The following is a 57,671-nucleotide window of genomic DNA, read 5'->3' as shown; positions in this document are numbered from 1 at the left end:
CAACTGAGCTATTCCCGCATATTGAGCAGTTTTTACGAAAACTTACACTTAAAAAAACCAATCTGGAGCGGGAAACGAGACTCGAACTCGCGACCCCAACCTTGGCAAGGTTATGCTCTACCAACTGAGCTATTCCCGCGTGCCAGCTATAATACATTAAGCAAAATAAGGGTCAACAACTTTATGCAGAGAATTGGCTTAATTGCATAAAATAAAAGCATTTTCGTGGCCAAAAATAGAAAAAAGCAAAATTTTGCACAAAAGTTTAACCAATCTATGGGTGATGTATACTAATGAGCAATCTCGATCTGACCTTAATAGAGTGACTGATGAACTTAGAACAACAATTGATTGAACGCTTAGAAAGTCTTGCCCCCAGTCATCTTGAGGTAATCAACGAATCGGCTGGGCATGGGGGGTATTTTCCAGGGAAAGAATCTCACTTTAAAGTGATCGTCGTGAGCGAAGCATTTCAAGGATTACGTTTAGTTCAACGTCATCAAAAAATTTATGCAGTCGCAGCAGAACTCATGAGCCCTGGAAAAATACATGCACTTGCTATTCATGCCTATGTACCAAGCGAGTGGCAAGGTCAAGCACCTGCAAGCCCAGACTGTGCACATGCACCTAAACAATAAGGATTGATCATGGACGCGCATTTACTCACTAAAATTATTCATATGTCGGCAGTGAGTCTGTTAATCATTGCATTTGTAGCACGTGCTGCAACTTTATTTGTCGGTGTTAAAAATGAACAACCGAATCCTACCGCGCGCAAAAGCTTAGTGGCGATGCAGCATTTATCATTGACCGTGATTTTGATTACGGGACTGATTCTATTGATGATGAAAAACTTCGATGTGCAGCCTTGGTTCTATGCCAAAGTCATTTTATTCATCGTGTTATGCTCATCATTGATCAAAGCTTTTCGTAAAGATGACAGTATCTTACTGGTCCAACGTCGTGCTGGTATTATCATCGGTGCGGTTGCCTTAGTGGGTACCTTAGGTTTAGTCATGATCAAACCTGTTTTTGCGTAATTGTTGGACATTGTTTTAGTAATTGTTTTGGCTCTAGGTTAAACTGCGTGCAGTTTACAAAAAATATTGTAGAGGGAAATCATGTTAACGCGTGTGGTATTTAACCAAAAAGGTGGTGTGGGGAAATCAAGTATTACAATCAATCTAGCTGCGATTAGCGCTCAACAAGGGCTGAGAACCTTGGTGATTGATCTTGATCCACAAGCAAACTCCAGCCAATACCTTTTGGGTGAAGATGCAACATATTCTGCGGATAAAGCGGCGTTAGAACCAAATATTGAAAATTTCTTTGAAGATATCTTGGGTGCAACCCAGCAAAAAAGCTTGATTGGCAATGCCCTAGGATCAATTCTTAAAGTTCCACGTGGCAAAGGTTTGGACAGTTACGTGCATCGTACATCCTTTGCAAACTTAGATGTGATTCCAGCAAGTCCAAGTTTGGGCGCACTAGAGCATGCGCTAGAAAGTAAACATAAAATCTATAAATTACGTGATTCGATTCAAGCACTAAGTGCGCGATATGACCGTATCTTTATAGATACTCCACCTGCATTTAACTTCTTTACATTGTCTGCGCTGATTGCAGCAGATCGCGTGTTGATTCCATTCGATTGTGATGTATTTTCTAAACGTGCGTTACAAACTTTGATTGAAAATATTCTCGAAACCCAAGATGATCATAATGATCGCTTAGAGATTGAAGGGATTGTGGTCAATCAGTTCCAGTCTCAAGCAAAGTTACCGCGTGAAGTGGTTCAACAGTTAATCGATGAAGGTTTACCTGTGTTAGCAAGTATGTTGCCACCATCTGTATTGATGAAAGAATCGCATCAAAAGAATTTACCGTTGATTCATTTGGCATCTGAACACAAACTGACTCTTGCTTATGTCACTTTGTTCAATGAGATTGAATCTAAGCAATAAGAGAACATTATGAAACGCTTATATTGGATGCCAGTTTTGGCTGTCAGTTTGTTATTAGGTGCTTGTGCATCGACGGTTAAACCCGCTTATGTTTCGCCTACCCAATATCAAGCTTTGAACTGCCAACAATTGCAAGCTGAGTACAATCGTATCCAACACTATATTGATAATGGTGTGCAAACACCAAAACGTACAGGTGTTGGGGTCGGTGTCGGACTCGGTGGTGGTTGGGGTAAAGGCGGCTGGGGCTTTGGTCCTTCTGTTTCTGTAAACATGGGACAGTCCATGAATACCAAGAACACTGAATTGGCGAAAGTACTGGGTCAACAAGACGCGATTGTGCAAGCTGCCCAATTTAAGGGTTGTCCAATTATTGTGAAGCAACGCACAAAATAATTTATTTTAGTTTTATCGCCATAGCTGGCTATGGCGATAAAACTAAATATTAGCAAAATGTTTCAATTGAAATTTATAAAAATCAATATTTTATAATTTAAATTAGCCATTATTGTCTCTTTCAGCCTGCATTGCTCATTTCTTAGAACTTGTCTGTCTGCCCTAAATTCGTTTATCGTGGCGCCCATGTCTGGTTGTTCGGTATATCTATGATTGAGAGTTGGTTTTTTGTTTTGGCGATGCTGGCGGTATTACTTATCCCTGGTCCAACCAATGCTATGCTTGCCAGTGCAACCCACCAACACGGTGTTCCCAAGACGCTTGTTTTTATCCCAGTAGAATGGCTGGGGTACATTTACGGCATCAGTTTGTGGGCACTTTTTATTCATCTATTTGAACCGATTTGGCCCGCTTTCGATGTGATGCTACATGTTGGCAGCTTATTATATGTACTGTGGATGGCTTTCCATCTCTGGAAAAGCTCGCATCTACAGAAACATGATCAACGCCATCAACACATTCGTCCTACTCAACTGTTTGTATCGACCTTAAAAAACCCGAAAACAGTGTTGCTCGCAGCAGGGATTTTCCCACCAGAAGCATGGAATTCTGTTCAAAATGCGGCCATCGTATTTGCGATCTTTAGTTTGATTTTAATTCCAGTTTCAATCTTTTGGATGGTGTTTGGACGTGCTTTGTTGACAGGAAGCTTTGCTGGAATTAAAGCCGACCATTTATATAAAGGATCGGCGATGTTACTGATTATTTGTATGTTACCCATGGTGTTTCGGGTGTTTTAAACCATATCAGCGAAGACCATAGCATCACGAGGATGCTTTACGTTGATTCAGTTTTTGGCGAGCAAAGCCAATGACGCCTGGTAAAACACTAATAATAATGATACCGAAAATTAAATAAGTGAAATTATCTTTGACGATTGGCATATTGCCAAATAAATAACCTAGCGTGATAAAAGAGGAGATCCAACAGAATGCCCCAATCACGTTATAACTCAGGAAATATTTATAATTCATACTGCCCGCACCCGCGACAAACGGAGCGAAAGTACGTGCAAAAGGCACAAAACGAGCGAAAATAATGGTTTTGCCACCATGATGCTCAAAGAATTGTTGAGTTTTCAGAAGGTGTTGTTTGTTAATAAATCGGGAGTTGGTTTCAAAGACTTTAGGGCCAATATAATGACCAATATGATAATTAACTGTGTCGCCCAGTACCGCTGCAATAAATAATAAAACACCCAGTACCCAAGGATCCATTACACCCGTTGATGCTGCTAATGCCCCTGCAGCAAAAAGTAAGCTATCTCCAGGCAAAAAAGGCATCACGACAAAGCCTGTTTCGACAAAGATAATCAAAAATAAAATGGCATAGATCCAAACGCCGTAATTATTGATAAACTCAAGTAAGTGTTGGTCAACGTGTAGAATAAAATCAATGAGTTCCATGAAAATGTTAACGCTATAAATTTGAGCTAAATCCTAGCAGTGCAGCAATGGAATGTCAGTATAAAAAGCAAATTAATTGGTAACAGGGGTTGACGCGAAGTCGCTTATTAATTTTATTCTTTGTTTCAAATATAGAACGATGCATTAACTAATATTGTGTTTATTGCAAAATAAAACATACATACACTGTTGTTATGTCAAAAAACAAACAGTGTGGAATTTATTATGTTTAATCCGAATGTTGTTGTCAAAAATATTGTTACGCAAACTGGCGTCGAAAATGTCGTAACTTTAATTGCACGAATTCTCATGGCATATATTTTTATTATCGCAGGATGGGGCAAGCTTACGGCCTATAGCGCGACAGCGGGTTATATGGAAGCCATGGGGGTGCCTGCTGCCATGTTACCATTAACCATTCTCGTTGAATTTGGTGGTGGTTTGGCGTTGTTATTTGGATTCCAAGCGCGTTTTGCTGCATTTGGTTTAGGGGTATTTAGTATTCTGACTGCTTTTATTTTTCATGGTGCAGATGATCAGGCACAACAAATCAATTTTATGAAAAACTTAGCAATGGCTGGCGGGTTATTCTATTTAATGTTGTATGGCGCGGGGCGTTTGAGCTTAGATCATAAAATCGAAAATTAATCTGTGATCCCCTTGGTTTAAGCTGCCGAGGGGGCTAATTCAATAGAGAAATTTACCGTTCATTACAAATGTAAGCCGACATCTACTTATTTTTTTGCTTAGCTATGATTAGATTCAAAAAGAAGGTAAGTAAAAATGAGAAAAATCATTGCTGGATGTACGATTGGATTGATACTGTCATTATCTAGCCAAACTTGGGCAGGTAAAGAGGATTATGTACTCATACAAGAAGCTGCTAAAAATGTCGTAACTGTCAGTCAGGTTGCTCAATTACCAGATGAAACTGGAGTGACACTCATGGGGCAAATTACGAAACATTTAAACAGTGATCATTATGAGTTTAAAGATCGTACGGGAACAATTAGCATCGAAGTCGATGATGATATTTGGCGTAAGGCAGGATTGAAAGTAGGTGATCATGTTCGTTTAGTTGGTGAAGTCGATACCCATCGCTATAAGCCTACCGATATAGAAGTGATCAAGATCGAAAAGCATCATCATTAAGTCTCTAAATACAAAAAAGGAAGCATTTGCTTCCTTTTTTGTATTTAGAAGGTTTTTAAGTTTAAAGCATAAACAAAATTTGCATTTCACCGACCATAAAGCCCAGTACTGCACCAACGATAATCAGTGCCCACTCATCTTCTTTAAAGGCAGGGCGGAGCATGCCTTCAAATTCTTCAGGGCTAAGCTTCTGCATGCGTTCAACCAAGGTGTTACGTACATTCATGGCATCTTCAGCATATGATTCCACATAACGCATGGTATCTGGTAGTTGCTGCAGAATACGTTCAGCAACGTCCGCTTTCAGGTTTTGGTATTTCTCACCACCAATGGCATACACCACCAAAGGACGAACCACACCCGCTTGTAAATCAATTTCTTGCTTTACATGGCGACTGACCAATTCAATCACTTTGTCAGAATGTGTACCTGAAAAAAGTTCTTCCATCATGTTGCGAGAGGTAAGTAACTGTTTAGAAATCAAGGCAGCATAATCGGCGGCAACTTCATTTTGACGTTTAATAAATAGACCTTGCCATGTAAAGCCCATCACCTTTTTGGGATGAAGTGGTCTAAACATCATTTGCAAAGCGATCCAGTCACTAAAGAAACCGACGAATCCGCCAAACAACGGCAGCATCCAAGGATATTTACCTTGTGTGACAACCCAGCAGAACATTTGGATCACACCAATCCCGAAACCAAAAATAAAGCCGACATTACTAAAGAATTTAAATTCTTGTTTGCCGACTTTTTTAAAGATTTCGTTGAGTAAGCGCTTATCTTTGAGCAGGTTGTTGACGACCATGTGTTTGATATCGAAGTACTTGGCAACATCTTTTTGTACTTCGCCCATGATATGTTCAACAATCTCAGGCGCTTTGGCCTGTACACGTTTAATGAGTTTCTGACGTGCAAACTCTGGCATACCTTCCCACAAACCCGGTTGGTACTGTTGCGCAACTTCACGGGTAATGTCTTCTGCCGCAGCCATGAGCGGTTTTTCGATTTCTTGTGCGATGCGTTTTGGATCGAGCCGAGCAAAAATTTCTTCAGGTTTGATCAGCTTTGAGGTCATTAGCTCAACGGCTGTGGTCGCCATTTTTTCAGCTTTGCGTGGAACAATCCCTTGCCACCCAATGGGTAAACCAAATAGTTTAAGGCCTTTAAATTCAAGTGGTGAAAACATCATTTGAACAGCAACGACTTTCGTCACATAGCCAATTAAACCACTGATAAACGGGATGGAAATATATAACCAGAAATTCTGTTGAAAATCCGCAATCATTTCTTGAAACATTATTTTATTGGTCCTTCAAGTCCTAATTGTTGCTTGTGAAAAAGCAAGCCATAGATGATAGTGATATGGTTGGGGTATTGGTCATTCACCAATAATAAAGTTAGGCTTTCAGTCCCCTTTAGTTTTCCTTTTTCTCAAGGACATCGAAATCCATTAATTCAAAAGAAGGAAACGATGGCGGTAATTGAGTACCTTTCCGTGGTAATGCAAGTTTTCGCCACATCATCTTAGCACCAATTTTTGTTTTGTGTTGAGCAGAATTCACTAGAAATGTTGATTTAGCTCTCTTTTTGTCGGTTGTCTTACAAATTTTTAACTTAAATATCAGTGACGATTGCTGCCAGTAATTAAAAAATTAGATAGATGATGAATTGCGATGCGCCAAAGCGTGAAAAATGCTAGAATATGGCGCTTATTTCATTTGCCATTCTGATTAGCCATGACGACCAATACTCAAATTACTGAAGATCGTATCCTTATCTTGGATTTCGGCTCTCAATATAGCCAGCTCATTGCACGTCGAGTACGTGAAGCAGGTGTCTATTCTGAAATGTATGCATATGATATGTCTGAAGAAGACATTCGTGCATTTAATCCAAACGGGATTATCTTGTCAGGTGGACCTGAGAGCGTGCATGAACTAGGCAGTCCACGTGCACCGCAGATCGTATTTGAATTAGGTGTACCTGTTTTAGGTATTTGCTATGGTTTACAAACCATGTCTGAACAACTTGGCGGTAAAGTAGAGCCAGGTACAGTACATGAGTTTGGTTATGCAGAAGTCGATATTTTGGTGCGTGACCAATTAATCGGCAAATTACAAGATCGTGAAAACCAACTTCATGTATGGATGAGTCATGGCGATAAAGTCAGCGCAATTCCAGAAGGTTTCCAAGTAACAGCAAGCACACCAAGCTGTCCATTTGCTGCAGTCAGCGATGAAAAACGTCGTTTCTACGGCGTGCAATTCCACCCAGAAGTGACGCATACAGCGAAAGGTGCAGAATTACTTTCAAACTTTGTTCATCAGATTTGTGGCTGTCGTGGTCTTTGGACACCTGAACATATTATCGACTTACGTGTAGAACAGTTGCGTGAGCAAATCGGTGATGAAAAGGTTTTATTAGGTTTATCTGGTGGTGTGGATTCATCTGTTGTAGCCGCATTGTTACATAAAGCGATTGGCGACCAGTTGACTTGTGTATTTGTAGACAATGGTTTACTTCGTTTAAATGAAGGCGATCAAGTGATGCAAATGTTCGCAGATAACATGGGGATCCGCGTCATTCGTGCAGATGCTGAAGAACGTTTCTTGACAGCATTGGCAGGTGAAGTTGATCCTGAGAAAAAACGTAAAATTATTGGTCGTGAGTTTATCGAAGTTTTTGCTGAAGAAGCACGTAAGTTAGATGGCGTGAAATTCTTGGCTCAAGGTACGATTTACCCAGATGTAATCGAATCTGCTGCAAGCAAACAAGGTAAAGCACACGTGATCAAATCACACCATAACGTGGGTGGTTTACCAGAAGACTTAGCTTTTGATCTCGTGGAACCATTACGTGACTTGTTCAAAGATGAAGTCCGTAAACTCGGTACAACACTTGGTTTACCGCATAGCATGATTTACCGTCATCCATTCCCAGGTCCAGGTTTGGGCGTGCGTATTTTGGGTGAAGTGAAAAAAGAATATGCAGATATTCTTCGTCTTGCGGATGACATCTTCATGCAAGAGCTTCGTGCAAGCGGTTGGTATGACAAAACAGCTCAAGCATTTGCTGTATTCCAACCTGTGAAATCAGTGGGTGTGGTAGGTGATGGTCGTCGTTATGCATGGGTGATTGCACTTCGTGCGGTGGAAACCGTTGACTTTATGACTGCGCGTTTTGCTCACTTGCCATATGAGTTAGTTGATAAAATCTCAACCCGTATCATGAATGAAATCAAAGATGTTTCACGCGTTGTTTATGATGTGTCATCTAAGCCACCAGCAACGATTGAGTGGGAGTAAATTCGGTCTTTTTAAAAGCGATAGCTTTTAGCCAAATTTACGCTAAAGGCTACGCCTGCGGCAGTACGGGATTTCAAGAAGCGAAGCTTCTTGCCTGAATTACGTCAAGCGCTCTGCGCTTGGTATTAGGGATTGCTAAAGCTCGTTAAGTAAAGCCGACTTAGAAAAGTCGGCTTTTTTATTTTTTACTTTAGAGTTTAATGAGTTTTTAAATCATTTCGTATAATGCGTATTATTTTGATTTTAGACATAATTATTGATTTGCTTTATCTTCCCAAAATTTTGCGGTATCTAAATCTTTTTCTACACCTACTCCATATTGATACATAAACTCAAGATCTCTCATCGCTTCTTTACTACCAAGAGAAGCAGCTTTTTTTAATAAATCTAATGCCTTATCAGTATCTTTGGTAACTCCCTCACCATTACGATATAGCGTAGCTAAACCCACCATAGAATCAGTATGATTTAGGTCAGACCCTTTTGAAAACCACACAAAAGCTTTTTTATAGTGCTCATCAGCATCAGTTGGATCCCTATCTTCAACTAGACCAGCATATGTCGCATAGCCATCACCGAGCCAATACATCGCATTAACATTACCACTTTCCGCTGACCTAATAGCCCAGCTTTCTGCTTGAGCCTCATCTTCTTCAATTCCGTAACCATGTATATATACATCGGCTAATTCTAGTTGCGCTGATGAATCACCATTTTTAGCTTTCGCTAATAAATCATTTGAAAAAGTTGGATTAGCTAAAGTTTCCATAGAAAAGATTAGTCCTAAAACAATAGATGTAAGATTGAGAATTTTCACTTTGTACCTTTCAATTAAAGTTACATTTACTTCGTTATATTATTAATACTAATTTAAAAAAATGAAAAGTTAGAGCTATTCTAAATAATGGCGCTATAGGAAACTTTCCCCACTTTTCTTATTCTTCATAATCTGACATTACAGTAAAAAAGCTGCACCTAAAAAAGCCCCATCCCATTACTTTAAACATGAAACCCGTTTAATTACACCCTCGATCACAAATCTAAGTGGCCCTATCTTTACACAACTCATTGTTAATAAATAATAAATTCATGAAGATGAATTTTACTCACTTTTCTATGAAACTAAATCATTTTTATTCATGTTGTGAATGAGGTATAAATTTCATCATTAAGAAATTCAAGTTTTATCTCGGAATTAGGGTGCAGATCACAATGAGTAAAGAATTTAAATTTACGATAAAGAGTATTCGTTTCGATGAAGACTATCGCCCTTCAGACAATACTCGCATTACCACCAACTTTGCGAATTTGGCGAGAGGAGAGAGCCGTCAAGAAAATTTGCGCAATACTTTAAAAATGATCGACAACCGTTTCAATACTTTGGCGCATTGGGATAACCCAAATAGCGATCGCTATTCTGTCGAGCTTGAAATTATTTCCGTTGAGATGAAAATCGATGCTGAAAACAATTCAAATGCATTGCCTTTGATTGAAATATTAAAAACTAATATTGTTGATAAAAAAACCAATAAACGTATTGAAGGTATTGTCGGAAATAATTTTTCCTCTTATGTGCGTGATTATGATTTTAGTGTGTTATTACTTGATCATAATAAAAATCAGTCTGAATTTAAAACACCAGAAAACTTTGGTGATTTACATGGCAACTTATTTAAGAGCTTTATTAACTCTGATACTTATAAAGCAAACTTTAAAAAGCAGCCTGTGATTTGCCTCAGTGTTTCGAGCAGCAAAGTCTATCGCCGCAGTGATAATCAGCATCCAGTTTTGGGTGTCGAATACCTACAAGATGAATACTCTTTAACAGATGAGTATTTCCAAAAAATGGGTTTAAAAGTTCGCTATTTCATGCCACCAAATAGTGTTGCGCCTTTGGCTTTCTATTTCTCAGGTGATTTGCTGAGCGACTATACCAACCTTGAGTTGATCAGCACCATCAGTACGATGGAAAGCTTCCAAAAGATTTATCGCCCTGAGATTTACAACGCCAATTCGGTTGCAGGCACGTTTTATCAACCTAGTCTTAAACACCAAGATTATTCACTTACTCGTATTGTTTATGACCGAGAAGAGCGTAGCCGACTGGCGATTGAACAAGGGAAATTTGTTGAAGAGCAATTCATCAAGCCTTATCAAAATGTTCTTGAGCAATGGACAAAGAACTACGCTGACCAAAATTGCGCTGCCGTTTAACTATTCATATTGAGAAGATGATTGAAAATGAAAATATTATTACCGACTTCAACAGCTGGCAGCTTACCAAAACCATCTTGGCTTGCAGAACCAGAAAAGCTTTGGTCGCCTTGGAAATTGCAAGACGAAGAGCTGATCCACGGCAAACAAGATGCGTTACGTTTGTCATTGCAAGAACAGCAGCATGCGGGCATTGACATCGTTAGCGATGGGGAGCAAACCCGTCAGCATTTTGTCACCACTTTTATCGAACACCTTGATGGCGTTGATTTTGAAAAACGTGAAACTGTACGAATCCGTGATCGTTATGATGCAAGTGTACCGTCAGTTGTAGGTGCTGTAAGTCGTCAAAAGCCTGTTTTTGTTGAAGATGCTAAGTTTTTGCGTCAACAAACCAAGCAACCGATTAAATGGGCGTTACCAGGTCCAATGACCATGATTGATACACTTTATGATGGTCACTACAAAAGCCGTGAAAAACTGGCTTGGGAATTTGCCAAAATTCTTAATCAAGAAGCAAGAGAGTTAGAAGCCGCAGGTGTAGATATCATCCAGTTTGATGAGCCAGCATTTAATGTCTTCTTCGATGAAGTAAATGATTGGGGCGTTGCGACTTTAGAGCGTGCACTTGAAGGGCTTAAATGTGAAACCGCTGTCCATATTTGTTATGGTTATGGCATCAAAGCCAATACCGATTGGAAAAAGACTTTGGGTTCAGAATGGCGTCAATATGAAGAAGCCTTCCCTAAGCTGCAAAAATCGAAGATTGATATTATTTCGTTAGAATGCCAAAACTCTCGTGTACCCATGGATCTGATTGAATTGATCCGAGGTAAAAAAGTGATGGTCGGTGCGATTGATGTAGCAAGCAATAACATTGAAACACCTGAAGAAGTTGCTGATACCTTACGCAAAGCACTTCAATTTGTTGATGCCGACAAGCTTTACCCATCGACCAACTGTGGAATGGCGCCTTTAGCGCGTGAAGTGGCTAGAGGCAAGCTCAATGCTTTAAGTGCAGGTGCAGAAATTATCCGTAGAGAGCTTTCTGCCTAGTATTCAACGAAATCGAAATATGTAAAAGATTACCGATTTAGCTATATGAAATCGGTAATCTTCATCTCAATCAAAAAGCATGTATCAGTTTCAGCTAGAATGCATCGAGATAATGTGTCGGTGTAATCGAAATGCATGGTATCGCGAGATCTAAAGAAAATAGTACGGTCCAATTTTTAGGAGCAATGTGATGATTGAATCAATAGACTTTAGAAATGCGATGTCTTTACTCACAAGTGCAGTCAGCGTGGTGACCACGGCAGGTTTGTCTGGTCGTTTTGGCTTCACCGCATCTGCTGTATGTAGTGTGACGGATGCACCGCCGACCTTATTGGTCTGTATGAATCAAGCATCGAGTTCGCATGTGCATTTTGTTGAAAACAAAATTTTAACCGTCAATGTTTTGGGTGCACAGCATGAACATATTTCCAAAGTATTTTCCTCTAAGTTGAGTCCCGAAGAGCGTTTTAGGCATGGTATTTGGACCGAGTTAGAAACGGGAGCACCTGTGCTAAATGATGCTTTGGTCAGTTTTGATTGTGAACTTGATCAAATTCAACATGTCGGGACCCATACGATTTTTATTTGTCGTATTGTGGCGATTCAGCAAAGTCAGCATGAACAAAGTTTGGTTTATTTTAATCGCGCCTATCATCAAGTCGGGCAAATGGAAGTTGTGTAAAGCAACGGCTGATTGATCGTTTTACTCAATTTAATGAGTAGATTTTGCCATCAGGTAAAAATTCTTCTATGCTTAAAAAATATCAAAAACAACATGTCAAACCTATTTGTTTATGAAAAACTTAAAGCAGAATGTGAAGCGTCAGCCTGATTTCAGCCCATATGGTAATTGAGAAGCGAAAATTGAAATTTAAAAAACTACCTGCCAAATATGCGATTTGGATTGTCCCATTTTTATTATCAGCTTTGATGAGCGGAATCATCTCCTTTATTAATCTGTCGATGAATTTAGGCTTTGTACCCGAATTTATTTCAAAATGGTTTGCGACGTGGATGTTATCTTGGGCAATCGCATATCCAACGGTCTTGGTGTGCTTGCCATTGGTTCGACGTATAACCGCTTTATTTGTGGATCTTCCGTCACAACACTAAACCTTTATCGCTTAAAGGATTGTGAAAATAGATCCTGATTGTCTCATGAATAGTACTCAGCGTATTACCAAAACACTATATTGAATTGTGTTTGTATTGCTAAGATCAATAAAACAACTCATTGCAATAGCATAGGTAAAAGAGAGCAAAATCATGAGCAATAATAACGACTATGATATTTCTGATTCAAAAGATTGCGAAACTTATATCAATCAATTTATCCAAGAATTTACGATTCGATCAGCAGAAATAGGCAAGGGAACGATTATTAAGCGTGCTTTGCCTAGCCGTCAAAAACGTTTGGTAGGTGCTTGGTGTTTCCTCGATCATGCGGGTCCAGTAAGCTTTCCAGCAGGTGATGGGCTAGATGTCGGACCACACCCACATATAGGTTTGCAGACCTTTACATGGATGATTGAAGGCACCATGATGCATACTGATAGTTTAGGCTCAAAACAACTGATCCGTCCAAAGCAAGTCAACTTAATGACGGCAGGACATGGCATTTCCCATACTGAAGTTGCACCAGATACCGAAACCAAAATGCATGCAGCCCAGCTATGGATTGCTTTGCCTGATGATAAACGCAATATGCAGCCTAATTTCCAGCACTATCCGGAACTGCCTGTTGTGGTTAAAGATCAGGTTGAATTTACAGTGCTGGTGGGTCAGTTCATGGATACTGTTTCTCCTGTTGAAGTACATACCCCTTTAGTGGGGGTGGATTTAACGGCTCAAGCAAACACCAAGATCCGAATCCCACTCAATCCAGATTTCGAATATGCATTTATGGCGCTGGAAGGTACAGCCTGTGTCAATGGGCATGAGCTGAATGCAGATAACATGGTGGTTCTAGAAACAGGATTGACTGAAATTGAAGTTGAATTAACGCAAGGTCACCGTGTTTTATTGATTGGTGGAGAGCCGTTTGAATCGCCTATTTTGTTATGGTGGAATTTTGTCGGACGTACCATGGAAGATCTAAAACAAGCGCGTGAAGATTGGATTAATCATCATGCTCGTTTTGGAGAAATTCCGGATTATCAGGGTAAACGCTTAGAAGCACCGATATTACCAGATCAAATGAGGGCTTCGAAATGAGCGTAATTGCAAGTGCAAAAGTACAGGCTTTGGCTGAACCGTGGAAAGGTGAGGTCAGCAGCGGTTCGCATCAGTTCCTTACCGATAAGCCTGAAGCGGCAGGAGGGCATGATACTGGACCAGCGCCTTATGACTTTCTGACAGCAAGTTTGGCATCATGTACCATGATTACCTTGCGGATGTATGCCAAACACAAGGAAATTGAGCTAGGTGATTTCGCGGTTGAGGTCGATTTCCATACCAATCGTGAGCAGCAAGAACGTATTGAGCGTCGGGTAATATTTGCCCAACCTGTTTCACAAAATTTAAAAGAAAAACTTCTCAATGTGTGTAGTAAAACGCCAGTAACTAAAACTTTGTTACGCAGTTTAGACATACAGACCGTGATTCTTTAACATGATAATGCTATTGTGCTTGGGCAAAATATAATTCTAAACGCAACTGTCAGAGGGATTTAAAACAACAGTTGCGTACACATGGCAGGCATAAAAATGATTACCTTACATTATCTGCAATGCTCACGTTCATTTCGAATACTGTGGGCATTAGAGGAGCTTGGTATGGACTACCAAGTTGAATACTACCAAAGGTCTTCCAACTACACCGCTCCTAAGAGCCTCCAACAAATCCATCCTCTTGGTAAGGCACCGATTTTGGTTGATGATACACAGGTGATTGTGGAATCTGCCGTGATCTTGGATTATCTGCAACAACGCTATGACAAGCAGCATCAGTTCAAGCCCCAACAAATGCAAGACCAGCATCAATACTCGTATTGGATGCATTATGCAGAAGGTTCTTTGATGCCTTTGTTAGTGATGACTTTAGTGTTAAATAGTGTGAATAAACATGTTCCGTGGGTGATCCGACCGATTGCAGACAAAATCACAGATGGCATTAAAGCTGGTTTTGTACGTCCACGGGTCAAAGAGCATATTCTTTATTTAGAAGATTATTTGGCCGAGCATGATTATTTTGCGGGCGAGTTTTCTTTCGCTGATATTCAGATGGCATTTCCATTGATGGCCTTGCAAAAGCGTTTACATGGTAAATATCCACATATACAAGCTTTTGTGCAACGAGTTCAGGAGCGTGCAGCTTTTCAGCGTGCTGAGCAAAAAAGTTTAGATTCCGAATGTGCCTAAATATGCTTCATTAAAAAAAGGAACGAAATATCGTTCCTTTTTTGTATTGAATATATGGAATTAGCGCTTAATAACGATGGAATCAATCCCACTATGTTGCAAGGTTTGTTGTGCAGCAAGAGCCGCTTCTTGACTATCATAGGGACCTGATATAACCCGATACCAAGTTTGACCATTTTCAACACTTCTCACCACATCAGCTGATAAACCATTCAGAATGATTTCTGCACGACGGGCATCTGCACTATCCGGATCTGGATAGCTACGAACCTGTAAAATATAGGTCGGTGCTACAGGCTGAATTTGTTCACTGGCAGTGATCTCTCCAGTTTCCTCAGTTGTTGGTGCTTCAACTCGAGGCGATTCGATAATCACAACATTGCCTTGTTGTTTGGTTTCTGGAACCGCTTGTTCAGGAATAGGGGTGACTTGCTGTTGTGGAAGTAAGTCGTAAAAGCGGTAATCTTTATTGGTATTTTCTTCTTGATAATGTTCAGATGTGATCTGATTCTTGGCAGGAACGGGTTGCCATGGCTTCCATAACATCAGCATGACGATCACACATAAGATTGCAAGAATTGCAACAAGCATACCCAACCACTTTGGAATAAGTGGTTTTTTGGGTTTGTTTGGTCGTTCAGATACACCACGTTGCGTTTTTCCAAACACCTGAGATTCCTCTTAATCCTAAGGGGCTGTTTATTCAGCCATGCATTACATTATTGGCTAAAATCGCTCAAACCATAGGGGGCGCTAAAAAGCGATTCCTCGATCAAGCTTATATTATTTGTAACTTGAATCTTGAAATAAACAAAGCATTATCTTTAAAAATAATGCTTTGTTTGTCTGATATCAATCAACGTTTTGTCATTATTTTGCTTACGTCTTTACAGTGAGCATCGTTCTTGACTTGCAGCCATGTGTAAAATGTTTACCATTCACCTCATGCATAGCCTTCGGTCTTGCGACCTGAGCAATGCTGCTTAACAGCATTACTTTGCTTACATGGTCTCAGGAGCGGACACACCCAATAATTCTAAACCATTACGCAATACTTGCTGTACGTTGATTGAAAGTAATAAACGCGCTTGAGATAGTGGAATATTTGCTTCATCAACAAATTTAACGCCATCTTGTGCATACCATCCATGAAATAACGCAGCAAGATCTTTTAAGTAGTTGCCAATTTGATGTGGTTCACAGACATTCGCAGCACGAATTACGATTTCAGGGTAAGCTGCCAATTTAGCTAAAATTTCTGTTTCAGCATCCAATGTTAATAGGTTAGCAACTTGGCGTGCAGAAGCGACGTCAAATGCAATGCCTTTCTCTTTAGCACGGTTCACAATACTGTTTACACGCGCATGCGCATATTGAATGTAATACACCGCATTATCTTTGCTTTGTGATACAGCAAGATCGAGGTCAAAGTCGATATGTTGTTCAGACTTACGCATCACATAATAAAAACGTGCCGCATCATTACCCACTTCTTTGCGTAAATCACGCAACGTCACGAACTGGCCAGAGCGAGATGACATTTGCACCATTTCGCCGCCACGCCATAAACTCACGAACTGAACAAGAAGTACAGTCAGCTTTTTCGAATCATAGCCCATTGCATCAATCGCGGCTTTGACACGTGAAATATAACCGTGATGATCTGAACCCCAGATATCGATCAGGTCAGTATAACCACGTTGTAATTTATTCAGATGATACGCGATGTCAGATGCAAAATAAGTGGTCTGACCATTACGACGTTTCACAACACGGTCTTTTTCATCGCCAAATTCAGTCGATTTAAACCAAATATTACCTTCTTTTTCATACAGGTAACCACGTTGATCAAGTGTTGCTAATGCTTCATCAATTTTTTCAGTTAAAGATGCTTCGCTAAACCACTCATCAAAGGTCACACCAAAGTCAGCAAGGTCATCTTTAATGTCATCTAAAATGGCATGTAAGGCAGCTTGATGGAAAACGCGATAGCCTTTGCCTAGTTGTTGTTGTGAGTTGGCGATTAGCCCATCGATATGCTTTTCTTTGTCACCAGAAAGGACGACTTTGTTGCCTTCAGCATCTAATTCTTCAGCATATTGTACGTCTTCTGGCACATCTTTATAAATGTCTGCTACAGGGCGCACATGTGCATCGCTATCTTGATCAATGATCGTTTGCGCGATTTCTTTGACATAGTCACCTTGATAGGCATTTTTAGGGAAAACTAAGGTTTGACCTGTCAACTCTAAATAACGGAGGTAAGTTGACGTCGCCAAAATATCCATTTGACGACCAGCATCGTTAACATAATATTCGCGGTCAACGGTTGCTCCCGTTGCTTCCAATAAATTTGCAACGGTCATGCCATATGCTGCCCCACGTCCATGTCCGACGTGGAGGCTTGACGTTGGATTGGCAGATACAAATTCAACCTGAATTTTTTTGGCTGCATTGGCTTGGCTACGACCATATTGTTCTTTTTGTGCTTGAATTTGATCAAGCACAGCAAAACGTTGATCTGCATTCAAGAAGAAGTTAATAAAACCAGGCCCAGCAATTTCAGCTTTGCTAATGTCTGCAACTTCAGGCAGTGCTGCTAAGATCTTTTCAGCAAGATCACGTGGCTTCATGCCCGCAACTTTAGAGCCGATCATTGCGATATTTGAAGCAAAGTCTCCGTGACTTCGGTCTTTGGTACGGGTTAAATGGCTCGTGTTGGTCCAATCTGAAGGAAGTACACCTTGTTGTTGCAGGGTTTGTACCGCATGATCGAGAGCTGCTTGTATTGCCGTATTCATAGTTACCGAAATAAATGTCGCGGAAAAACGCTAAATATAGCAAATTTTGCAGCTTTAAGGGGAGAGGGATTTGTGAGGATTTAAGATATTCCTATAAATCTTTTTTGTATTGCAATCTCAACACGCGTGAAACGGATGCTATGTAATGAATTGACATAGCATCCTGCCATTCAGGCTTCTACAATTTCAGCTAACAGTTCATCACTAGGTGCGAAATAATATGCACCATCTATCGCAGTGGTGAAGTGTAATAAATGGTCATGGATGCCATCACCAGTCGTACCAAACATGCGTTTGAGCATTTCATCAATGATGTTTAGATTATTGGTATAAGCGACAAAGAACAAACCTTGTTCACCTTTACCATCTCCATAAGGCAAGCTATGACGTAAAATTTCCATTTCTTCGCCTGCGTCATCTTCTACGACGGTGCGAGCAACATGGGCATTTTCAGGTTTAACATCATCATCAAGTTCAATTGACTCAAGTTTAGTCCGCCCCATCACATGCTCTTGTGCATCAACTTTGAGTTGATGCCATTTGGCTAAATCGTGAATATAGCGTTGGGCAAAAATAAAACTGCCGTCAGCAAACACCCCTGCCGAATCAGGGAGTAAGGTTGCTTCTGCACGGTCTTCAGGGAACTGTGGGTTTTCCGTACCATCAATGAAACCAGTCAAATCACGACCATCAAATTGGCGGAAACATGCACGTTCATCAAGAACTTCAACCTTATCTTGTATGCCTGAGAAAAAGGCTTGACTCATTGCAAAGCATAAATCCGCACGAGCGCTGGCAATGTGAATAAATACGTCTGCAGGCACGACAGGCATATTAAATGCGCCGTGTTGAGGATCTAGTTGTTTAAAGTTTGTAGGGACGGTCGAATAAAGTTTTGACCATAGCTCAGGACCAAAAGCAACTGCCGTTTTAATTTGACCACTGGGATGCTGGGTAATCAGGCGATCACGAGTTGAAATTAGAGCATCAATCTGTTGTTTTAATTCGGTAATACTTAAATCTTTTAAGCGCAAAACAATAAAGCGAGCATGATCAGATGGTAGTGGAAGAATGACAGATTGAGCAGTCATTAAAAACTCCTTCATTATTTTTAAAGGCGGAAAAGTGAATTATTGTGCCTGATGTTGGTGGGGCTTAAAAGTTTATTTACTCAGTTTTATCGTCTTACCACTTGTAATCATGGCAAAATAAAGCAATATAATTCCACTTTTATTTTGCTGTGCTGCGATGTCTTTACAAGTCTGGTTTGCGTTTATGTTGGCCTGCTGGGTGATTAGTATTTCACCAGGTGCGGGGGCAATTGTATCCATGTCGAGTGGTTTAAATCATGGGTTTAGGCAAGGATATTGGAATGTAATTGGTTTACAAATTGCACTGCTGCTGCAAATTGTCATTGTTGCGGCGGGCGTCGGAGTATTATTTGCGACAACCCCTTGGGCGTTTCAGGTGGTGAAGTGGTTCGGCGTTGTTTATTTACTTTATTTGGCTTATCAACAGTGGACAGCACCTATTCAAGCAATTGAGATTGAAAAAGAATACGTCTACAAATCTGCTTCTGCTTTGATGTTTAAGGGATTTGTGGTCAATATGAGTAATCCCAAAGCGATTGTGTTTTTATTGGCAGTATTGCCGCAGTTTTTAGATCTGGGACGACCACAATGGTTGCAATATCTGATCATGGCAATCACGATGGTGACGATCGACTTGATTGTGATGGCGGGTTATACAGGATTAGCTTCTAAGGTGCTGAAATTATTACGTTCGCCTAAGCAGCAGAAATATTTAAATCGAAGTTTTGCCATGATGTTTAGTTTTGCTGCATTGCTACTTGGAGCAATCCAGCAATCTAATTAAACCTGTTGATTAGCTGGTTTGTGAATGTGTTTTAAATTTTTGAATCATAAAAATCAAAGCGAAAATCAGTGCCATACACAAGACAATACTCAAGCCTGTCGCGATATTTAATGCTGCACTTGACCATAAACCGATTGTAATGCCCAATTGCGCGAGTACGAATGCCCATAGCACCATTTGCTTGGGTGAGTGAGCGAGAAGGCGAGCACTCAATGCGGGGATGACCAATAACGCCCCCATGAGTAATGAGCCTACAGCACGTAGCGCTAAAACTGTAAACAAGGCAAGAAGCAACATAAAAATTAAGCGTTGCCAATTGGCATTGATCCCTTCACTCATTGCGATATCTGGATCAATCGCAATTTGGATTTGCGCAGACCATGAGCGATATAACACCACCAACGCCATCATAATAACTATCGCAAAAATGGGGAGATCCAACCATTCAATACTCAGCAGATCACCAAACAGATAACTGAGTAATTCTGGTCTTAGACTTGGAACTTGCTGAATTAGCAATAAGCCTGCGCAGAGTAATGTAGCTGAACATAATGCCAGTAAGGCATCATTGGGCAGGCGTGAATCATGTAGCACCCATAAAATCGCAACTAACAATAATGCTAAAAAACCAACCCCTAACCAAAAAGGAAGACTGAGAATTCCTGCGATGGCGACACCAAGTAACGTACCGTGAGCCATGGTATCCGCGAAAAAAGACATTCGGCGCCAGAGCATCAGACAGCCAAGGGGTGCGGTCAAGAACACCAATAATGTCCCCATAATCCATGCGGGTAATAGCAATTGTAACCATTCCATCATGGCTTAGACCTTTGGTTCGGGATGAATATGAGGGCGTGGGTCATGCGCACATGGCTCAGCATGATCACTATGCACACAGTGATTATGATGGTGTTGATAAAACATGCGCTGCGTCCCGAAAATGGCTTGATACTCAGGATGTTGTTGAATGCTTTCAGGTAAACCGCTACAACAAATATGCTTATTTAAACAAACCACACGATGCGTTCCTTGCATCACCCATTGTAAGTCATGCGAAACCATCAGGACTGCACAGCCATAGCGTTCGGGTAAGCTGCGAACGTATTCATACAGCTCTGCTTCGGATTGAATATCTAAACCTTGCATCGGCTCATCTAAAATGAGAATGTCAGGTTGACGCAATAAAGCACGTGCAAGCAAAACGCGTTGGCGTTCCCCACCAGATAGTTGTTGGACTTTAGAGTCTTGTAATTTGGAGATGCCAGTATCGTGGATAATTTCGCGACGAAGATGTTTCTCACAAAACTCTAAATCTAATAAGTCCTGAACACGAAGTGGCAAGCTTGCAGACGGGTTGAATTTTTGTGGGACATAAGCCATTTTCAATTTCTTTGAAAAATGAACCTTGCCTTTATTGGGTGACATGATGCCCAACAGCACTTTAATGAGGGTTGATTTGCCTGCACCATTTGGACCGATAAGCGTGACGATCTCTTTGGCATTTAAGTCAAAATCAACATTTCTCAAAATCTCTCGTTCATCACGTTGAACGGAGATATTCTCCAGCTGAATGAGTGGAGTCGTTAGGGTGCTGTGCTGCACTGATGACATTTCCCAGAAATTTCAATAATACTGTGCTGAGCAGTGAATTGATCTGAAGCAGCCAATTGATCAAGTTGCTGGATCAGCCCCTGAGCAGATGCCTCTTTGACCACGTGACACTCTGTACAGATGAGAAAAGCAGCCTGATGTCCTTCGCGTGGATGACAGCAAGGAATATAGGCATTAATAGAAGTCAGGCGGTGAATTAACCCTTTTTCCAATAAAAAGTCGAGAGTACGGTAAACTGTTGGTGGGGCAGCAGGGCGATCTGCTTGACCTTTTAATTTTGCCAACAAGTCATAAGCACCCATCGGTGCAGATGCATTTAAAATGAGTTCGAGGACTTCTTTGCGTAAAGGTGTGAGTCGTGCACCCGTTGTGGTACACAGATATTCTGCTTCAGCAAGTCGTGCTTTAATATCATGATGACCATGAACACCGTGTAAAGCATTGTCATGTTCATGTGAACAAGAACTCATAAATGGACCTCATTATTAGCCAAGGGTCTATTGATCTTCATCCTTACAATGAAAAGTGGCCAAAGCTTACTGAGCTTAGCGCGCATCTACAAAAAATAGAAAAGTGTAGAATGCTCAACAGACTCTACATCATACCATGCAATTCATTGAGAACTCACTATATAAGTCATACTTGCGATAGAAGCAGCGGCAAATATAGAAAATAGACATAGGCATTTTTGAACTTTTGTTATATTATAACATGCCTTGCCTAGTTGAGTAGTGTTGTAATGTTGCGCCTTGTTTTGTTCGTCACCTTTTCCTTATTAAGCACATGGGGCTGGACGCAAAGCTTAGTCGTGTCAACGCAGCCGATTTATTTGATTGCAAAAGAAGTGACCCAAGGTGTAGAAACACCAATCCTTCTTTTAAGTGATCAAACGGGACATGATGTCCACTTAACGCCTGCACATCGTAAAATCATTCAGGATGCATCTTTGGTGATTTGGTTAGGTAAGGCTCACGAAGCACCATTGGATAAGTTGTTAAGTCAAAATCGAAAAGCCATTTCACTTTTAGATGCGGGTATTCTGACAATCTTGCCACAGCGTAGTTTACGTGGTGCTTCATTGGACAATACAATCGATAGTCATGTTTGGTTAGAACCTAACAATGCGGTTCGAATTGCATTTTTCATCGCAGCTTTACGCTCGCAACAATCTCCAGAAAATAAAGCTAAATACACAGCCAATGCACGAGAGTTTGCACAAAAAATGCGTCAAACTGCGCAACAATATGAAAGTAGCCATAAAGCTAAACCCTATTGGTCATATCATGATGCATATCAATATTTAGAAAGAGCATTGAATTTGAAATTTGCAGGTGCTTTGACTGATGATCCGCACATTGCACCTACAGCTGCCCAAATTAAGTATTTAAATGACAATCGCCCAAAAACACAAATGTGCTTATTGGCTGAAATTTCGGCGAATCAAAATGTCTATCGTAGGTTGAACCCAATCACCTTTGAAACGGTCGACGAAAGCATGAACGGAGAGGACAATTTTATTGCTGCTTGGAGAAAATTGGCTTCAAAAACTGATAAATGTGTGATAAGTGTTCAAAATTGATCAAAAAAATAAAAATGCGTTGACTCTATCGTCAGAAAATATGGTAACGAAAAAAGCAGACTTAGGTCGATAAAAGATTGCATGTTCAGGGGTGTAACTCTATAATGCCAGCGATTCGAAACGATCATGATTAAAACTTGTCAAGCAGTTATGCTGTGAGTGGGTAAAAAATGAGCCGAACTAGTCGCTTGATTGACCGACGATTAGCAAAAGCTTTGGTCTTCTTACAAGCATGTATGATTCCAGTTGCAGCTTTGCTGGCATGGATGATAAATGATAGAACTGCTGCTTTGAGTGCTGCGCTTGGGGCCTCGGTGTGTTGGTTAGCATATTGTTACTTTTCCTGGCAGTCGTTTAGAACGGCAGGTGCTAGAGCTTCAAAACAAGTGATGCTCAACATGTATCGAGGAATGCTCGGTAAGTTTGCGATTGTGATCGTGGGTTTTATTTTGATTTTGAGCAATGTTAAACCGCTGTCACCGGTTGCATTGTTAGGTGGATTTATTCTTGTTCAAGCGATGTCGTGGGTTGCACCATTTTGGGTGTCACGATTGCAACAACGAGAGTAGGGCACATTTTAAGATTTTTGGAGGGTAGAGTGAGATATTTGCAGTCCGCAATATTCATTTTTCCTCTTTTTAATGATTGACATTGACCAGGTGTGATTTATGGCTGCTGAAGAACATGCCCTGACTTCGACCGAGTATATCAAGCATCACTTGACCAATATGACCTATGGCAAAATGCCAGACGGTACATGGAAATTGGCTGAGTCTGCTGAAGAAGCTCAATCGATGGGGTTCACTGCAATTCACTTGGATTCAATGGGTTGGTCTATCGGACTTGGTATTATTTTCTGTTTGTTGTTCTGGATTGTTGCGAAAGCTGCTAACGCAGGTGTTCCAACAAAATTCCAGTCAGCAATCGAGATGATTATCGAGTTTGTGGACTCAAGTGTCCGTGACACCTTTCATGGCAAATCACGTTTAATTGCGCCATTGGCATTGACCATTTTCGTGTGGATTTTCCTCATGAACTTAATGGATTTAATCCCTGTTGACTGGATTCCTTATCTAGCTCAACAAATTGGTGCAAGTGTGTTTGGTATGGACCCACATCATGTTTACTTCAAGATTGTACCGACTACGGATCCGAACATTACCTTAGGTATGTCGTTATCTGTATTCGCCTTGATCTTGTTCTATAGTATTCGTGAAAAGGGTGTAGGTGGTTTTGTTGGCGAATTGGCACTTAACCCATTTAACCCAAGTAATAAATTTGCAAAAGCGTTATTGATTCCAGTGAACCTTATATTGGAGTTAGTAACTTTCCTTGCTCGTCCAGTTTCGTTGGCTCTACGACTGTTCGGTAACATGTATGCAGGTGAGTTAATCTTCATCTTGATCGCGTTATTACCGTTCTGGATCCAGTGGGCGTTATCTGTGCCTTGGGCTATTTTCCACATTCTTGTAATCACGTTGCAAGCATTTATCTTTATGATGCTGACCATCGTTTACTTGAGCATGGCAAGCGAAAAGCATTAATGGTATTGCCTAACTATCAGTTGATGGTTGGGCTTAAATTTTTAGTTTAATTTGGTAATAACCTAACCTCTGAGGAATTTTTCATGGAACTCACTTTAGGTCTAGTTGCAATTGCATCTGCTATCTTGATCGCTTTCGGTGCTTTAGGTACTGCGATTGGTTTTGGTCTTTTGGGTGGTCGCTTTTTAGAAGCTGTTGCTCGTCAACCAGAATTGGCTCCACAACTTCAAACTCGTATGTTCTTAATCGCGGGTCTTCTTGATGCTGTGCCTATGATCGGTGTTGGTATTGGCTTGTTCTTCATCTTCGCTAATCCATTTGTAGGTTAATAGCTTAATTCCTAAATCCACATATTGAGGAATAGCGAAATGAATATCAACCTCACATTGATTGGCCAAGCGATTGCATTTGCGGTTTTCGTCGCATTTTGTATGAAGTTTGTTTGGCCACCACTAATCAATGCGATTAGTGAGCGTCAGCGTAAAATTGCTGATGGCTTAAATGCTGCTGAAAAAGCGAAAGCTGACTTAGCTGATGCGCAAGCACAAGTAAAGGCAGAGATCGATGCAGCAAAAGCACAAGCGGCTCAATTGATCGAACAAGCGAACCGTCGTGCAGCACAATTGGTCGAAGAAGCGCGTACCCAAGCTGCGGCTGAAGGTGAGCGTATTCGTCAACAGGCGAAAGAAACTGTTGATCAGGACATCAATGCTGCTCGCGAAGAATTACGTCAACAAGTTGCTGCTTTGGCAGTTGATGGCGCAGAAAAAATTCTGAACCAACAAGTTGACGCAGAAGCTCATAATGCCATGCTGACTCAGCTGGCTGCTAAACTTTAAGCGAGGGAAATATGGCTGAACTCTTGACGTTGGCACGCCCATACGCTAAAGCAGCATTTGCTTATGCATCTGAGCAGAATGCAACTGACGCTTGGTCAAATGCGTTACAACTGCTCGGTGCTGCGGTGCAAGATGAAGCATTTTCCGCTTATTTAAATCGCCCTGAGCTGACTCCTGCGGAACAAGTAGGTCTTTTTGCGAAGGTTTTAGGTGAAGATCAATCTCAGGCAGTGTCAAATTTTCTGACACTTCTTGCAGATAACGATCGTTTAACATTGTTACCTGAAATCGCAGCAGAATATGAATTACTTAAATCGCAGAACAACAACACCTTGGAAGTAGTGATTGAATCTGCTTTCCCGATGGATGCGAAGCAAGAGCATATTTTAGCTCATGCGCTAGAAAAACGTTTTAACAAAACAGTCCAAATGACTGTGAAAGTTAATCCAGCGTTAATCGCGGGTGTTGTGATTCGTGCAGGCGACCAAGTGATAGATGACTCTGCGCTTAACAAGCTTGAAAAAATGCGGACTCGTCTTCTTGCGTAATAGCAAAAAGACTGAACTTAAAAAAGATTGAGGAATAGCGCAATGCAACAACTGAATCCATCCGAGATCAGTGCGCTCATTAAACAGCGTATCGGCGATCTGGACACCAGCGCGACCGCAAAAAATGAGGGTACCATTGTTATGGTATCTGACGGTATCGTGCGTATTCACGGTCTTGCGGATGCCATGTACGGCGAAATGATCGAATTCGACGGCGGCTTATTCGGTATGGCACTGAACCTAGAACAGGATTCAGTGGGTGCCGTTGTTTTAGGTAACTACCTAAGCCTGCAAGAAGGTCAAAAAGCTCGTTGTACTGGTCGTGTATTAGAAGTTCCAGTAGGTCCTGAACTTCTTGGCCGTGTAGTAGATGCTTTGGGTAACCCAATTGATGGGAAAGGCCCTATTGATGCAAAACTAACTGATGCTGTTGAAAAAGTAGCACCAGGTGTAATTTGGCGTCAGTCAGTAGACGAACCTGTTCAAACTGGTTATAAATCAGTTGATACCATGATCCCTGTAGGTCGTGGTCAGCGTGAGTTGATTATTGGTGACCGTCAAACTGGTAAAACAGCAATGGCGATCGATGCGATCATCGCTCAGAAAAACTCTGGCATTAAGTGTGTATATGTTGCGATTGGTCAAAAACAATCAACAATTGCAAACGTTGTACGCAAGCTAGAAGAAACTGGCGCTATGGCGTATACAACTGTTGTCGCAGCTGCGGCCGCTGATCCTGCAGCAATGCAGTATTTAGCTCCGTACTCTGGTTGTACAATGGGTGAATACTTCCGTGATCGTGGTGAAGATGCGTTAATCATTTATGATGATTTGTCTAAGCAAGCTGTTGCTTACCGTCAAATTTCATTGTTATTACGTCGTCCACCAGGTCGTGAAGCGTATCCAGGTGACGTATTCTATCTTCACTCGCGTCTTCTTGAACGTGCTTCTCGCGTTTCTGCTGACTATGTTGAGAAATTCACGAACGGTGAAGTTAAAGGTCAAACTGGTTCTTTAACTGCATTACCGATCATTGAAACTCAAGCTGGTGACGTATCTGCATTCGTACCAACCAACGTAATTTCGATTACTGACGGTCAGATCTTCCTAGAAACATCATTATTCAACGCAGGTATTCGTCCTGCTGTGAACGCAGGTATCTCGGTATCTCGTGTTGGTGGTTCTGCTCAAACTAAGATCATCAAAAAATTGTCTGGCGGTATCCGTACTGCTTTAGCGCAATACCGTGAATTGGCTGCGTTTGCTCAGTTTGCTTCTGATCTTGATGAAGCGACTCGTAAGCAACTTGAGCATGGTCAACGTGTAACTGAGTTAATGAAGCAAAAACAATATGCTCCTTACTCAATTGCTGACCAAGCTATTTCTGTATATGCATCTAACGAAGGCTACATGGCTGACGTTGAAGTGAAGAAAATCGTAGACTTTGATGCTGCGTTAGTTTCTTACTTCCGCTCTGAACATGCTGCGTTAATGCAACAGATCGATGAAACTGGTGATTACAACAAAGACATCGAAGCTGCAATCAAAGCAGGTATTGAGAGCTTCAAAGCGACTCAAACTTACTAAGTTAAGCTTTAGTTAAGTTTGGTTCACGGATCAACCTTCGAAAGCTCGAAAGAGCTTTCGACTACTAGGTTAAGCGTATGGCAAATTTAAAAGAAATTCGCGCCAAAGTAGCTAGTATCAAGAGCACGCAAAAGATTACTCGCGCGATGCAAATGGTAGCTGCTTCTAAAATGCGTCGTGCGCAAGAGCGCATGGCTCAAGGCCGTCCGTATGCCGATAATATGCGCCGTGTAATTGCTCACTTGGTTCAAGCAAACCCTGAATATAAACACCGTTATATGGTTGAACGCCCAGTTAAGCGTGTTGGCTATATCGTGGTGTCTTCAGATCGTGGTTTGGCAGGTGGCTTGAACATTAACTTGTTCAAGAAAGTTGTGCAGCATGTCAAAGCACAACAAGAGCAGTCAATTGAAGTTGAATTTGCTTTGATTGGTCAAAAAGCGGTTTCGTTTTTTAAGAGTTACGGCGGTAAAGTGCTTGGTGCAACTACCCAGCTTGGTGATTCACCGAGCTTGGAACAGTTGACAGGTTCAGTTCAGGTAATGCTTGATGCATTTGATAAAGGTGAATTAGATCGTATTTACCTCGTATCAAATGGTTTCGTCAATGCGATGACCCAACAACCTAAAGTTGAACAACTTGTTCCTTTAGCACCAGCAGAAGAAGGCGAAGATCTTAACCGTACTTATGGTTGGGATTATATCTACGAACCAGAAGCAGAAGAGCTGTTAAATGGTTTGTTGGTTCGCTATATCGAGTCGATGGTTTATCAAGGTGTGATTGAAAACGTTGCATGTGAGCAATCTGCTCGTATGGTCGCAATGAAAGCAGCGACAGACAACGCAGGACAATTGATTAAAGACCTACAACTCATTTACAACAAGCTGCGTCAAGCCGCGATTACTCAGGAAATTTCCGAGATCGTTGGCGGTGCCGCTGCCGTTTAACATTATTAAGTTTGAATTGAGGAGACAGCAATGAGTAGCGGTCGTATCATTCAGATCATCGGCGCGGTTATCGACGTCGAGTTTGAGCGCAATAGCGTTCCAAAGATCTATGACGCTCTCCAAGTTGACGGTACTGAAACTACATTAGAAGTTCAGCAACAGCTTGGCGATGGTGTTGTTCGTACCATCGCAATGGGTTCTACAGAAGGTCTTAAACGTGGCCTGAATGTAACTAGTACAAATGCACCGATTTCTGTTCCAGTAGGTCCAGCGACGCTTGGTCGTATCATGGACGTTTTGGGTCGCCCGATTGATGAAGCAGGTCCAGTTGCGACTGAAGAGCGTTTGCCGATTCACCGTGAAGCGCCTTCTTATGCAGAACAAGCAGCTTCTACTGATCTTTTAGAAACTGGTATTAAAGTCATTGACTTGCTATGCCCGTTCGCAAAAGGTGGTAAAGTTGGTCTGTTCGGTGGTGCTGGTGTTGGTAAAACCGTTAACATGATGGAGTTGATCAACAACATCGCAAAAGCGCACTCAGGTTTATCTGTATTCGCTGGTGTTGGTGAGCGTACTCGTGAAGGTAACGACTTCTATCACGAAATGAAAGATTCTAACGTTCTTGACAAAGTAGCAATGGTCTACGGTCAGATGAACGAGCCACCTGGTAACCGTTTACGCGTAGCGTTAACTGGTTTGACCATGGCTGAGTATTTCCGTGATCAGAAAGATGAAAACGGTAAAGGTCGTGACGTATTGTTGTTCGTAGACAACATCTACCGTTATACACTTGCGGGTACTGAAGTATCAGCATTGTTAGGCCGTATGCCATCTGCAGTAGGTTACCAACCGACACTTGCAGAGGAAATGGGTGTTCTTCAAGAGCGTATTACGTCTACTAAATCTGGTTCGATCACGTCGATCCAAGCAGTATACGTACCTGCCGATGACTTAACAGATCCATCGCCTGCAACAACGTTTGCTCACTTGGATGCAACAGTTGTATTGAGCCGTGACATCGCTTCACAAGGTATTTACCCTGCGATCGATCCACTTGACTCAACTTCACGTCAGCTAGATCCATTGGTTGTTGGTCAAGAGCATTATGAAATTGCACGTTCTGTACAGAACGTATTGCAACGTTATAAAGAGCTTAAAGACATCATCGCAATCTTGGGTATGGATGAATTGTCTGAAGAAGATAAATTGGTTGTTTACCGTGCGCGTAAAATCCAACGTTTCTTCTCTCAACCATTCCACGTAGCTGAAGTATTTACTGGTGCACCTGGTAAATTAGTACCACTTAAAGAAACGATTCGTGGCTTTAAAGGTCTATTAGCTGGTGAATACGATCACATTCCAGAACAAGCGTTCTATATGGTTGGTGGTATTGACGAAGTGATTGCTAAAGCCGAGAAACTTTAATTAGCAACTCTAATTTAAGGAGATTCTCATGGCGACGATCCAATGTGATGTCGTAAGTGTGAATGAGTCGATTTACTCTGGACAAGTTACGATGTTAATCGCAAAAGGTGCGGGTGGTGAGCTTGGTATTTTACCTGGGCATGCACCACTTGTAACTTTGCTCCAGCCGGGCCCGATTCGTGTTCAGTTGGAAAATGGTACAGAAGAAATCGTTTATGTATCTGGCGGTGTGTTAGAAGTTCAACCTCATGTTGTTACTGTACTTGCAGATACTGCAATCCGTGCGGACAACTTAGATGAAGCAGCAATTTTAGAAGCTCGTAAACAAGCTGAACAATTGCTCGCAAATCAAAAGAGTGATTTGGATTCTGCTGCTGCACTTGCTTCGCTTGCAGAAACTGCGGCACAGCTTGAAACGATTCGTAAAATCAAAAATCGCGCACTTTAATCAGTACCGTTTTTTGATTGAGAAAGCCACCGTAAGGTGGCTTTTTCATTGAAAAATAAATTAAAAACAAAATTTAAATAGTTATCATTTTCATATAGAGTACGGTTTCAATATATAACTTTATGAGAAATATCATAATGAAAATTTTACTTCCCGTTATTCTTGCTCTTACATTTGTTGGTTGTGCTTCAGTACCGCAAGCGACCCCGCAATTGTCTCAACAAGCAAAAAAACTTGATGCACCTACAGAGGGTAAAGCTGCGGTTTATGTATATCGTTCAAATAGTGTGTTGGGTGCAGCACTCAAAAAAGATGTTTGGATTGATGGAGAATGTTTAGGTGAAACTGCACGTGGTACATTTTTCTTAAAAGAGGTGGAGGGCAATCAGAAACATACGATTTCGACTGAATCAGATTTCTCACCAAATCATTTAACACTGAATACTGAGGCAGGAAAACAATATTTTATTCAGCAATATATCAAACCAGGCGTAATCACAGGTGGCGCGAATCTTAAACAAGTAGATTTGGAGACGGGTAAAAAAGCCATTGCTGAATATAAATTTGCTCAGTCTGGAAAATGCAGTAAACAGAGCATTAGTTTAGATAAAAAGTAAATCAGTGATTTTATAAACGATAACAACGATAAACTTAGCTTTTAGCACCTTCAAGATCAATTTTAAGATTGTTTTGAAGGTGCTTTTTTATTATCTCGAAACATAATATGATGAATGCTTAACGATGAATGGATGACATCGTTGTAAGCTATAACGAATGCGTATATTAAATAAAAATTTAGGAAAAGTATGTTAGCCAGTAATGTCTTAAAGTTGCGTTTGGATCGTATTGAACAACAAGGACATCATTTATCTGCCAAAGATCAGATAAAACTCGTGACATTAATGCAACCTGAGTTGACGGCTAATCTTTATACGCAGTTATTTAATCTAACTCTCCCCAAAGTTTGGCATTTTCGACACAATACCGTTGATGAAATTGATTGTTCATTGCGTCTGATTCAGCTCATTAACCGCGTTTTTATTCCTGCTTATCCTCATCATGCCCATCGATATGCTTGGTTTGAGCAAGGGCTTAATTTTAGATTGCAGCATACCCAGCCACCGCTGGAGTTATCTGAACTCACCACAATATTAACTCAGTTAGTCACTTGTAAAGATAGTGATCTAAAACTCAATATTTTGAATCAGTTACAAGAAAAATATAACCACGTATCCGTTACGCTCCCACTCGCTGAATTATATGCTCGTTTAGAGGATTGGTCCGCCGCAATTAAAAATTACCGTAGAGTATTTCAACAACAAGATATTCAGCCTGAAAGTGTGCATTATGATTTTATACGCTGCTTGATGAGTCGAAATGATTATCGGAATGAGCAAGGATTGAGTGATGCAGTTGAGGCTCTGGAACATTTATCCAATCTTGATTATGTTCAACAACCGCATTTACATGAGCAATTAACACAAAAGGCGGTTGCATTGTTATTGCCAGAAAACTTGCAATCTCAGCATCGTGAAATACCGAAACCTTTAATTGATATCCAACAAAAATTAAAATTTGTTGGATATTCTTTGAATCATTGGCTAACAACAGATGAGTTCATCGTCCCTTATTATAAAAATGTGGTAGAGTGTGCACCTAAACTATTAAACAACCATGAAATTGTGGTGAGTTTAGATCGTCATAAAGCAGCAAATACAGCGCTGCAAAAAATCTTAACAGGGCGTGATCTCAAGTTAGTCAATGGGATTAATACGGCCAATCATGGTATGGGATTTATTTGGAACTACTTACAAATTAATCCATTGGTACTTGATGCTTTGGTAACTGCCTCCCATCGTGAGCCCGATGCATTTTATAATTTAAAGCAAATCCCAGCGCCAGATTACCATCATGATGCAGCATTATTACAAGTATCTTCTTATCTTGCTAAACAGCAAGTTGCATATAATCTAAGTCAACAAGGACATTGCATCGAATTTGTAGAGCATACAGATGTTGCAAGTTTTGATTTGATCGTTGATGGCACGCCGATGCAGGTAAAATGTAGCTTAGATGCAGATCGGATAGAGGCATTTGCAAAACATCATCCGCATATCGCGATTATTGTGAATATTGAACTCGCGCATTTACAAGAAAAATACCCTTCAGTTTTTGCTGATTTCGCTTTGAGTTATGCTTCAGTGCAGCGCTCAGCTGTTGCGAGTTTACAGCACTCAGCTGGCAATGAAGAGTTTTTACCGATTCCGTTAATGAATACGGGTTTTGCGGTATATCGCAATTTTAATAAAGCAGGACAACCCTCGATATTACGCATGTATTCACAGGACAAATATTCGAGTTCAATATCTAAAAATGGTTTGGCCGTCGGCGCTGCAATCGGTGGTGTGATTTCGGGTTCAATCGGAGCTTTCCTTGTCGGCGGGTTTGCAATATACCGAACTTGGCGAATACAGAAGACCGAGCAACGTCGACCTGTTCCAGAGAAAGTTGCATTAAAGGCTCAATCTGATTTAGTTATCGATTTATTGATCCGTTTTGCTGAATGGTTTAACCAAAATTTATTAAAATATCGAGTTGATTTATACGCTTTTCAATTGAGACAGATTGAAACGAAGCTGATGGGTAAGATTCCAGAAACTGTCATTTCAACGACTCTGTATGCTTATAAGTTTGAGTCGTATCAACGTGCACTCAGACTCCATCAATGGATACAAAAACAATTGGCCTATGATCATCCTAAACGCAGAGCTCAGGCGGGCTGGGTCGCTTTGGCACAGGCGGATCAATTTATGTCGATTGAATTGAAAAAACGTATGCTACAGCTAAATACTGAACTGCAAAAATATAAGCAAATGTCTCAACATGTGGTTAAGTTACCAGATCTAGAGCAACAAGTTCCCAATGCTGCCAATGAGCCTTATTCAATGCAAGCCATCTAGGATTTAGAAAACACAAAATCTATGGGATTAGTTTGAAGGGTCTGCTTCTGAGGCTGGATTACCTAAAACAAGGGTGGCAAGTTTCAGCATATCGAGCTGAATTTTATTAAATTGCGCTGCGATCTTTTCAAAATCCAATTGGCTAATGTCTTGCTGACCATGTAAAAGGGGCAAATTAAGTAATTGTTGATTCGCACTCAGCAAACTTTGACGGATTTGATCCACCTCAGTGCTTTTAAGTTGTAACGATAACAAAACATCATGTAAGGCATGAAGTTCTTGTTTAAGCTTTGCAGCACTTTCTTTGAGTTGTTGAACATTTTGATTTTGAATCGCCTGCTCAAGTTGGTTCTGTGAACTTTGCAGTAATGCTGTGTAGTCATCTGTTTTGAGTTGTAATTGAGCAACATCACGGACGATATTAAACATATTGCCGTGACTTAGATTTTGGTTGCCAGCAATATTGGATAGAGCGTCTTGCTCGGTAGCCGAAGGAATATTTTGTTCTAGCTCAGTGAGTTGCTGAGACTGTTCATTATTTTGAGGAGATTGATCACAACCGACCAGCGCTAACGTGCTAATGATTGCCGTTGCGGAGAGAATTGTTGAGATAGAACCGTGTTTAAGCATGACAGAACTTCATGAAAATCTTAAAAGAACGTCACTATAATCATAAAGTGTGAAGAAAAATGTGATTTTTGCAATTCGTTAACATTCTGATGCAATACGCCCATACAGATGAGTTAAGACTGAAACATGAGAAGAATAAGACTATTCTTCTCAATGAGGATAAAACTATTTCGCCAATTCAGCTTCAATCGCAGTCACGATGCGCTCGTCATCTGCAGTGATATCAGGTGCAAAGCGTGCAACGATTTCACCATTTTTATTGACGAGGAATTTTTCAAAATTCCAAAGCACTTCAGGTGGATTATTTGGTGTTAAACCATAATCTACAAGGTCTTTCCACCATGGCCCTTCACCGATACGTTCAGGAATTGCTTGGGTCAATGTTTGATAGAGGGGATGCTTATCATCACCCGCCACTGAAATTTTGGCGAAAAGTGGGAAATGCACATCATAGTTGAGTGAACAAAATTGCTCGATTTCTTCATTTGAACCTGGTTCTTGCTCTAAAAAGTTATTGGCAGGGAAGCCTAAAATTTCTAAGCCTTGGTCTTTTTTAGCTTGATATAGTTTTTCCAGACCTTCGTATTGAGGGGTTAATCCACATTTTGAGGCAACATTTACCAGAAGTAAAACTTTGCCTTTATATTGTTCTAGATCAACTTCTTGACCTTTAATATCTTTAACTGGAATGTGATAAACCGATTGGCTCATGGAGGGCATCCTCATTTGTTGTTGTGAAATCACTTGCCTGTTTTAACTGCTAATCTTTTAGAGTGCAATGCTATTGATATGAATACATACAAAATATGCTGAAAAAGGTGCAGCTTTAAAGCGTTGCATTTTTAAGTTGAATGGGGGTTTGGCCAGTATAGCGTTTAAAAAATTCAATGAAACTTGAACTATGATGATAGCCGAGTGCAAAAGCCAATTGTTTGATGGTCATCCCTTCGCGGATTTGATTAATTGCAAAAATAATTTTTGCTCGATTGCGCCATTCAGAGAGTGTGAGTTGTAACTCTTGCTGGCTCAGGCGCAGTACATGCCGTTCACTCACACTAAAAGGAGTGAGAACTTGCTGCAAACTCAAATGAAACGATTCAGGATCAGCCAGCTTTTCCAAGATCGGTGATAAAATAGGATGGCTACTTTGCGGAAGATAATGTGAATACGTGGGAGCTTGTTTGAGTTGATCGAACAAAACTTGTAATAAATGTTCTAAATATTCTGGTGGGCAAGCCTGCTTTTGTTGTTCGAGGATTTGAATGACCAGAGCACGGAAAAAGGGCTGGATACTAAAACAACGACAGTTATTTCCTAAAAATTGCCCGAATTTAGGGTGCAGTCGAATACAGATATAATGAATCTCATGTTCAACGGGCAAAGATTGATGTTCAGTATGGGGTGGTAACCATAGTCCATAACTAGGTGGAGAAAGGTAATACTTCCCTTCAATATCAAATTCTAACGTTCCATTGAGGCTGAAATTAAAGTCTCCCCAAAGTGAAGAATGGGGACTAACAATATCGTCTTTTTGATAAAGAAATTCATAGACTTCGATACCATGTAAAAAGGGTAATTGTTCAGCCACATCATACTTCATGGGAAACACCTCTATTCATTTTCACAGCTGAGTTGAGGATTATTTAAACCGCGTGCTAAAGTGAAAATCAATACTAGAGAGCAAAGTACCAGCGGAAGCATGGCAAAGAATAAGATCGTGCCGTTAAAGTGATCGACAATCATTCCGCCAAACATACTGCCTAAGGCAATTAAAATCAAAAAGGTCAATGTTACTATTGGCATGCCTTTTTCTACTGCTTCTGGCGCGTGCGTAAACATCCAGATATTGACTGCTGTCGGTATGATGCCATAAGCGAAGCCCCATAAGGCAGTCAACACAATGGCGGTCATGATATGGGCGCCAAACATTGGCAGGCTTAGAAATGCCAAAAAGAAGGCAAAACCACTGACTGCAAAAGTATAGCGAATATTGATTTGTCCAAGATAACCCGCAAAGATATTGCCAAAAATCCCTGCAATTCCATAAACCAGAAGTAAGCGGCTAATCAGCCCGTCAGAGAAGTCAATCTGATGTTTGAAAAAGGCAGAAAAATAACTATAAACCGCAAAGTGTGCAAATCCCATAAAGATAAAAATAATCAGTCCTTTACGAGCAGCAGTATGTTGCAAAAGGATCGGGAGTTCTTTCCAGCGTAATGAGGAAGACGGTTTTAATTGTGGCAGATAGAGGTATTGGAAGATAAAAAGCAGGATTCCCATAAGTGAAATGACGGTAAAAGAGGTGCGCCATCCATTATACTGAGCCAACCAAGTTCCCATTGGTACACCGAGTACACTTGCTAAGGTAACCCCAAAAGCGACCCAAGCTGTGGCTTTGGCAATCGGTAAATGCGGTGGAGCTAAACGACCACTAAGTGCAACTGCTGTTGCCCAAAAGCCACCAATGGCAATCCCTAAAATAATGCGTCCAAACAGTAACAAGACAAAATTGGATGCAAGGGCTGTAATGAAATTTGCCAAAATCATCAACAGGGTTAACAGCAGCAACAATGTACGACGATCCAGTGTTTTGGCCGATATGGGAATCAGTACTGCGGCAAACATTCCAACGATGGCGGTTAGCGAAACGGTTAAACCTGCTGTTCCAACAGACACTTGAAAATCACGTGCGATTTCATTGAGTACACCGACAGCAAGAAATTCACCAGTCACTAAAGCAAAAGCACTCAATGTGACAGACAACAGAGCAAACCAATTCCCTTGAGAAGGACTTGACTCAATGGGACGTATGTCTGTAGGAGATGTTTGTTCCATGATAATTTCCTTTGTTGTTATAGAGATAACAATAAAATTGACAAAGATTAAATTTTTATAACGATCGTTAAAAAATAAAATAGTTGATAAAAGTGATGACGTCAATTAATTTAATAGTGATCGTTATAAAAATATTTGTGATAACCATGACTCATGCAGATGAATCCCGACTAACACCGAGTGATGACACGCTCAAAAAAAAGCGTGGGCGTCCGAAGTGCTTTGATGAACAGCAGGCTTTAGAAAAGGCAATGTTGTTGTTTTGGGAACATGGTTATGAAGCCACTTCAGTCAGTGACCTAACACAAGCATTGGAGCTGACGGCACCAAGTTTATATAGTAGTTTCGGTGATAAAGCTGGGCTTTTTTATAAGTGCATTGATTATTATTTGGCGCATGAAGCCTGTCCCATAGAAGCGATCTTCTTAGAAGCAAAGACTGCGAAAGTGGCATTCGAACTTTATCTTTATGACAATGTGCAACGTTTAGCACAGCCTGATAAACCAACAGGATGTATGTTGGTGGTGGCGACCATTAATTGTTCGGATAATGCACAACAAATTCAGCATAATATTTTAGAAAAGCGTTTAAAAACCAAGCAAAGATTGCTAGAACGCTTACAGCAAGGGGTTGTCGATGGTGACCTAGCAGTAACTACCCCTTTAACAGAAATGGCTGATTTCTATACGACGGTGCTACAAGGTCTGACGATGCAAGCACGGGATGGTGCAACGGTTACCCAATTACACAAAGTGGTTGAACATGCGATGCGCACTTGGGAATTATTCGAATAAACGATGTCTAAAGTGCGATATAAATGTCTGATATACGATATTTCAATTATTTTAGACATCTCTCACAATATTTGCATGATTGAAATAGGGTGAGACTGTTGATGGTTCAGATATCCAAATATCAGAAATGGGCATTTATATTGCCATTGATTGCGGTCTTAATTTGGTCGCTGAATATTGCAGTGACTCGTTATGTTGCGGATTATATTTCACCTGTCAGTATTAGTTTTTATCGCTGGTTTGTGGCATTCCTAATATTAACGCCGTTTATGTTGCCAAAAATCTGGCAGCAACGCGCTTTGATTCGCCCACTTATTCCAAAATTAGCAGTATTAAGTGCTTTTGGTATGGTGTTATATCAAGGCTTATCTTATGCAGCAGCGCACTATACCACTGCCACCAATATGGGAATCGTCAATGCTTTCGTTCCTATCTTTACCATTTTTATCTCATATCTGATTTTAAAAGACCGCCCAAATCGATTTGCGATTTTGGGAAGTATGCTGTCATTTGCTGGATTGCTGTACGTCATGTGGCAAGGGCATATTTCCAGCTTATTTATGCAGGGTGGGCATTGGGGAGATGCCGTGATGGTACTTGCAGTCGGGTTTTATGCTTTTTACGGTGTGTTTCTAAAAAAATGGCAATTAAAATTGCCACTCATGACCAGTCTTTATATTCAAATCGGATTTGCACTGTTGTACCACCTGCCATTTTTACTTTGGTTTGGGCTCGACTGGATCAATGCTGAAAATGCAGCAAGTGTAATTTATGCAGGCGTCTTTCCATCCCTAATCGCACCTTTACTATGGATGTTGGCTGTTCAGGCCATTGGGCCAAATCGAACCAGTATTTTTATGAATCTCATGCCTGTGTTTACAGCAATTATTGCGAGTTTTTGGTTGGCGGAAAGCTGGACAATTTATCATAGCATTGGTGGTTTTATGATCTTGGTGGGGATCATTATGGCGCAGAAAAAGACTGTAAATTTTTCATCGCACGAGCTAAAGTCGACTTCATAAGATGTATATAAAATGCGTGTTTGTATAAAAAATAGACAAACGCGCAATTTTTTTGCTATGAAGACGATTCTTTCTATTTGATATTACAAGCATATTTTAAAGAACAGCTAAAATTATCATCAAAAAAAAGCTCAATAAAAATAAAAATATAATTTTATTGAAAGTCCAAAGGTGACAAAAATGGTATGCTTTTCACATTTTTTGTTAGGGGAATAATATATTTGTATAAATGAGTTGATTCCGCCATAATAAACACCGAAGCAAATTGATACATTTTTTAATTTGCTGACCGAATTTTTGAACCCTCTGGATGTGATTATACACATCCTTTTTATGCTCAGTTATCCCTATATAACTGAGCTTTTTTTTGTCTGGGTTACGCGCGAATAATTTCACCTGTTAAAGCGTTGAGTATTCGACTCGGTTCTTGGCTCAGCCCTAGATTTCCTGCTAAGTAATGCAATGAATGACCAAAGTAATTTTGTGTTTCCTCTAAGCTGCGGGCAGGTGCTAACCCCGCGGGATTGGCGCTAGTGGACACAATAAATCCATCAAAATGTTCACAAAGTTCGACACATAATGGATGTGTGGTGACGCGCACGGCTACTAACGGGTGCTGTCCTTTGATCCATGTCGGAATGTGCTGGGCTGCAGGCAATAGCCATGTCGTTGCGCGCTCTGTTTCATGACGATTTGACCAACTATTAATTACTTGATGCCGAATCGCAGGTTCAAGGTCTTGTAATAAATGTTCAACTTGTTCGATACAACCTGCTAATAAAATCACGCCTTTTTCAATCGGACGATGCTTGAATTCAAGGATATTTTGAAAGGCCTGTTCATTGAATGGATCACAACCTAGCCCCCAAACGGCTTCAGTGGGATAAGCGAGTACTTGTCCTTGTTTTAAAAGTTGGGCTGCATCGGCAACAGAGGATGTAATCATGTTATGTGTACGAAAAAGAAGGAGACAAAGCTTAGTTTAAAGCATTGGGCGACAACGTAAATAGCGTCCGCCTTGTTGTACACATAAACCTAATAATTCGAGTTCCATAAGTTGAGAGGTAAGCTCGGCAATATTACTTTGCTGTTGTTGCGTCAATTGGTCTATGTCTTGTCCGACCCAATCTAGACATTGGTAGAGTCCAACTAAGTGTGAGGGAAGACTTGGGGTGGTGGTTGAGGATTTTTTTGAGGGTTGCTGTTCGGATTGCCATTGGGTAGGTAAGGCTAAGTCCTCAATTACTTGATCAGGATGATCGACTAAAATTGCGCCTTCTCGAATCAGTTGGTGACAGCCTTGATGGTGTTCACTATAGATATGCCCAGGAATCGCAAACACCATTTTTCCTTGGCTAGCCGCTTGATTGGCAGTAATGAGAGAACCACTTTTGATGGCGGCTTCAACTACAACTACACCAAGACTTAAACCACTGACGATACGATTTCGACGAGGAAAATGTTGTTGTAAAGGCAGGGTAGAGGGGAGGAACTCAGAGACGACTGCGCCCGACTGTACAATTTGCTGGGCTAGCTGTAGATGCTGAGTCGGATAGACACGGTCTAATCCAGTCCCTACAACAGCAATGGTACGTTGATGGGCCAATCCACCTTGATGTGCAGCATGATCAATACCATGGGCTAGACCACTACTAATATAAAAACCTTTTTCACTTAAATAATACGCAAAATCATAAGCGACTTGTCGTCCATGTGGACTCGGTTTACGGCTTCCCACCATAGCGATCTGTGGTTGCAATAAGGCGTGTGGATGCCCTTGTCCAAACAGTATCGGAGGACGGTCTGAATAAGGCAGCAGTTGTGTTGGATAGCCAATATCGTGGGGCGTTAGAATAAAATCACTATGTTGGCAAATCAGTTTGACCAACTGCGCAAATTGTTGTTGTCCTTCAGAAGTTTGAAATTCAGCTAAACGTTTTAAATGATTGGCATGTAAACCTAGTTGTTGCCATTCAGGGAAGCGCTCAGTTTGGGTGGCCTGTTCGCAATCACCAAAATAGTCGATAATTTTTTGAAAACTAGAAAGAGAATGTTGAACCAAATACCACACCAGCACGGTAGAGTAATGGTGAGGTAATAATTGGTTCAACATACGGCATCTACTTAATTATCTAAACGAGGTGGTTTGATACTTGAGCCCATTTTTATTGGTAACTCACTTTCAAGCACATACGCATAGCTGATACGCTCAAAACTCTTAAAGATCATCACACTGCCGACATACTGTCCAGGTAGTTTGACATTTTCTTTGGTCTTAGGATCTTTAACTGTCTCGCCGTCTTGATAAGCATTGAACACTTGTCCGATTTCAATCCCATCCACTGTGCCACGATCGACAGTGACTACACCATTTTTCGCAGCTGTACCAATTGAACCCATAACACGGATGATTTTACCGCCATCAGTGACTTGATTCGCATCGGTAGGATAGAACAATGTCGGTAACATGGCATCTTGTTCAGGCATGACACGATCACCACGACGCACTTCACCGTTATAACTATCGGTTAACTCAACAGTAGTAATATCCTTTTCAGTGCTAATGGCAACACCAGAAGCGACTTGGGTCAATTCAACGCCAAGAACCTGCTTTTTGCCATGTTCATCAAGAATGGTGTACGGTTCACCTTCACGGAATACGCCATAGCGTTGACCATTTTCAATACCGTTACCGCGAACATAAACACGTTGACCTTTACCAGCGAGTACACGTTGATCGGCTGTACCCAAGATATAAGGTGTATGCGCAATTGCATCAGCTGGAAGAACTGAAGTACGCTCTAGCCATTGTTGAATATGCGCCAGTGGAATAACTGGGATGCTATTGTTGAGTGCTTCGACACGCACCTGTGGGCGTAATGTCGAGGTATTGCCTGTATAACGGCGAATAATACCCGCACAGCCATCACCTTCATCTTTGCCTACCAATGGTTTACCGTTCAAGCTACAAAGTAGTAAGCGGTCGCCTGGATAGATCCAATGCGGGTTTTTAACGTGCTTATTGCTTGCCCAGATCTCAGGCCAACGCCAAGGCTTGCTTAAAAACTTACCTGAAATGTCCCAAAGCGTATCGCCTTTTTTTACCACATAAACGTGTGGTGCACCCACTTTTACTGAGGGTGGACTAACGTTCGGACTTGCAGCATGTGCAAGATTGACACTCATGCCTAGTCCTGCACATATTGCAGCGGCAATCAGTTGTTTTTTTAACCCCAAGGCATGAAATGATTGTATGCCGTTTAAAACCTTTTTCATTATCATAATTCCTAAAAATTATGTATGTAGTTGCGTTATAATAACGACTTTACACACAATTTTTTTTGATCAAGCATTCCCTTCAGTCGGTTTTCTGATCAACGGCATAAGTTGAGGATGTCAGTATGGCCTTATTACCTATTCTAAGTTTCCCTGATCCCCGCCTTCGTACCATTGCCAAGCCAGTCGAAGAAGTCACTGATGAGATTCGTCAGCTTGCAGCAGATATGCTTGAAACCATGTACGAGGCACCGGGTATAGGTTTAGCGGCAACTCAGGTTGATCATCATATTCAGCTTATTGTTATGGATCTCTCTGAAGAGAAAAACCAACCGATGGTGTTCATTAACCCCAAAGTCACTCCGCTGACTGAAGAAACGCAGCCTTATGAAGAAGGCTGTCTCTCTGTGCCTCAAATATACGATAAAGTTGAGCGTCCGTCACGCGTAAAAATCGAAGCAATTAACCTTGAAGGTCAAGCATTTGAGTTAGAAGCTGACGAACTTCTCGCTGTTTGTATCCAACATGAAATGGATCACTTAAATGGCAAACTTTTTGTTGATTATTTATCACCATTAAAACGCCAACGTGCGCGTGAAAAGGTGGAAAAAGTGGTTCGTCAGCGTGAAAAAGAAAAAGTTGCAGTTAAACGTTAAACTGTAAAAATCATTTGAAGATGTTCTCTTTGTTTCGCTGTGGGTTATTGCTTGCATTTGCCGCGATCTGTTTACAGATTGCGGTATTTTTGCAGCCATTACTGCCGAAGCAATATCAGATTGCACCTGTTTGTGAAACGATTACTCAAGCGTTGCTGCTACCGAAAGTCACAATGGTGCACAACGAGCATGCGCAACACGCCTCGCATCATGGCCACCAGCTTGATCAGACTCAAGCAGCAGTGTCACACCATGATCACCACGATCCCAATCATCAATGCCAATATTGTACCGTCTATGCCAATTTGATCTTGCCACCTGAACTGGGGATCAAAGAAGTTTTAGTTCGGATTCAAGTTCGTTTAGTGGCTTATCAGCAAGCCTTTAAGCATGTTTATTTTGCACTACAACGACTGTTCTTATTGCCCCAAGGGCGGGCTCCACCTCTCTCTGCATAAATTAAAACTTTATTTTATTAGGGCTTGCATAACTCTAGCCCAGTTTTACTTATGTTTTAAGAGAGACCAATCATGGCTCAACCTAAATTTTTATTACAACCGCTTACGGTTGCGATTCTTGCTGCCTCAAATACGACGATGGTTTGGGCAGATCCTGAACAACAGTCAGCATCTCAACATGCCCATGTTTCGCTTGCACCGATTGTGGTGACCGCACAACAACCCAATCAAAATAACGGCTTGGTCGTTCAAGCAGACCCGAAGAAACCCATCCAACCTGTGCCAGCAACAGATGGGGCAGATTACTTGCAAAGTATTATGGGCTTTAACGCGATTAAAAATGGCGGAACCAATGGTGATGTGACGTTCCGTGGGATGTTTGGTTCACGGATTAAAATGTTGGTTGATGGTAGTGAAAACCTGGGGGCATGTCCGAGTCGTATGGATGCCCCAACGTCTTATATTCAACCTGAAAGCTTTGACAAAATTACGGTGATTAAAGGACCACAAACGGTGCGGTATGCAACACCAGGTTCTGCTGCCACCGTGATTTTTGAGCGCCAACCAGAAAGTCTCAGCAAAGATCAGCCTTATCGTGGGCAGGCGAGTGTGGTGACAGGGTCCTATGGACGTTTAGATCATAATATCGAAGCCGCAATGGGAGATGAGACAAAATATGCACGTTTGAATGCCAATCGCTCCGTAGCCGACAACTATAAAGATGGTGATGATCAAAGTGTTCATTCTAACTGGGAGCGTTGGAATGCTGATCTTGCCTTAGGCTGGAAACCAACGCAGGATTCATGGCTAGAATTGCGTGCGGGTAAGGGCGATGGTGAAGCAGCCTATGCAGGCCGTAGCATGGATGGTTCGCAATTTAAACGTGAAAGTCTTGGTTTACATGCTGAACAAAAGAACCTCAGTGAGGTGATTAAAAAGATCGAAGCCCAAGTGGATTATAGTTATAACGATCACATCATGGATAATTTTAGCTTGCGTACGCCACCCATGACGACGATGAAAATGCAGGGCATGGACATGACTGTACCTAATAAAATGTCGATGCGTGTAGATCGTCGAACCTTAAATACGCGTTTAGCCGTAACAACTGATTGGAATAAATTTAGTGTCGTTTCAGGAATCGACACACAACAGAATAAGCATGGGGGGGACATGGTGATGTATGCCATGCCATCAATGAACTCACCTTATGCTGAAGATTTAAAATTCCAGTCTTATGGTGGGTTTAGCGAGTGGACCTACAATGTTGATTCTGACCAAAAGCTCGTTGCAGGCGCGCGCATTGATCAAGTCAAAATTGATAACTTGAAAAATGGCAAAGATCGCCGTGATACATTGGCAAGTGGCTTTATTCGTGTTGAAAAAGCTGTGCCTGAACATGGCGTAAAAACCTATGCAGGTGTGGGTTATGTGGAACGCAGCCCTGATTTCTGGGAGCTGTATAGTACTTCAACAAATCGTGGGGTTGGAGCGACCGATATGATGGGGAAAACCACCTATCGTATGCTTGATAACTTAAACAACCTCAAAAATGAACGTACAGCACAATTAGATGTGGGTTTTCAAACAGAACATGGTGCATGGAGTACTTGGGCTTCTGCTTATGCGGGCTTAATCAAAGACTTTATTCTATTGGAATATAATACACCGGCTAAGAGACAGCCTTTGGCGCGTAATGTGGATGCAACGATTGCTGGGGCAGAAGCGGGTGTAGGTTACCAATTTAATGATCAAATCCAAGCTGACGTATCCACCATGTATGCTTGGGGAAAAAATACCTCTGATAATCGTGCGTTGCCACAAATCGCACCTTTAGAAGGACGTATTAATCTTCGTTATGTCGAGGATAAGTATAGCTTGGGGCTATTGTGGCGTGCGGTCGCTAAGCAAAATCGTATCAGCCTAAATGAAGGGAATGTGGTGGGTTATGATATGAATGAAAGCAAGTCGTTCAATACATTAGCAGTGAATGGTAGTTATCAATTAACCAAGGCAGTGGATGTTTCGGTTGGTATTGATAACCTTCTAGATAAAACTTATACCGAGCATCTTAATAAAGCGGGTGCTTCGATGTTTGGTTATGGTGCCAGTGAACAGTTCAATAATATTGGACGAAACTATTGGATGCGCATGAGCATGAAGTTTTAAGCTAGGTTAGAATCAATCAGCTCAATGACCTGCATTGAGCTGATTGAGATGAGAATCGAGGCCAGCATGTATAATCTTCAAGATCACAGAACAAGAATTATTCAAGAATTACAACAATATGGTTATGTTCGTATTCAGCTCAAGGAATGGACAGACCAGACGCGTGCTAGTTTGGATGAGATGTTGGCACAAGCGGGTATTCAAGATTATCAGTTTCATAAAATTAAGAATGAGCCATACGATTATTTGATCGTCTTGAACGGGGCAACTTCGAAGCATCCTTATGTATTGGAAAAAGCCTATCCCCTCAGAACTTCATTTTTAATGATTTTGCCACTAATTTTGGCTACAAGTCTGATTGGATTGACGGTGCTATTGAGTAGTTATTCTGAGGACTTAATGTCCTTTATTATGGTGCTCGTGATTCCTGCCATCCTTGGTGCATTATTCGAATACTTTATGATTCGGAAACAGCCCAATTCTATTTTTCTCTCTAAGATATTTAAAATTCAGCCCTTGGTTTTCGTGGTGGTGATTGCATTTTGTGTGATCGTATTAAGAGAAGGGATTATTTGCCTGATTATGCTATTGCCGATTCTGCTGATTGGTTTATTACTTGGGGCGGGATTAATGCGATTGATTTGTCATTATGTTTGGAAGCCCAGTGCAAAAATCTATTCTTTTGCTCTGTTACCGCTGATTTTATGGTTGTTATTACCTGATTTTAGCAGTACAGAATACGGACAAACCCAGCGCTCGATGATCATCCATGCGCCAGCACCACAAGTTTTTCATGCGATTAACCATATTGGGCAGATCCAACCTCAGGAGGTAAAAGATAGTTTTATTTTTACCATGGGCTTTCCAAAACCTATTTTCGGTATGACAGAACAACAAGGTGATCAGCTCGTTCGTACCATACAGTGGGAGCGAGGCATACAGTTTAAGGAAAATGTCACCGCCTCTTACCCTCCTTATTTATTGTCATGGAATTATCAATTTGATTCAGATTCTTTTCCTAAAGGTTCTTTAGATGACCATTTAGAGATGGGTGGGCGTTACTTTGATCTTTTGAACACGGACTACACGCTTGAAAAGATTGATGATAAAACTACAAAATTGACACTGACCATTGATTATCGTCTATCTACAGAATATAACTGGTACAGTAAATTATGGGTGAATTTTATCTTAAATGAATTCAGTGATGTTGTTATGAATATTCACAAACATCGTTTAGAAGTGAACCCTTCTTAAAATTTAAGACAAATAAAAGCCACAATCGATCTTGTGGCTTTAGTTAGATCTTAAGCTAAACAATCTTGTTTTGGCATTAGGCTATCGCAGTACAACGGATTGAGTGCACATTGTAGGTCATCAATCTGTTCTTGAGTGACATACCCATTGGCTTTGAGATATTCGGCGACGCGGTCATCACGTAGGCTTAAGAATGCAGCATCATAAACGCCTAGATCAACAAACAAAGCAGCCGTTTCTAAGCTATTAAAATGATCTAGGAATACATCATTTTCATACATCAAGAAAATATGTCCGAACTCAGCTGCACTACGCACGTTTAAATGTTGAGCCAATTGTTCAGGACGGGTTTTGATGAATAACAAATCTGAAAGCTCATCAAATTGAGTGCGATCAAGTTGGTTAGCGCCTGCTTTGACATGACCAAGCCATGCTTTAAAGACGAGTACAGCACCCCCACGCAATAACATACTCCACATCTGATATCGTGTTTCTTCATTGAGATGAGCTGACTCAGTTTCTAGTATATTTAGGAACTGTTCTTCCTGCTCAGCGAGCTTCTCAAACAGCCCGAGTCCTTGAGGCTGATACGCAGCAGGAGCGAATACATCAAAATTCAATTCATTAAAGACCTTTAGAGCCAGAGGAATTGCCGTTTGATAAAGGGTGTCAAGTGCGCGTATATGGGCGTCGTTTAATGTATTTTGTACGAAAATGGCTTTCCAGTCCAAGTCTGGTAATAATGCATTGGCACTGTACTGACGGTGAAACTGTTGTGAACGGAGTTCTGATGAGGGCTGCTGATTCATGCTCGATGTCCTTTCTGACAATAATGAGGAGAAACCCAAAAAACATGAATCTAGGTTCCTCTTTTATTCGCTAAATTTATGCGTTATTCAGAAAGCAAGTAGAATACGACTAAAGTCTTATACGTTGTTTTTTCACATTAATTATTAATAAAATCAAATAAATATTAAATTGTAAATAAATATACAAATGTTCTGTAATGTAAGTGAATCTTTTTGCCATAGTCAAAAAAGCTTTGAGCACTTTGGTCATTTTATCATCTAACAAATCTGATCATTTTGATGCTTTTCGCCTATGTTGCAAAATATTTTGCTAATACACACAAACCTCTTACCCAAAATGAGTCATAACAAACCCATCTAAACACGTGATTACATCGGCATAATTTTTAATCCCGATAACCATGCCCGTAAAGCGGCTGGTTTTAATGGTTTTCGAAGGAGCACAATATTTTGCTCTTTGAGCCGTTGCGGTAGTTCAGGATCTGAATCTGCGGTGATCAAAGCGACTGGCACATGTGTAGGTCGATATTGCTCAATAAAATCTAAACCAAGTTGATCATGATTTAAATGTTGGTCGATCAACCAGACTTGGATATCTTCTTGTTCAATCAACTGAAGTGCTTCAGCTGGTTCGGTGGCAGTGAAAATCTTATATCCCCATTTACCTAACAGCGTGCGCATACCTTCTAAAATGTTCTCATCATTGTCTAAACACAGCACCTTGTAAGCAGTATGTTGTAGAGCAGTGTTGGGTGTAGGCGCGAGATGAGGTTTTTTGGCTTCAGCCAAAGGCACCTCGATCATAAAACAAGAACCTTTGCCTAACTCCGAGTAAACATAGACTGGAAAATCCAATAAATGAGTCATACGCTGGACGATTGCCAAGCCAAGCCCCAATCCTTGTTCTCCCCAAGGGGACGTATGTCCACAGCGTTCAAACTCTTGGAAAAGCTTAATACGTTGTTGTTCATTAATGCCTGGGCCTGTGTCCCATACACCAATTCGAATATGGTTTGGACGCTGGGCTGAACGTAGAACACCCACCACCACACGACCTTGTGCGGTATAGCGAAGCGCATTACTGACAAAGTTTTGGATAATACGTCGCATCCATTGGGGATCGGTATCAACCCAAAATTTTGTGTCGTGAACAGTAAGTTGAATCTTTCTTTGAGCAGCAATGGATTTAAATTGTAGTTCAAGATCATTAAGTAAATCATGCAGTGCATAGGCTTGTCGTTTAGGTTGGATCGTTCCACCTTCCAGTCGTGCAATATCTAGCAATGCAGACAACATACTCTCTGCGCCATATAAGGCGCGATCGAGTTGTTGCAGTGTTTGTTGGTCTTCGATTGAATGTACGCTTTGTTCTAATGCCGTACTGAATAAGCGTGCAGCGTGCATCGGTTGTAATAAGTCATGACTAGCTGCAGCAAGGAAACGGCTTTTAGATTGATTGGCTTTATCTGCTTGCTCGAGTGCCAATTGCTGTTCTTTTAATGCATCTGCAAGCTGTTGGGTTCGGTCATGCACACGTTCTTCGAGTACTGCTTCATTGGTACGGAATGCTGTAATATCTGCAAAGGTGGTGACGAAACCACCGCCTTTAATTGGATTGCCACGCATTTGAATGACTCGACCATCTTTACGGATCCGCTCAAATTCATGCGCACTTCCAACCTTCATCCAGTGAAGACGCTTACGTACGTGTTCCTCAACAGGACCAGGACCGCATTCGCCGCGTTCTGCGTTATAACGAATCAAATCGGCAATTGGACAACCGACATAAACCAGATCTTTAGGATAATCAAATAGTGTTAAATATTGATTATTCCAAGCGACCAAACACATGTTTTTATCAACCACGCTCACACCTTGTGTCATGTGGTCAATCATGGTCATCAACAGGTTTTGATTAAAACGTTGCCATTGTGAGGCTTGATCCAAAATATTAGCCACTTGTCCCAAGGCCAAACCATTATTGATGAGCGCCGTGGTCAACAAAGTTCGAGCAGAAGCAGCTCCAATAATGCCAGCAAGATACTGTTCAGTGAACCGCCACCACATGCCATTGGCGATATGATTTTCATTTAAAACAATATGGTTCTGCTCGCAGAACTGTTGGAAGGCTTGGTTGGTTGGTCGCTCTCCAGTAATTCGTTTAGCGAGAGCCAATAAATCACCAACTTTGAGTCGAGCTGCGTTTTGATGTAAGTCGTTGAGATCCACCGTTGAGTGAGTAGAAGCTACTGGCTTGGTTTCATAATAAAAGAAGCTTTCGGCTTGAATTTGCTCGGCAATACTTGGGCGATAAAGTCTTGAAACCCAGATATATAAAATAAGATTCAATCCTAAAGACCACAGTACACCATGGGTTAATGGCGCAAATGATTCAAATCCGAGTAAGGCTTCTGGACGTAGGCTATGAATATCAAATGGCCCAAACAGTAAGATATGCTGTGCGAAGTTTTGATAATCTTCAGGGAGACTGCGCAATAAGGTGGGGAAGAGTAAAGTGTAGCTCCACATGAAGAAACCAACGATCAGTCCAACATATACGCCTTGGCGACTTGCACCACGCCAATATAAACCGCCAATCAGAGCAGGAGCGAATTGTGCGACAGCACTAAACGCCAAAAGACCAAACACTGAAAGCTGATTAATATCATTAAAGAAATTAAAAAATAAAAAGCCAAGTAACATGACTGTTAGAATGCTGATACGACGTGTCAGCTTAAGCACTTTCGGTAATTGAGGATCATGTCGAGAGAGCACTTTGAAATGCCAAAGTGCAGGCATAATCAAATCGTTACTTAGCATGATTGAAAGTGCAACTGACGCGACCAATAACATCCCTGTCGATGCAGAAAAACCACCCAAGAACGCTAAAAGAGCCAGCCAATCTTGCTGATAGCTCAGTGGCAATGCTAAAACTGCAATATCTGATGTGCCGAGTGATTCAGGAAGTGCGTGTAAGGCCCAGCTTGCGATTGGTATGATTGCAAGGGTCGTTAAAATCAAATAAGCGGCGAACCAGAGTCGTGCACCATGAATATGTTTTTCATCACGAAGTTCAACCACCGCAACATGGAATTGGCGTGGTAGGCAAATCATGGCAAGTGCAGCAAGTAAAGTTTGAACCCAAAAAGTGTCAGGAACACCAAGTTGCTGTACATTATAAAAATGCTGCGATACATCATGGCTTACTTGTTTAATATTTTCAGGGGATTGCAACAAGAAAAATCCCGCAACGCCGAGTAAAGCAAACAGTTTGACAAAAGATTCGAACGCGACGGCAAGCATCAAGCCGCCGTGTTGTTCAGTATTTGCAATATGACGTGTGCCGAAAATCATTGCCAAAATGGCTAACAGCGCTGTGAGCATCAGGACACTGTTGGTCGTGGTATGAATTTGTGAATTTTGTTCTAAAATCACTGCCGCACTTAATGCAATCGCATGCAGTTGAAGTGCCAGATAAGGCACGATAGCGATCACAGCCAATATCGTCACTAAGGCTGCCAAACGACCACTTTTGCCGTAGCGAGCGGCAATGAAATCAGCGATGGATGAAATGGAATGGTACTGTCGGATGCGTCCTAAACGTTTCCAAATATCGTAACCAAACCAAATAAATAATAATGGGCCCAGATAAATAGGCAGAAACAGGATGCCTTCGCGAACAGCTGCGCCAGTTGCCCCATAAAATGTCCACGATGAACAATATACCCCTAAGGTTAGACTGAACAGCAGCATTCGACCACGCGCACTAAGTCGACTGGCGTGTTTTTCTCCAAAAAAAGCACAACCAAATAACAGCGCAATATAAAGTGCGAGTACGCCAAGAATAAGCCAACTGTTCATATTGCTCACGTGATCAAATTCCATTTTTTATCATACCCGAAGCACGGGCTTGAAGATGCGTATGAATGCGTTTGTAGCGACCAAAGTCTAAGTTACGGCATCATCATAAACTTGCTAACTTGGATAGTGAAGAATCCCGTAGAGAAAAAGGGGTCCATGGTCGGACACAAAAATAAGGAGTTGGTTATGGATGATTCACAAGTAGACCAGATTCTACGTAATCCAAAATTTAAGGAAATGGTGAGAAGGAAAAGCATTCTAAGCTGGACACTCACAGGAATTATGCTGTTTATCTATGTTGGCTTTATGCTTTTGGTTGGCTACAACAAAGAATTTTTAGCGAGCTCATTTAGTGGAGGAGTAACCACTGTAGGTATCCCCCTTGGTTTGAGCATCATCGTGTTGTCATTTTTATTATGTGGTGTGTATTCCTATATTGCCAATAATAAACTTGATCAATTAAACGAAGAAGCACTCAAGGAAGTTGAGGCGATTACGCATGAAAAAGGGATGCACTAAGATGAAAGGAATGTCATTTACAGCAAAACTTTTCGCGATAATAAGTTTTTGTTGTTCAAGTATTGCATTTGCAGGACCTGATTTGGGTGCGGCAGAGCAACAAGCGACCAACTGGCATGCGATTATCATGTTCGCAATTTTTGTTGGTTTAACACTATTTATTACCAAATGGGCTGCAAAACAGACTCAATCTGCTAATGATTTCTATACTGCTGGTGGTGGTATTAGCGGTTTCCAAAATGGTTTAGCGATTGCTGGTGACTATATGTCTGCCGCATCGTTTCTTGGTATTTCTGCCATGGTCTTCATGTCAGGTTTCGACGGTTTACTTTACTCACTCGGATTTATGGTCGGTTGGCCTATTGTATTGTTCTTAATTGCTGAGCGTTTACGTAATTTAGGTAAATATAATCTATCAGATGTAGTGTCTTTCCGTTTGGAAGAAAAGCCGGTACGTACCCTTGCAGCGATGAGTTCATTGGTTGTGGTTGCATTTTACCTGATTGCACAGATGGTCGGTGCAGGTCAGTTAATTAAACTACTCTTTGGTCTGAACTATAATATTGCGGTGGTGATCGTTGGCTTACTGATGATGGCATATGTCATGTTCGGTGGGATGTTAGCAACGACATGGGTGCAAATCATTAAAGCTGTGATGTTGCTGAGTGGTGCAACGTTTATGGCCTTTATGGTAATGAAAGGTGTTGGATTTAGCTTTAGCAATATGTTCAATCAAGCGATTGAAGCCTATGGTCAAGCCCATGAATTAAGCTGGAATGAAGCTTTAAGAATTATGAGTCCTGGTTCATTGACAGCAAATCCAATTGATGCTGTTTCACTCGGTCTTGCTTTAATGTTTGGTACAGCTGGTTTACCACACATTTTGATGCGTTTCTTTACTGTGAAAGATGCCAAAGAAGCACGTAAATCGGTTGTGGTTGCGACAGGTTTCATTGGTTACTTCTATCTTTTAACTTTCATTATTGGTTTTGGTGCAATCTTATTCGTTGCCAACAATCCACAATTCCTTGATGTTGCCAAAATGGCAGTGACAGGAAAGTTAGAATTAATGGGCGGGAATAACATGGCTGCGGTGCATCTGAGTGATGCAGTGGGTGGCGATTTATTCATGGGCTTTATCTCTGCGGTTGCCTTTGCCACAATTTTAGCGGTAGTTGCTGGCTTGACCTTGTCAGGTGCATCAGCGATTTCTCATGACCTTTATGCAAACGTATTCAAAAAAGGTAAAACTACACCTGCATCTGAATTACGTATGTCAAAAATTGCAACTTTAGGTTTAGCTGTTTTCGCGATGGTGCTCGGTATTTTGTTCGAAAAACAAAACGTTGCATTCATGGTAGGTTTAGCATTCTCTGTTGCATGTTGTGCAAACTTCCCGATTTTAGTGTTGTCTATGTTCTGGAAAGGATTGACCACACGTGGTGCGGTGATTGGTGGCTTGGTTGGTTTGATTGGTGCGGTCAGCCTCATCATTCTTTCTAAAGCAGTTTGGGTCGATACTTTGGGTATTTCTGACACGGCACCAAACCCATTTAACGGTCCAGCATTATTTGCAATGCCACTCTCATTCTTCTGCTGTTGGTTCTTCTCTGTAACGGATAAGTCAGCACGTGCTGAAAAAGAGCGCAAAGCATTTGATGCACAGTATGTTCGTTCAATGACAGGGATTGGTGCATCAGGCGCATCTGACCACTAATCAACATGTTGATGTAAAGATGAAGCCCTCAATTGATTGAGGGCTTTTTCAATTATTATTGATGCATACTGGCAAGTTGTTGCGATTGCTTTCGATATAAAGCCAGCCCAGTCTTTTGTAACTGCCGCCCATTTCTTTCAAGAAATTGATTTATTGGAGCAATGTATTTGGCACTGGTATAAAGGGTGAGATTACGAAGTATCAGATAATAGGCAAACCATGATGCAGGCCGAGTATTTAAACCAAGCGATTTCATTTTTTTACGGCCAATAAAGAACTGGGTAATTTCTAAATGCTGCCTATAGGCGAGTTTCTGTTGGAAAGTACGTAAATAACGGTATTGTCGTTCAAAAGGTTCTTTGGAAAGGCTAGAGCCGAGCGAAATACTGCTTGCATCAGATTGCGGGTGGGCAAAGTGCATCCAATAAATGAGTTTCCAGCCATCGCGCTCTTGATCAACCAGCCATTTCTCCTCAATTCCCATCAACCAGCCCGCATATTTCCAAAAATGTAAAAAACTATCGACTTCTTGTTTATTCGGAAAAATGCCGAGGGCACGAATACCGAGTAAAACCACGCCACTAAACGCAATATTGGTCATTGCTTGGTCATATTGATTGATTGGAAGTCCCCATGTCTCAGCATCCCATTTTTCTGACTTTTGTAGGTGATGGCGAACCAAAGAATGAATAAAACGCACATAGATCGTGGACGTAAAACCCTGACCAAAACGGGTAAAGCCATCTGGTTCAGTAATATCTATCCACCATTTCGTGGTTTCGGCAAGTCGAGTACCGGCCTGTTTTTTTAATGCGCCTGTCAAAATCAGTGGCTGATTAAATCCCGGATACATATAACCTGTCATTAAAGATAAATCTCTTAAAATCAAACCATTGTTAACACCTAAGCGATAGGTGAATTTGATCGCAGCGTCAATTTTATGCTGTTCATACCAAACTGGTTTTTGTTCAACCAAATGAAAAAAATGGCTAAGTTCTGGGATGTCATGGGGAAGTTTGTCGAGCCCTTCATACAGAGCAGTTTCAAAATATTTACGGTGCTGCTTAGGATTTTGCAGTACCCACTGCAACACTCGATCCATCGGCTCATCGCCACTTTGTAAGGCCGCATTTAGAGCGAGATATTCGTCATAATTCGGCTGTATATCTTGGTTAATGAAATAACTTAATACTTTGCTGGTGAGATTGGATTTGATCATTTGTTCATATGAAGCCAAACGCTTGGGTTTATTTAGGTTAAGCATTGCATCACGCCTCAGATTATTATTTAATCAAAGCTTAATACGAATAAATATTCGCATTCAATTCGCATTTAGATTGAGGCTGAACATGAGAAAACGCCCACAGCAACAACGTGCCAAAATGATTGTGGAAAGTATTTTGGAGGGTGCGCAAAAATGTATTTCTGAATATGGAGTGCTACAAGTGACAACACCCAAAATTTCAGAAAAATCAGGGGTGGGCGTTGGTTCGATTTATCAGTATTTTGAGAATAAAGAACAAATCATCGCTGAGTTGCTATTGCGGAAAAGTGAGGATTTAGGACAAGCCTTGAAACAGTTGGTGAGGGTGCAAGAACAAGCTTCTATTCAAGAGATCATCACATTAAGTATTGCTTTTGGGTTTCAGACTTTAAAATCTGATCAAGGCTTTTTTATTGAAATTTTAAAGAACTGGCATGCTTATAGTGATTCCGAAGCAGCACAAGTTTTAGAGCAACATTTCTTGGAAATAGGGATGTATTTGTTTGGACGTTACTATCCTTATTGGGACTTTGAAACATTAAAACATAAATCTTTTGTCATTATTAATAGCACTTTATTTACCATGATGCGCTATGCCAGCAAAAACACATTTTTAATTGAAGAACAACGACTTCAACAAGAATTAGCGAAAATGATCATTGCTTTTTTAGCGACAGATTAAATATAACTTTCAATTTTTCCTTATGCAGTAATGTGTAGTGTATTGGTGAGCAAAGTGTTTGATAATTAGGTATTCAGTACATTTTTTGTTACCCTAAAAATAACCAATATTATGGTTTTTTATTGGAAAGTTATCATTTGTGTAGCCACAGTCTTGATGATTCCTTTTATAAACTCTGATGAGTTTTTTTATAGTTTAGACGTTTTTTAATTATTCACTTTCCGTCTTCTAGTGTGCCGAAGCGACGCAATAGCGATTAGAATAGTATGGAGAAAATATGCATTCCAAAACATCATCTTGGTTGTCTAACGTCAACCGAAATGTTTTCTTTAGCACGGTATTGATTATTTCCGTATTCCTTTCATTTGCAATCTTTACCCCTGATATTTTTGAGAGTTTATCTGCCCAAGCAAAACAGTGGATCACCGATTCTTTTAGTTGGTTCTATATCTTATGTGTGGCGATTTTTCTGGTGCTTTTGGTTTATATCGCCTGCTCAGCCAGTGGGAATATTAAATTAGGTCCAGATCATAGCCAGCCAGATTATAGTAAAGGTTCTTGGTTTGCGATGCTGTTTACCGCAGGGATGGGTGTTGGTCTCATGTTCTTTGGGGTAGCTGAACCTGTTATGCATTATGTAACCCCACCGGGTAGTGATCCTGAGACGGTTCAAGCAGCCAAAGAAGCCGTGCGAATTACCTTCTTTCACTGGGGGGTGCATGCATGGGCTGTCTATGCGCTAGTAGGTTTGTCGCTGGCATATTTTGCTTATCGTCATAATTTACCCCTTAAAACTCGTTCAGCCTTATATCCGATTATTGGTAAGCGCATTTATGGACGTTGGGGGGATGCAATTGATACCTTTGCTACCGTCGGTACAATTTTTGGTGTTGCGACCTCATTAGGTTTTGGCGTATTACAGGTCAATGCAGGCTTAAACTATTTGGTTGGTTTTGAGCAAAGCACCTCAACACAAATTATGCTGATTATTTTTGTCAGTATTTTGGCAGCGTTATCGGTATTTGCTGGCCTAGAAAAGGGTGTAAAGCGTTTATCTGAACTGAATTTAATCCTTGCAGTAGTTTTGGTCACGTTTGTTTTTTTAGTTGGACCCACATTACATTTATTGCGTACCACAGTTGAGAATACTGGACAGTACCTTTCCAATTTATTTGTGATGACGTTCAATCTCCAGGCTTATGAATCAACAGGCTGGATTGGAGGCTGGACTGTATTTTATTGGTCATGGTGGATTGCTTGGTCGCCATTTGTAGGGATGTTTATTGCGCGCGTATCCCGTGGACGCACGATTCGAGAATTCATTTTGGGCGTCATTCTTATTCCTACAGGTTTTACGATCGTATGGATGGGATTCTGGGGCAATGCCGCGTTATTTAGCATCATGCAAGAAAACAATATTGCATTGATGGAAATGGTGCAAAAAGATTCATCAGTTGCTCTTTTTGAGTTTTTAAATCATTTGCCATTTTCTGGTGTCATGAGTTTGTTGGCCGCGATACTGGTTTTACTCTTCTTCGTGACTTCAGCCGATTCGGGCGCATTAGTGGTGAACTACTTAACTGCCAAAAATGAGGAAACGCCCGCATGGCAAAGAGTGTTTTGGGTGATAATGATTGCCACCCTAACGATCTGTTTGCTATTGGTTGGGGGGTTATCAACCTTACAAGCATCAATGTTAGTGAGTGCACTACCATTTGCGTTAATCATGTTGCTGATGAGTTGGGGATTACTGAAAGCATTAAACCTTGATGCGACCAAAGCTAAAATGTTGACTGAGGCGCGTACCACGCCACGAGCGATGAACAATCCGCGCAGTTGGCAGCAACGTTTAGGCTTGATCATGCATTACCCGCATACTGAGGATGAAGTGAAGCAATATATTGCGACACAAGTAAGAAAAGCTTTTGAAGCAGTACAAGCTGAATTTAAGCGCCGTAAATTACAAGTCAGTATTGATGCAACCGAACAAGGCTTACGCTTACGTGTGGATCACCATCAGGAAATTAATTTTGAATATACGGTTTTCTCGCATCAAACCACGCCTCCTAGTTTCATGTTGGGACAGGGTGAGGCTGAGGATGAAGATCGTGAATACTTTCAGGCGGAAGTTTTTCTAAGGGAAGGCGGTCAAAATTATGATGTGATGGATTGGACGCAGGAAGATTTGATTCAAGACATCATTGATCAATATGAGCGACACCTGTATTTCCTCAATGTCGTTCGCAGTTAAACGCATTGATCAATTAAAGAAATGGAAAAAGATGCCCCAAAGGGCGTCTTTTTTTATTTAGAACGATAAAAAGTGCATATTTTCGTGGATAAAATAGACAAACTCGCCTTTTTTGTAGAAAAAAGAACCATGCGAAAGGAAATAATAAGAAAAGGGGTTGTGTTGGGTTGTGAATGCTGTAGAATGCACATCCATCGGCGGTGATGCAGATAAAAACTTGTTGATAAACAAAGGTTTGGCTTTAGTGGTTAGATTTTTGATTTGGTTGATAAGTTTTAAAAATATCTAAATTACCTGTTGACTTTTAAGAGATTGAGAGTAATATAGCCGACCTAGCTTGATGATGACGAATCATCGAGAAGATCATTAAGAGAATAGAAGAACAACTTGTG

At 41.0% G+C, this 57,671-nt stretch carries 57 protein-coding genes and 2 tRNA genes (1 of these 59 running past the window's edge); 38 read left to right on the top strand and 21 right to left on the bottom strand.

The genetic code is table 11. The features are described from left to right. Nucleotides 1-18, bottom strand: a tRNA-Gly gene (locus DK207_RS12520); it reaches 58 nt to the left of the window's first position. A 45-nt stretch (nt 19-63) separates the two neighbouring features. Then, nucleotides 64-139: transfer RNA gene (locus DK207_RS12515), tRNA-Gly, on the bottom strand. Between the two features lie 190 nt (nt 140-329). Here DK207_RS12515 and DK207_RS12510 point away from each other — a divergent pair. From DK207_RS12510 to DK207_RS12490, 5 genes are all read left to right on the top strand, one after another. Further along, nucleotides 330-638, top strand: coding sequence for a BolA family protein (locus DK207_RS12510; protein WP_109441479.1), 309 nt, complete (start codon nt 330-332; stop codon nt 636-638). Between the two features lie 9 nt (nt 639-647). Further along, nucleotides 648-1,040: a SirB2 family protein gene (locus tag DK207_RS12505; protein WP_109441478.1), complete on the top strand. Its 393-nt coding sequence runs from the start codon at nt 648-650 to the stop codon at nt 1,038-1,040. A gap of 81 nt (nt 1,041-1,121) precedes the next feature. After that, complete coding sequence (locus DK207_RS12500; RefSeq protein WP_109441477.1) at nt 1,122-1,964, top strand: ParA family protein; 843 nt, start codon at nt 1,122-1,124, stop codon at nt 1,962-1,964. 9 nt (nt 1,965-1,973) lie between these two features. Further along, nucleotides 1,974-2,360, top strand: a complete 387-nt coding sequence (locus tag DK207_RS12495; protein WP_109441476.1) for a hypothetical protein — start codon at nt 1,974-1,976, stop codon at nt 2,358-2,360. Nucleotides 2,361-2,569: 209 nt separating this feature from the next. Then, nucleotides 2,570-3,160 carry a LysE family translocator gene (locus DK207_RS12490; protein WP_109441475.1) on the top strand — a complete coding sequence of 197 codons (591 nt, stop codon included), beginning with the start codon at nt 2,570-2,572 and terminating at the stop codon, nt 3,158-3,160. Nucleotides 3,161-3,184: 24 nt separating this feature from the next. On the opposite strand, the gene DK207_RS12485 is transcribed toward DK207_RS12490, so the two are convergent. Continuing rightward, the gene (locus DK207_RS12485; protein ID WP_109441474.1) at nt 3,185-3,826 is read right to left on the bottom strand and encodes a DedA family protein; all 642 of its coding nucleotides are present in this window, start codon (nt 3,824-3,826) and stop codon (nt 3,185-3,187) included. 225 nt (nt 3,827-4,051) lie between these two features. Here DK207_RS12485 and DK207_RS12480 point away from each other — a divergent pair, with 225 nt between their 5' ends. Then, complete coding sequence (locus DK207_RS12480; RefSeq protein ID WP_109441473.1) at nt 4,052-4,474, top strand: DoxX family protein; 423 nt, start codon at nt 4,052-4,054, stop codon at nt 4,472-4,474. A 135-nt stretch (nt 4,475-4,609) separates the two neighbouring features. Then, nucleotides 4,610-4,978 (top strand): NirD/YgiW/YdeI family stress tolerance protein, encoded by a 369-nt coding sequence (locus DK207_RS12475; protein WP_109441472.1) that lies wholly within the window; start codon nt 4,610-4,612, stop codon nt 4,976-4,978. A 61-nt stretch (nt 4,979-5,039) separates the two neighbouring features. Here DK207_RS12475 and DK207_RS12470 read toward each other — a convergent pair whose 3' ends face one another. After that, nucleotides 5,040-6,266: a DUF445 family protein gene (locus DK207_RS12470; RefSeq protein WP_171293685.1), complete on the bottom strand. Its 1,227-nt coding sequence runs from the start codon at nt 6,264-6,266 to the stop codon at nt 5,040-5,042. Between the two features lie 451 nt (nt 6,267-6,717). Between DK207_RS12470 and guaA the strand changes: the two genes are divergently transcribed. After that, nucleotides 6,718-8,286, top strand: coding sequence for a glutamine-hydrolyzing GMP synthase (gene guaA, locus DK207_RS12460; RefSeq protein ID WP_109441469.1), 1,569 nt, complete (start codon nt 6,718-6,720; stop codon nt 8,284-8,286). Between the two features lie 253 nt (nt 8,287-8,539). On the opposite strand, the gene DK207_RS12455 is transcribed toward guaA, so the two are convergent. Then, nucleotides 8,540-9,055, bottom strand: coding sequence for a tetratricopeptide repeat protein (locus tag DK207_RS12455; RefSeq protein ID WP_109441468.1), 516 nt, complete (start codon nt 9,053-9,055; stop codon nt 8,540-8,542). A 443-nt stretch (nt 9,056-9,498) separates the two neighbouring features. On the opposite strand from DK207_RS12455, the gene DK207_RS12450 reads away from it, so the two are divergent. The 7 genes from DK207_RS12450 to DK207_RS12420 all read left to right on the top strand — a co-directional run bounded on the left by DK207_RS12450 (nt 9,499) and on the right by DK207_RS12420 (nt 14,915). Continuing rightward, complete coding sequence (locus tag DK207_RS12450; protein WP_109441467.1) at nt 9,499-10,500, top strand: DUF1852 domain-containing protein; 1,002 nt, start codon at nt 9,499-9,501, stop codon at nt 10,498-10,500. A gap of 27 nt (nt 10,501-10,527) precedes the next feature. Further along, nucleotides 10,528-11,556: a methionine synthase gene (locus DK207_RS12445; protein WP_109441466.1), complete on the top strand. Its 1,029-nt coding sequence runs from the start codon at nt 10,528-10,530 to the stop codon at nt 11,554-11,556. Nucleotides 11,557-11,746: 190 nt separating this feature from the next. Continuing rightward, the gene (locus DK207_RS12440; protein WP_109441465.1) at nt 11,747-12,238 is read left to right on the top strand and encodes a flavin reductase; all 492 of its coding nucleotides are present in this window, start codon (nt 11,747-11,749) and stop codon (nt 12,236-12,238) included. 182 nt (nt 12,239-12,420) lie between these two features. Continuing rightward, nucleotides 12,421-12,669 (top strand): DUF2798 domain-containing protein, encoded by a 249-nt coding sequence (locus DK207_RS12435; RefSeq protein ID WP_416224680.1) that lies wholly within the window; start codon nt 12,421-12,423, stop codon nt 12,667-12,669. Nucleotides 12,670-12,822: 153 nt separating this feature from the next. Further along, nucleotides 12,823-13,770, top strand: coding sequence for a pirin family protein (locus DK207_RS12430; protein ID WP_109441463.1), 948 nt, complete (start codon nt 12,823-12,825; stop codon nt 13,768-13,770). After that, entirely contained in the window at nt 13,767-14,165 is a 399-nt protein-coding gene (locus DK207_RS12425; RefSeq protein ID WP_109441462.1) for an OsmC family protein, read from the top strand. Before DK207_RS12430 ends, DK207_RS12425 begins: the two co-directional genes overlap by 4 nt. Before the next feature lie 96 nt (nt 14,166-14,261). Then, entirely contained in the window at nt 14,262-14,915 is a 654-nt protein-coding gene (locus DK207_RS12420; RefSeq protein ID WP_109441498.1) for a glutathione S-transferase family protein, read from the top strand. A gap of 60 nt (nt 14,916-14,975) precedes the next feature. On the opposite strand, the gene DK207_RS12415 is transcribed toward DK207_RS12420, so the two are convergent. The 3 genes from DK207_RS12415 to DK207_RS12405 all read right to left on the bottom strand — a co-directional run bounded on the left by DK207_RS12415 (nt 14,976) and on the right by DK207_RS12405 (nt 18,807). Next, complete coding sequence (locus tag DK207_RS12415) at nt 14,976-15,584, bottom strand: SPOR domain-containing protein (RefSeq protein ID WP_109441461.1); 609 nt, start codon at nt 15,582-15,584, stop codon at nt 14,976-14,978. A 332-nt stretch (nt 15,585-15,916) separates the two neighbouring features. Beyond that, on the bottom strand, nt 15,917-17,716 hold the full coding sequence (gene argS / locus DK207_RS12410; protein WP_109441460.1) for an arginine--tRNA ligase: 1,800 nt from the start codon (nt 17,714-17,716) through the stop codon (nt 15,917-15,919). 170 nt (nt 17,717-17,886) lie between these two features. Continuing rightward, nucleotides 17,887-18,807: a Dyp-type peroxidase gene (locus DK207_RS12405; RefSeq protein ID WP_109441459.1), complete on the bottom strand. Its 921-nt coding sequence runs from the start codon at nt 18,805-18,807 to the stop codon at nt 17,887-17,889. A gap of 157 nt (nt 18,808-18,964) precedes the next feature. On the opposite strand from DK207_RS12405, the gene DK207_RS12400 reads away from it, so the two are divergent. Then, complete coding sequence (locus DK207_RS12400) at nt 18,965-19,591, top strand: LysE family transporter (protein ID WP_109441458.1); 627 nt, start codon at nt 18,965-18,967, stop codon at nt 19,589-19,591. Between the two features lie 9 nt (nt 19,592-19,600). Here DK207_RS12400 and znuB read toward each other — a convergent pair whose 3' ends face one another. From znuB to DK207_RS12385, 3 genes are read right to left on the bottom strand one after another with little or no spacing between them, the layout of a single operon-like run. Beyond that, on the bottom strand, nt 19,601-20,410 hold the full coding sequence (znuB, locus tag DK207_RS12395) for a zinc ABC transporter permease subunit ZnuB (protein ID WP_109441457.1): 810 nt from the start codon (nt 20,408-20,410) through the stop codon (nt 19,601-19,603). Nucleotides 20,411-20,413: 3 nt separating this feature from the next. After that, complete coding sequence (gene znuC, locus DK207_RS12390; protein ID WP_109441456.1) at nt 20,414-21,202, bottom strand: zinc ABC transporter ATP-binding protein ZnuC; 789 nt, start codon at nt 21,200-21,202, stop codon at nt 20,414-20,416. Beyond that, nucleotides 21,175-21,672 (bottom strand): transcriptional repressor, encoded by a 498-nt coding sequence (locus DK207_RS12385; protein WP_109441455.1) that lies wholly within the window; start codon nt 21,670-21,672, stop codon nt 21,175-21,177. The genes znuC and DK207_RS12385 overlap by 28 nt, the downstream gene beginning before the upstream one ends. A gap of 269 nt (nt 21,673-21,941) precedes the next feature. Between DK207_RS12385 and DK207_RS12380 the strand changes: the two genes are divergently transcribed. The 12 genes from DK207_RS12380 (at nt 21,942) to DK207_RS12325 (ending at nt 33,079) form a co-directional block, all read left to right on the top strand. Beyond that, nucleotides 21,942-22,781 (top strand): metal ABC transporter substrate-binding protein, encoded by an 840-nt coding sequence (locus DK207_RS12380; RefSeq protein WP_109441454.1) that lies wholly within the window; start codon nt 21,942-21,944, stop codon nt 22,779-22,781. 170 nt (nt 22,782-22,951) lie between these two features. Further along, entirely contained in the window at nt 22,952-23,350 is a 399-nt protein-coding gene (locus tag DK207_RS12375) for an ATP synthase subunit I (RefSeq protein WP_109441453.1), read from the top strand. A 99-nt stretch (nt 23,351-23,449) separates the two neighbouring features. Continuing rightward, nucleotides 23,450-24,325, top strand: coding sequence for a F0F1 ATP synthase subunit A (atpB, locus tag DK207_RS12370; RefSeq protein WP_109441452.1), 876 nt, complete (start codon nt 23,450-23,452; stop codon nt 24,323-24,325). Between the two features lie 83 nt (nt 24,326-24,408). Beyond that, nucleotides 24,409-24,654: a F0F1 ATP synthase subunit C gene (gene atpE / locus DK207_RS12365; protein WP_000424060.1), complete on the top strand. Its 246-nt coding sequence runs from the start codon at nt 24,409-24,411 to the stop codon at nt 24,652-24,654. Nucleotides 24,655-24,693: 39 nt separating this feature from the next. Further along, nucleotides 24,694-25,164, top strand: coding sequence for a F0F1 ATP synthase subunit B (locus DK207_RS12360; RefSeq protein WP_004637483.1), 471 nt, complete (start codon nt 24,694-24,696; stop codon nt 25,162-25,164). A gap of 11 nt (nt 25,165-25,175) precedes the next feature. Next, entirely contained in the window at nt 25,176-25,712 is a 537-nt protein-coding gene (locus DK207_RS12355) for a F0F1 ATP synthase subunit delta (RefSeq protein WP_109441451.1), read from the top strand. Nucleotides 25,713-25,754: 42 nt separating this feature from the next. Beyond that, complete coding sequence (gene atpA, locus DK207_RS12350) at nt 25,755-27,299, top strand: F0F1 ATP synthase subunit alpha (RefSeq protein ID WP_004637486.1); 1,545 nt, start codon at nt 25,755-25,757, stop codon at nt 27,297-27,299. 77 nt (nt 27,300-27,376) lie between these two features. After that, entirely contained in the window at nt 27,377-28,246 is an 870-nt protein-coding gene (gene atpG / locus DK207_RS12345) for a F0F1 ATP synthase subunit gamma (protein ID WP_109441450.1), read from the top strand. A 30-nt stretch (nt 28,247-28,276) separates the two neighbouring features. After that, nucleotides 28,277-29,671 (top strand): F0F1 ATP synthase subunit beta, encoded by a 1,395-nt coding sequence (gene atpD, locus DK207_RS12340; RefSeq protein ID WP_004637488.1) that lies wholly within the window; start codon nt 28,277-28,279, stop codon nt 29,669-29,671. Nucleotides 29,672-29,699: 28 nt separating this feature from the next. Next, entirely contained in the window at nt 29,700-30,119 is a 420-nt protein-coding gene (locus DK207_RS12335) for a F0F1 ATP synthase subunit epsilon (protein WP_109441449.1), read from the top strand. Between the two features lie 137 nt (nt 30,120-30,256). Then, nucleotides 30,257-30,736: a DUF2846 domain-containing protein gene (locus tag DK207_RS12330; protein WP_109441448.1), complete on the top strand. Its 480-nt coding sequence runs from the start codon at nt 30,257-30,259 to the stop codon at nt 30,734-30,736. Nucleotides 30,737-30,925: 189 nt separating this feature from the next. Next, entirely contained in the window at nt 30,926-33,079 is a 2,154-nt protein-coding gene (locus DK207_RS12325) for a hypothetical protein (RefSeq protein ID WP_109441447.1), read from the top strand. A 27-nt stretch (nt 33,080-33,106) separates the two neighbouring features. Here the strand turns inward: DK207_RS12325 and DK207_RS12320 are convergent, their stop codons facing one another. From DK207_RS12320 to DK207_RS12305, 4 genes are all read right to left on the bottom strand, one after another. Next, on the bottom strand, nt 33,107-33,709 hold the full coding sequence (locus tag DK207_RS12320; RefSeq protein WP_109441446.1) for a hypothetical protein: 603 nt from the start codon (nt 33,707-33,709) through the stop codon (nt 33,107-33,109). A 165-nt stretch (nt 33,710-33,874) separates the two neighbouring features. Beyond that, entirely contained in the window at nt 33,875-34,420 is a 546-nt protein-coding gene (locus DK207_RS12315; protein WP_109441445.1) for a glutathione peroxidase, read from the bottom strand. A gap of 115 nt (nt 34,421-34,535) precedes the next feature. Next, nucleotides 34,536-35,309: an AraC family transcriptional regulator gene (locus tag DK207_RS12310; RefSeq protein WP_109441444.1), complete on the bottom strand. Its 774-nt coding sequence runs from the start codon at nt 35,307-35,309 to the stop codon at nt 34,536-34,538. A gap of 11 nt (nt 35,310-35,320) precedes the next feature. After that, a complete protein-coding gene (locus tag DK207_RS12305; protein ID WP_109441443.1) occupies nt 35,321-36,544 on the bottom strand; it encodes an MFS transporter in 1,224 nt (407 codons plus the stop codon). Nucleotides 36,545-36,681: 137 nt separating this feature from the next. Between DK207_RS12305 and DK207_RS12300 the strand changes: the two genes are divergently transcribed. Then, the gene (locus tag DK207_RS12300) at nt 36,682-37,338 is read left to right on the top strand and encodes a TetR/AcrR family transcriptional regulator (protein WP_416224681.1); all 657 of its coding nucleotides are present in this window, start codon (nt 36,682-36,684) and stop codon (nt 37,336-37,338) included. A gap of 101 nt (nt 37,339-37,439) precedes the next feature. Next, on the top strand, nt 37,440-38,360 hold the full coding sequence (locus DK207_RS12295; protein ID WP_109441441.1) for a DMT family transporter: 921 nt from the start codon (nt 37,440-37,442) through the stop codon (nt 38,358-38,360). Nucleotides 38,361-38,736: 376 nt separating this feature from the next. On the opposite strand, the gene DK207_RS12290 is transcribed toward DK207_RS12295, so the two are convergent. The 3 genes from DK207_RS12290 to DK207_RS12280 are packed head-to-tail and all read right to left on the bottom strand — an operon-like array spanning nt 38,737 to nt 41,636. After that, nucleotides 38,737-39,306, bottom strand: a complete 570-nt coding sequence (locus DK207_RS12290; RefSeq protein ID WP_109441440.1) for a Sua5/YciO/YrdC/YwlC family protein — start codon at nt 39,304-39,306, stop codon at nt 38,737-38,739. Between the two features lie 36 nt (nt 39,307-39,342). Then, entirely contained in the window at nt 39,343-40,473 is a 1,131-nt protein-coding gene (gene dprA / locus DK207_RS12285) for a DNA-processing protein DprA (RefSeq protein WP_109441439.1), read from the bottom strand. Nucleotides 40,474-40,484: 11 nt separating this feature from the next. Beyond that, complete coding sequence (locus DK207_RS12280; RefSeq protein WP_109441438.1) at nt 40,485-41,636, bottom strand: LysM peptidoglycan-binding domain-containing protein; 1,152 nt, start codon at nt 41,634-41,636, stop codon at nt 40,485-40,487. A gap of 125 nt (nt 41,637-41,761) precedes the next feature. Between DK207_RS12280 and def the strand changes: the two genes are divergently transcribed. From def to DK207_RS12260, 4 genes are all read left to right on the top strand, one after another. Further along, entirely contained in the window at nt 41,762-42,292 is a 531-nt protein-coding gene (gene def, locus DK207_RS12275; RefSeq protein WP_004637502.1) for a peptide deformylase, read from the top strand. A 20-nt stretch (nt 42,293-42,312) separates the two neighbouring features. Next, nucleotides 42,313-42,750 (top strand): DUF2946 family protein, encoded by a 438-nt coding sequence (locus DK207_RS12270; RefSeq protein ID WP_109441437.1) that lies wholly within the window; start codon nt 42,313-42,315, stop codon nt 42,748-42,750. A gap of 72 nt (nt 42,751-42,822) precedes the next feature. Further along, complete coding sequence (locus DK207_RS12265; RefSeq protein ID WP_109441436.1) at nt 42,823-44,919, top strand: TonB-dependent copper receptor; 2,097 nt, start codon at nt 42,823-42,825, stop codon at nt 44,917-44,919. A gap of 66 nt (nt 44,920-44,985) precedes the next feature. Beyond that, a complete protein-coding gene (locus tag DK207_RS12260; protein WP_109441435.1) occupies nt 44,986-46,176 on the top strand; it encodes a hypothetical protein in 1,191 nt (396 codons plus the stop codon). A gap of 50 nt (nt 46,177-46,226) precedes the next feature. Here DK207_RS12260 and DK207_RS12255 read toward each other — a convergent pair whose 3' ends face one another. Together DK207_RS12255 and DK207_RS12250 are read right to left on the bottom strand one after the other, a co-directional pair. After that, nucleotides 46,227-46,985, bottom strand: coding sequence for a hypothetical protein (locus DK207_RS12255; protein WP_109441434.1), 759 nt, complete (start codon nt 46,983-46,985; stop codon nt 46,227-46,229). Between the two features lie 369 nt (nt 46,986-47,354). Then, entirely contained in the window at nt 47,355-50,846 is a 3,492-nt protein-coding gene (locus tag DK207_RS12250; protein WP_162540232.1) for a PAS domain-containing hybrid sensor histidine kinase/response regulator, read from the bottom strand. A gap of 186 nt (nt 50,847-51,032) precedes the next feature. Between DK207_RS12250 and DK207_RS12245 the strand changes: the two genes are divergently transcribed. Next, on the top strand, nt 51,033-51,365 hold the full coding sequence (locus DK207_RS12245) for a DUF485 domain-containing protein (RefSeq protein WP_109441432.1): 333 nt from the start codon (nt 51,033-51,035) through the stop codon (nt 51,363-51,365). A gap of 1 nt (nt 51,366) precedes the next feature. Continuing rightward, the gene (locus tag DK207_RS12240; protein WP_109441431.1) at nt 51,367-53,082 is read left to right on the top strand and encodes a cation acetate symporter; all 1,716 of its coding nucleotides are present in this window, start codon (nt 51,367-51,369) and stop codon (nt 53,080-53,082) included. 55 nt (nt 53,083-53,137) lie between these two features. Here the strand turns inward: DK207_RS12240 and DK207_RS12235 are convergent, their stop codons facing one another. Continuing rightward, the gene (locus DK207_RS12235) at nt 53,138-54,346 is read right to left on the bottom strand and encodes an oxygenase MpaB family protein (protein WP_109441430.1); all 1,209 of its coding nucleotides are present in this window, start codon (nt 54,344-54,346) and stop codon (nt 53,138-53,140) included. An 85-nt stretch (nt 54,347-54,431) separates the two neighbouring features. Between DK207_RS12235 and DK207_RS12230 the strand changes: the two genes are divergently transcribed. Together DK207_RS12230 and DK207_RS12225 are read left to right on the top strand one after the other, a co-directional pair. After that, nucleotides 54,432-55,028 carry a TetR/AcrR family transcriptional regulator gene (locus tag DK207_RS12230; protein WP_109441429.1) on the top strand — a complete coding sequence of 199 codons (597 nt, stop codon included), beginning with the start codon at nt 54,432-54,434 and terminating at the stop codon, nt 55,026-55,028. Between the two features lie 277 nt (nt 55,029-55,305). Then, nucleotides 55,306-57,279 carry a BCCT family transporter gene (locus DK207_RS12225; RefSeq protein WP_109441428.1) on the top strand — a complete coding sequence of 658 codons (1,974 nt, stop codon included), beginning with the start codon at nt 55,306-55,308 and terminating at the stop codon, nt 57,277-57,279. The last annotated feature ends 392 nt before the right edge of the window (nt 57,280-57,671 follow it).

Origin of the sequence: Acinetobacter haemolyticus (assembly GCF_900406815.1) — a bacterium.
GTDB lineage: Bacteria > Pseudomonadota > Gammaproteobacteria > Pseudomonadales > Moraxellaceae > Acinetobacter > Acinetobacter haemolyticus_A.
This window is presented reverse-complemented; position numbering and strand designations above follow the sequence as displayed.

Coding starts and splice junctions, on each gene's coding strand:
- DK207_RS12510 (WP_109441479.1), top strand. CDS start 330: ATGAACTTAGAACAACAATTGATTGAACGCTTAGAAAGTCTTGCCCCC.
- DK207_RS12505 (WP_109441478.1), top strand. CDS start 648: ATGGACGCGCATTTACTCACTAAAATTATTCATATGTCGGCAGTGAGT.
- DK207_RS12500 (WP_109441477.1), top strand. CDS start 1,122: ATGTTAACGCGTGTGGTATTTAACCAAAAAGGTGGTGTGGGGAAATCA.
- DK207_RS12495 (WP_109441476.1), top strand. CDS start 1,974: ATGAAACGCTTATATTGGATGCCAGTTTTGGCTGTCAGTTTGTTATTA.
- DK207_RS12490 (WP_109441475.1), top strand. CDS start 2,570: ATGATTGAGAGTTGGTTTTTTGTTTTGGCGATGCTGGCGGTATTACTT.
- DK207_RS12485 (WP_109441474.1), bottom strand. CDS start 3,826: ATGGAACTCATTGATTTTATTCTACACGTTGACCAACACTTACTTGAG.
- DK207_RS12480 (WP_109441473.1), top strand. CDS start 4,052: ATGTTTAATCCGAATGTTGTTGTCAAAAATATTGTTACGCAAACTGGC.
- DK207_RS12475 (WP_109441472.1), top strand. CDS start 4,610: ATGAGAAAAATCATTGCTGGATGTACGATTGGATTGATACTGTCATTA.
- DK207_RS12470 (WP_171293685.1), bottom strand. CDS start 6,266: ATGATTGCGGATTTTCAACAGAATTTCTGGTTATATATTTCCATCCCG.
- guaA (WP_109441469.1), top strand. CDS start 6,718: ATGACGACCAATACTCAAATTACTGAAGATCGTATCCTTATCTTGGAT.
- DK207_RS12455 (WP_109441468.1), bottom strand. CDS start 9,055: ATGGAAACTTTAGCTAATCCAACTTTTTCAAATGATTTATTAGCGAAA.
- DK207_RS12450 (WP_109441467.1), top strand. CDS start 9,499: ATGAGTAAAGAATTTAAATTTACGATAAAGAGTATTCGTTTCGATGAA.
- DK207_RS12445 (WP_109441466.1), top strand. CDS start 10,528: ATGAAAATATTATTACCGACTTCAACAGCTGGCAGCTTACCAAAACCA.
- DK207_RS12440 (WP_109441465.1), top strand. CDS start 11,747: ATGATTGAATCAATAGACTTTAGAAATGCGATGTCTTTACTCACAAGT.
- DK207_RS12430 (WP_109441463.1), top strand. CDS start 12,823: ATGAGCAATAATAACGACTATGATATTTCTGATTCAAAAGATTGCGAA.
- DK207_RS12425 (WP_109441462.1), top strand. CDS start 13,767: ATGAGCGTAATTGCAAGTGCAAAAGTACAGGCTTTGGCTGAACCGTGG.
- DK207_RS12420 (WP_109441498.1), top strand. CDS start 14,262: ATGATTACCTTACATTATCTGCAATGCTCACGTTCATTTCGAATACTG.
- argS (WP_109441460.1), bottom strand. CDS start 17,716: ATGAATACGGCAATACAAGCAGCTCTCGATCATGCGGTACAAACCCTG.
- DK207_RS12405 (WP_109441459.1), bottom strand. CDS start 18,807: ATGACTGCTCAATCTGTCATTCTTCCACTACCATCTGATCATGCTCGC.
- DK207_RS12400 (WP_109441458.1), top strand. CDS start 18,965: ATGTCTTTACAAGTCTGGTTTGCGTTTATGTTGGCCTGCTGGGTGATT.
- znuB (WP_109441457.1), bottom strand. CDS start 20,410: ATGATGGAATGGTTACAATTGCTATTACCCGCATGGATTATGGGGACA.
- znuC (WP_109441456.1), bottom strand. CDS start 21,202: ATGTCATCAGTGCAGCACAGCACCCTAACGACTCCACTCATTCAGCTG.
- DK207_RS12385 (WP_109441455.1), bottom strand. CDS start 21,672: ATGAGTTCTTGTTCACATGAACATGACAATGCTTTACACGGTGTTCAT.
- DK207_RS12380 (WP_109441454.1), top strand. CDS start 21,942: ATGTTGCGCCTTGTTTTGTTCGTCACCTTTTCCTTATTAAGCACATGG.
- DK207_RS12375 (WP_109441453.1), top strand. CDS start 22,952: ATGAGCCGAACTAGTCGCTTGATTGACCGACGATTAGCAAAAGCTTTG.
- atpB (WP_109441452.1), top strand. CDS start 23,450: ATGGCTGCTGAAGAACATGCCCTGACTTCGACCGAGTATATCAAGCAT.
- atpE (WP_000424060.1), top strand. CDS start 24,409: ATGGAACTCACTTTAGGTCTAGTTGCAATTGCATCTGCTATCTTGATC.
- DK207_RS12360 (WP_004637483.1), top strand. CDS start 24,694: ATGAATATCAACCTCACATTGATTGGCCAAGCGATTGCATTTGCGGTT.
- DK207_RS12355 (WP_109441451.1), top strand. CDS start 25,176: ATGGCTGAACTCTTGACGTTGGCACGCCCATACGCTAAAGCAGCATTT.
- atpA (WP_004637486.1), top strand. CDS start 25,755: ATGCAACAACTGAATCCATCCGAGATCAGTGCGCTCATTAAACAGCGT.
- atpG (WP_109441450.1), top strand. CDS start 27,377: ATGGCAAATTTAAAAGAAATTCGCGCCAAAGTAGCTAGTATCAAGAGC.
- atpD (WP_004637488.1), top strand. CDS start 28,277: ATGAGTAGCGGTCGTATCATTCAGATCATCGGCGCGGTTATCGACGTC.
- DK207_RS12335 (WP_109441449.1), top strand. CDS start 29,700: ATGGCGACGATCCAATGTGATGTCGTAAGTGTGAATGAGTCGATTTAC.
- DK207_RS12330 (WP_109441448.1), top strand. CDS start 30,257: ATGAAAATTTTACTTCCCGTTATTCTTGCTCTTACATTTGTTGGTTGT.
- DK207_RS12325 (WP_109441447.1), top strand. CDS start 30,926: ATGTTAGCCAGTAATGTCTTAAAGTTGCGTTTGGATCGTATTGAACAA.
- DK207_RS12320 (WP_109441446.1), bottom strand. CDS start 33,709: ATGCTTAAACACGGTTCTATCTCAACAATTCTCTCCGCAACGGCAATC.
- DK207_RS12315 (WP_109441445.1), bottom strand. CDS start 34,420: ATGAGCCAATCGGTTTATCACATTCCAGTTAAAGATATTAAAGGTCAA.
- DK207_RS12310 (WP_109441444.1), bottom strand. CDS start 35,309: ATGAAGTATGATGTGGCTGAACAATTACCCTTTTTACATGGTATCGAA.
- DK207_RS12305 (WP_109441443.1), bottom strand. CDS start 36,544: ATGGAACAAACATCTCCTACAGACATACGTCCCATTGAGTCAAGTCCT.
- DK207_RS12295 (WP_109441441.1), top strand. CDS start 37,440: ATGGTTCAGATATCCAAATATCAGAAATGGGCATTTATATTGCCATTG.
- DK207_RS12290 (WP_109441440.1), bottom strand. CDS start 39,306: ATGATTACATCCTCTGTTGCCGATGCAGCCCAACTTTTAAAACAAGGA.
- dprA (WP_109441439.1), bottom strand. CDS start 40,473: ATGTTGAACCAATTATTACCTCACCATTACTCTACCGTGCTGGTGTGG.
- DK207_RS12280 (WP_109441438.1), bottom strand. CDS start 41,636: ATGAAAAAGGTTTTAAACGGCATACAATCATTTCATGCCTTGGGGTTA.
- def (WP_004637502.1), top strand. CDS start 41,762: ATGGCCTTATTACCTATTCTAAGTTTCCCTGATCCCCGCCTTCGTACC.
- DK207_RS12270 (WP_109441437.1), top strand. CDS start 42,313: ATGTTCTCTTTGTTTCGCTGTGGGTTATTGCTTGCATTTGCCGCGATC.
- DK207_RS12265 (WP_109441436.1), top strand. CDS start 42,823: ATGGCTCAACCTAAATTTTTATTACAACCGCTTACGGTTGCGATTCTT.
- DK207_RS12260 (WP_109441435.1), top strand. CDS start 44,986: ATGTATAATCTTCAAGATCACAGAACAAGAATTATTCAAGAATTACAA.
- DK207_RS12255 (WP_109441434.1), bottom strand. CDS start 46,985: ATGAATCAGCAGCCCTCATCAGAACTCCGTTCACAACAGTTTCACCGT.
- DK207_RS12250 (WP_162540232.1), bottom strand. CDS start 50,846: ATGAACAGTTGGCTTATTCTTGGCGTACTCGCACTTTATATTGCGCTG.
- DK207_RS12245 (WP_109441432.1), top strand. CDS start 51,033: ATGGATGATTCACAAGTAGACCAGATTCTACGTAATCCAAAATTTAAG.
- DK207_RS12240 (WP_109441431.1), top strand. CDS start 51,367: ATGAAAGGAATGTCATTTACAGCAAAACTTTTCGCGATAATAAGTTTT.
- DK207_RS12235 (WP_109441430.1), bottom strand. CDS start 54,346: ATGCTTAACCTAAATAAACCCAAGCGTTTGGCTTCATATGAACAAATG.
- DK207_RS12230 (WP_109441429.1), top strand. CDS start 54,432: ATGAGAAAACGCCCACAGCAACAACGTGCCAAAATGATTGTGGAAAGT.
- DK207_RS12225 (WP_109441428.1), top strand. CDS start 55,306: ATGCATTCCAAAACATCATCTTGGTTGTCTAACGTCAACCGAAATGTT.